The 57,036-nt window shown below is 58.0% G+C and carries 55 protein-coding genes and 2 pseudogenes (2 of these 57 cut by a window edge); 36 read left to right on the top strand and 21 right to left on the bottom strand.

Annotated elements, in window-relative coordinates; translation table 11 throughout:
• Positions 1–214, bottom strand: partial view of a potassium-transporting ATPase subunit KdpA gene (gene kdpA / locus JFU37_RS04945; protein ID WP_201113535.1) — the 5' end (the start) only. 1,481 nt of this gene lie to the left of the window's left edge; 214 of the gene's 1,695 nt are visible here — the first part of the coding sequence; the start codon lies at positions 212–214; its stop codon lies beyond the left edge, outside the window.
• A gap of 8 nt (positions 215–222) precedes the next feature.
• Positions 223–312, bottom strand: coding sequence for a K(+)-transporting ATPase subunit F (gene kdpF / locus JFU37_RS04950; RefSeq protein WP_007899818.1), 90 nt, complete (start codon positions 310–312; stop codon positions 223–225).
• 454 nt (positions 313–766) lie between these two features.
• On the opposite strand from kdpF, the gene JFU37_RS04955 reads away from it, so the two are divergent.
• Complete coding sequence (locus tag JFU37_RS04955) at positions 767–934, top strand: DUF2897 family protein (RefSeq protein ID WP_201113537.1); 168 nt, start codon at positions 767–769, stop codon at positions 932–934.
• 59 nt (positions 935–993) lie between these two features.
• Here JFU37_RS04955 and JFU37_RS04960 read toward each other — a convergent pair whose 3' ends face one another.
• Positions 994–1,788, bottom strand: coding sequence for a substrate-binding periplasmic protein (locus JFU37_RS04960; RefSeq protein WP_201113539.1), 795 nt, complete (start codon positions 1,786–1,788; stop codon positions 994–996).
• A gap of 95 nt (positions 1,789–1,883) precedes the next feature.
• Positions 1,884–2,507, bottom strand: a complete 624-nt coding sequence (locus JFU37_RS04965; RefSeq protein WP_201113541.1) for a TetR family transcriptional regulator — start codon at positions 2,505–2,507, stop codon at positions 1,884–1,886.
• Positions 2,508–2,794: 287 nt separating this feature from the next.
• Between JFU37_RS04965 and JFU37_RS04970 the strand changes: the two genes are divergently transcribed.
• The 8 genes from JFU37_RS04970 (at position 2,795) to ppnP (ending at position 12,118) form a co-directional block, all read left to right on the top strand.
• On the top strand, positions 2,795–4,585 hold the full coding sequence (locus tag JFU37_RS04970; RefSeq protein ID WP_201116407.1) for an acyclic terpene utilization AtuA family protein: 1,791 nt from the start codon (positions 2,795–2,797) through the stop codon (positions 4,583–4,585).
• Between the two features lie 12 nt (positions 4,586–4,597).
• Positions 4,598–5,467 (top strand): SDR family oxidoreductase, encoded by an 870-nt coding sequence (locus JFU37_RS04975; protein WP_201113543.1) that lies wholly within the window; start codon positions 4,598–4,600, stop codon positions 5,465–5,467.
• Between the two features lie 3 nt (positions 5,468–5,470).
• A complete protein-coding gene (gene atuC / locus JFU37_RS04980) occupies positions 5,471–7,087 on the top strand; it encodes a geranyl-CoA carboxylase subunit beta (RefSeq protein WP_201113552.1) in 1,617 nt (538 codons plus the stop codon).
• 40 nt (positions 7,088–7,127) lie between these two features.
• Positions 7,128–8,285, top strand: coding sequence for a citronellyl-CoA dehydrogenase (gene atuD / locus JFU37_RS04985; RefSeq protein WP_201113554.1), 1,158 nt, complete (start codon positions 7,128–7,130; stop codon positions 8,283–8,285).
• Positions 8,282–9,079 carry an enoyl-CoA hydratase/isomerase family protein gene (locus tag JFU37_RS04990; protein WP_201113556.1) on the top strand — a complete coding sequence of 266 codons (798 nt, stop codon included), beginning with the start codon at positions 8,282–8,284 and terminating at the stop codon, positions 9,077–9,079. The genes atuD and JFU37_RS04990 overlap by 4 nt, the downstream gene beginning before the upstream one ends.
• A gap of 109 nt (positions 9,080–9,188) precedes the next feature.
• On the top strand, positions 9,189–11,150 hold the full coding sequence (locus JFU37_RS04995) for an acetyl/propionyl/methylcrotonyl-CoA carboxylase subunit alpha (RefSeq protein ID WP_201113558.1): 1,962 nt from the start codon (positions 9,189–9,191) through the stop codon (positions 11,148–11,150).
• A 71-nt stretch (positions 11,151–11,221) separates the two neighbouring features.
• Complete coding sequence (locus tag JFU37_RS05000; protein WP_201113560.1) at positions 11,222–11,764, top strand: exonuclease domain-containing protein; 543 nt, start codon at positions 11,222–11,224, stop codon at positions 11,762–11,764.
• A 69-nt stretch (positions 11,765–11,833) separates the two neighbouring features.
• Positions 11,834–12,118, top strand: a complete 285-nt coding sequence (ppnP, locus tag JFU37_RS05005) for a pyrimidine/purine nucleoside phosphorylase (protein ID WP_007940055.1) — start codon at positions 11,834–11,836, stop codon at positions 12,116–12,118.
• Between the two features lie 71 nt (positions 12,119–12,189).
• On the opposite strand, the gene JFU37_RS05010 is transcribed toward ppnP, so the two are convergent.
• Positions 12,190–12,996 (bottom strand): MOSC domain-containing protein, encoded by an 807-nt coding sequence (locus JFU37_RS05010; protein WP_201113562.1) that lies wholly within the window; start codon positions 12,994–12,996, stop codon positions 12,190–12,192.
• A gap of 204 nt (positions 12,997–13,200) precedes the next feature.
• On the bottom strand, positions 13,201–14,136 hold the full coding sequence (locus JFU37_RS05015; protein WP_201113564.1) for a chemotaxis protein CheV: 936 nt from the start codon (positions 14,134–14,136) through the stop codon (positions 13,201–13,203).
• A gap of 462 nt (positions 14,137–14,598) precedes the next feature.
• On the opposite strand from JFU37_RS05015, the gene JFU37_RS05020 reads away from it, so the two are divergent.
• The 3 genes from JFU37_RS05020 to JFU37_RS05030 all read left to right on the top strand — a co-directional run bounded on the left by JFU37_RS05020 (position 14,599) and on the right by JFU37_RS05030 (position 17,115).
• Positions 14,599–15,069: a hypothetical protein gene (locus tag JFU37_RS05020; RefSeq protein WP_201113566.1), complete on the top strand. Its 471-nt coding sequence runs from the start codon at positions 14,599–14,601 to the stop codon at positions 15,067–15,069.
• Positions 15,070–15,565: 496 nt separating this feature from the next.
• Positions 15,566–16,459 (top strand): sensor histidine kinase, encoded by an 894-nt coding sequence (locus JFU37_RS05025; protein WP_201116409.1) that lies wholly within the window; start codon positions 15,566–15,568, stop codon positions 16,457–16,459.
• On the top strand, positions 16,456–17,115 hold the full coding sequence (locus JFU37_RS05030; protein ID WP_201113568.1) for a response regulator: 660 nt from the start codon (positions 16,456–16,458) through the stop codon (positions 17,113–17,115). The genes JFU37_RS05025 and JFU37_RS05030 overlap by 4 nt, the downstream gene beginning before the upstream one ends.
• Here JFU37_RS05030 and yegS read toward each other — a convergent pair.
• Positions 17,099–18,016, bottom strand: coding sequence for a lipid kinase YegS (gene yegS / locus JFU37_RS05035; RefSeq protein WP_201113575.1), 918 nt, complete (start codon positions 18,014–18,016; stop codon positions 17,099–17,101). The genes JFU37_RS05030 and yegS overlap by 17 nt on opposite strands.
• Before the next feature lie 227 nt (positions 18,017–18,243).
• Here yegS and JFU37_RS05040 point away from each other — a divergent pair, with 227 nt between their 5' ends.
• The gene (locus JFU37_RS05040) at positions 18,244–18,552 is read left to right on the top strand and encodes a hypothetical protein (protein WP_201113576.1); all 309 of its coding nucleotides are present in this window, start codon (positions 18,244–18,246) and stop codon (positions 18,550–18,552) included.
• Between the two features lie 49 nt (positions 18,553–18,601).
• On the opposite strand, the gene JFU37_RS05045 is transcribed toward JFU37_RS05040, so the two are convergent.
• Both JFU37_RS05045 and moaB read right to left on the bottom strand, forming a co-directional pair.
• Positions 18,602–19,828: a molybdopterin-binding protein gene (locus JFU37_RS05045; RefSeq protein WP_201113577.1), complete on the bottom strand. Its 1,227-nt coding sequence runs from the start codon at positions 19,826–19,828 to the stop codon at positions 18,602–18,604.
• Positions 19,812–20,351, bottom strand: a complete 540-nt coding sequence (moaB, locus tag JFU37_RS05050; RefSeq protein WP_201113578.1) for a molybdenum cofactor biosynthesis protein B — start codon at positions 20,349–20,351, stop codon at positions 19,812–19,814. The genes JFU37_RS05045 and moaB overlap by 17 nt, the downstream gene beginning before the upstream one ends.
• 81 nt (positions 20,352–20,432) lie before the next feature.
• Between moaB and mobA the strand changes: the two genes are divergently transcribed.
• Both mobA and JFU37_RS05060 read left to right on the top strand, forming a co-directional pair.
• Positions 20,433–21,035 carry a molybdenum cofactor guanylyltransferase MobA gene (mobA, locus tag JFU37_RS05055; RefSeq protein ID WP_201113579.1) on the top strand — a complete coding sequence of 201 codons (603 nt, stop codon included), beginning with the start codon at positions 20,433–20,435 and terminating at the stop codon, positions 21,033–21,035.
• A 76-nt stretch (positions 21,036–21,111) separates the two neighbouring features.
• On the top strand, positions 21,112–21,333 hold the full coding sequence (locus tag JFU37_RS05060) for a YgdI/YgdR family lipoprotein (protein WP_201113580.1): 222 nt from the start codon (positions 21,112–21,114) through the stop codon (positions 21,331–21,333).
• Between the two features lie 70 nt (positions 21,334–21,403).
• On the opposite strand, the gene JFU37_RS05065 is transcribed toward JFU37_RS05060, so the two are convergent.
• From JFU37_RS05065 to JFU37_RS05080, 4 genes are all read right to left on the bottom strand, one after another.
• On the bottom strand, positions 21,404–22,294 hold the full coding sequence (locus JFU37_RS05065; RefSeq protein ID WP_201113581.1) for a pseudouridine synthase: 891 nt from the start codon (positions 22,292–22,294) through the stop codon (positions 21,404–21,406).
• Positions 22,295–22,365: 71 nt separating this feature from the next.
• A complete protein-coding gene (locus JFU37_RS05070) occupies positions 22,366–22,686 on the bottom strand; it encodes a transcriptional regulator (protein WP_201116412.1) in 321 nt (106 codons plus the stop codon).
• Between the two features lie 167 nt (positions 22,687–22,853).
• Entirely contained in the window at positions 22,854–23,090 is a 237-nt protein-coding gene (locus JFU37_RS05075) for a glutaredoxin family protein (protein WP_201113582.1), read from the bottom strand.
• Positions 23,091–23,190: 100 nt separating this feature from the next.
• Positions 23,191–24,399, bottom strand: a complete 1,209-nt coding sequence (locus tag JFU37_RS05080; RefSeq protein WP_201113584.1) for an ammonium transporter — start codon at positions 24,397–24,399, stop codon at positions 23,191–23,193.
• A 306-nt stretch (positions 24,400–24,705) separates the two neighbouring features.
• On the opposite strand from JFU37_RS05080, the gene JFU37_RS05085 reads away from it, so the two are divergent.
• The 9 genes and pseudogenes from JFU37_RS05085 to JFU37_RS05125 all read left to right on the top strand — a co-directional run bounded on the left by JFU37_RS05085 (position 24,706) and on the right by JFU37_RS05125 (position 36,522).
• Positions 24,706–25,020 (top strand): DUF883 family protein, encoded by a 315-nt coding sequence (locus JFU37_RS05085; RefSeq protein ID WP_201113586.1) that lies wholly within the window; start codon positions 24,706–24,708, stop codon positions 25,018–25,020.
• Positions 25,021–25,022: 2 nt separating this feature from the next.
• Complete coding sequence (locus JFU37_RS05090) at positions 25,023–25,412, top strand: phage holin family protein (RefSeq protein ID WP_201113587.1); 390 nt, start codon at positions 25,023–25,025, stop codon at positions 25,410–25,412.
• Complete coding sequence (locus tag JFU37_RS05095) at positions 25,409–25,750, top strand: hypothetical protein (protein ID WP_201113589.1); 342 nt, start codon at positions 25,409–25,411, stop codon at positions 25,748–25,750. The genes JFU37_RS05090 and JFU37_RS05095 overlap by 4 nt, the downstream gene beginning before the upstream one ends.
• A 122-nt stretch (positions 25,751–25,872) precedes the next feature.
• Positions 25,873–27,036 (top strand): EAL domain-containing protein, encoded by a 1,164-nt coding sequence (locus JFU37_RS05100; protein WP_201113591.1) that lies wholly within the window; start codon positions 25,873–25,875, stop codon positions 27,034–27,036.
• Positions 27,037–27,104: 68 nt separating this feature from the next.
• Entirely contained in the window at positions 27,105–28,433 is a 1,329-nt protein-coding gene (locus JFU37_RS05105; protein ID WP_201113593.1) for a deoxyguanosinetriphosphate triphosphohydrolase, read from the top strand.
• A gap of 183 nt (positions 28,434–28,616) precedes the next feature.
• A complete protein-coding gene (locus JFU37_RS05110) occupies positions 28,617–29,009 on the top strand; it encodes a response regulator (protein ID WP_201113595.1) in 393 nt (130 codons plus the stop codon).
• 239 nt (positions 29,010–29,248) lie between these two features.
• A complete protein-coding gene (locus JFU37_RS05115) occupies positions 29,249–29,875 on the top strand; it encodes a response regulator transcription factor (protein WP_201113597.1) in 627 nt (208 codons plus the stop codon).
• Positions 29,876–29,884: 9 nt separating this feature from the next.
• Positions 29,885–33,528, top strand: a pseudogene (locus JFU37_RS05120) (transporter substrate-binding domain-containing protein).
• Positions 33,529–33,576: 48 nt separating this feature from the next.
• Positions 33,577–36,522 carry an HD domain-containing phosphohydrolase gene (locus tag JFU37_RS05125; protein WP_201113599.1) on the top strand — a complete coding sequence of 982 codons (2,946 nt, stop codon included), beginning with the start codon at positions 33,577–33,579 and terminating at the stop codon, positions 36,520–36,522.
• Here JFU37_RS05125 and JFU37_RS05130 read toward each other — a convergent pair whose 3' ends face one another.
• Complete coding sequence (locus JFU37_RS05130) at positions 36,523–37,005, bottom strand: GAF domain-containing protein (RefSeq protein ID WP_201113601.1); 483 nt, start codon at positions 37,003–37,005, stop codon at positions 36,523–36,525.
• The gene (locus JFU37_RS05135) at positions 37,002–37,892 is read right to left on the bottom strand and encodes a DUF815 domain-containing protein (RefSeq protein ID WP_201113603.1); all 891 of its coding nucleotides are present in this window, start codon (positions 37,890–37,892) and stop codon (positions 37,002–37,004) included. Before JFU37_RS05135 ends, JFU37_RS05130 begins: the two co-directional genes overlap by 4 nt.
• Positions 37,893–38,053: 161 nt before the next feature.
• On the opposite strand from JFU37_RS05135, the gene JFU37_RS05140 reads away from it, so the two are divergent.
• Positions 38,054–40,375, top strand: coding sequence for a hybrid sensor histidine kinase/response regulator (locus JFU37_RS05140; RefSeq protein WP_201113605.1), 2,322 nt, complete (start codon positions 38,054–38,056; stop codon positions 40,373–40,375).
• Here JFU37_RS05140 and JFU37_RS05145 read toward each other — a convergent pair.
• The 3 genes from JFU37_RS05145 to msrB all read right to left on the bottom strand — a co-directional run bounded on the left by JFU37_RS05145 (position 40,359) and on the right by msrB (position 41,930).
• Positions 40,359–40,820, bottom strand: coding sequence for a MarR family winged helix-turn-helix transcriptional regulator (locus JFU37_RS05145; RefSeq protein WP_201113607.1), 462 nt, complete (start codon positions 40,818–40,820; stop codon positions 40,359–40,361). The two genes, JFU37_RS05140 and JFU37_RS05145, sit on opposite strands and share 17 nt — an antisense overlap.
• Positions 40,817–41,302, bottom strand: coding sequence for a glutathione peroxidase (locus JFU37_RS05150; RefSeq protein WP_201113609.1), 486 nt, complete (start codon positions 41,300–41,302; stop codon positions 40,817–40,819). The genes JFU37_RS05145 and JFU37_RS05150 overlap by 4 nt, the downstream gene beginning before the upstream one ends.
• A 232-nt stretch (positions 41,303–41,534) precedes the next feature.
• Complete coding sequence (gene msrB, locus JFU37_RS05155; protein ID WP_201113611.1) at positions 41,535–41,930, bottom strand: peptide-methionine (R)-S-oxide reductase MsrB; 396 nt, start codon at positions 41,928–41,930, stop codon at positions 41,535–41,537.
• A 224-nt stretch (positions 41,931–42,154) separates the two neighbouring features.
• On the opposite strand from msrB, the gene JFU37_RS05160 reads away from it, so the two are divergent.
• From JFU37_RS05160 to JFU37_RS05170, 3 genes and pseudogenes are all read left to right on the top strand, one after another.
• A complete protein-coding gene (locus tag JFU37_RS05160) occupies positions 42,155–43,366 on the top strand; it encodes a pyridoxal phosphate-dependent aminotransferase (protein WP_008030363.1) in 1,212 nt (403 codons plus the stop codon).
• Between the two features lie 316 nt (positions 43,367–43,682).
• Positions 43,683–44,570, top strand: coding sequence for a protease HtpX (gene htpX / locus JFU37_RS05165; protein WP_059403635.1), 888 nt, complete (start codon positions 43,683–43,685; stop codon positions 44,568–44,570).
• A 110-nt stretch (positions 44,571–44,680) separates the two neighbouring features.
• Positions 44,681–45,934: pseudogene (locus JFU37_RS05170) on the top strand (IS3 family transposase).
• Positions 45,935–46,072: 138 nt separating this feature from the next.
• On the opposite strand, the gene JFU37_RS05175 reads toward JFU37_RS05170, so the two are convergent.
• Positions 46,073–46,729: a thiopurine S-methyltransferase gene (locus JFU37_RS05175; protein WP_201113620.1), complete on the bottom strand. Its 657-nt coding sequence runs from the start codon at positions 46,727–46,729 to the stop codon at positions 46,073–46,075.
• A gap of 101 nt (positions 46,730–46,830) precedes the next feature.
• Between JFU37_RS05175 and JFU37_RS05180 the strand changes: the two genes are divergently transcribed.
• Positions 46,831–47,598, top strand: a complete 768-nt coding sequence (locus tag JFU37_RS05180; RefSeq protein ID WP_201113622.1) for a DODA-type extradiol aromatic ring-opening family dioxygenase — start codon at positions 46,831–46,833, stop codon at positions 47,596–47,598.
• A 30-nt stretch (positions 47,599–47,628) separates the two neighbouring features.
• On the opposite strand, the gene JFU37_RS05185 is transcribed toward JFU37_RS05180, so the two are convergent.
• A complete protein-coding gene (locus JFU37_RS05185; RefSeq protein WP_056742457.1) occupies positions 47,629–48,342 on the bottom strand; it encodes a UTRA domain-containing protein in 714 nt (237 codons plus the stop codon).
• A 349-nt stretch (positions 48,343–48,691) separates the two neighbouring features.
• Here JFU37_RS05185 and JFU37_RS05190 point away from each other — a divergent pair, with 349 nt between their 5' ends.
• The 6 genes from JFU37_RS05190 (at position 48,692) to JFU37_RS05215 (ending at position 54,042) form a co-directional block, all read left to right on the top strand.
• The gene (locus JFU37_RS05190) at positions 48,692–49,756 is read left to right on the top strand and encodes an ABC transporter substrate-binding protein (protein WP_201113624.1); all 1,065 of its coding nucleotides are present in this window, start codon (positions 48,692–48,694) and stop codon (positions 49,754–49,756) included.
• Positions 49,757–49,932: 176 nt separating this feature from the next.
• A complete protein-coding gene (locus tag JFU37_RS05195) occupies positions 49,933–50,739 on the top strand; it encodes an alkaline phosphatase family protein (RefSeq protein ID WP_201113626.1) in 807 nt (268 codons plus the stop codon).
• Positions 50,740–50,744: 5 nt separating this feature from the next.
• Positions 50,745–51,581: an ABC transporter permease gene (locus tag JFU37_RS05200; RefSeq protein WP_207201499.1), complete on the top strand. Its 837-nt coding sequence runs from the start codon at positions 50,745–50,747 to the stop codon at positions 51,579–51,581.
• Positions 51,568–52,368, top strand: coding sequence for an ABC transporter permease (locus JFU37_RS05205; RefSeq protein ID WP_201113630.1), 801 nt, complete (start codon positions 51,568–51,570; stop codon positions 52,366–52,368). Before JFU37_RS05200 ends, JFU37_RS05205 begins: the two co-directional genes overlap by 14 nt.
• A complete protein-coding gene (locus JFU37_RS05210) occupies positions 52,365–53,354 on the top strand; it encodes an ABC transporter ATP-binding protein (protein ID WP_201113632.1) in 990 nt (329 codons plus the stop codon). The genes JFU37_RS05205 and JFU37_RS05210 overlap by 4 nt, the downstream gene beginning before the upstream one ends.
• Positions 53,355–53,388: 34 nt before the next feature.
• Positions 53,389–54,042 (top strand): HAD family hydrolase, encoded by a 654-nt coding sequence (locus tag JFU37_RS05215; protein WP_201113634.1) that lies wholly within the window; start codon positions 53,389–53,391, stop codon positions 54,040–54,042.
• Positions 54,043–54,156: 114 nt separating this feature from the next.
• Here JFU37_RS05215 and JFU37_RS05220 read toward each other — a convergent pair whose 3' ends face one another.
• Positions 54,157–55,119 (bottom strand): zinc-binding dehydrogenase, encoded by a 963-nt coding sequence (locus tag JFU37_RS05220; RefSeq protein ID WP_201113636.1) that lies wholly within the window; start codon positions 55,117–55,119, stop codon positions 54,157–54,159.
• Positions 55,120–55,259: 140 nt separating this feature from the next.
• On the opposite strand from JFU37_RS05220, the gene JFU37_RS05225 reads away from it, so the two are divergent.
• Positions 55,260–57,036, top strand: partial view of a carboxy terminal-processing peptidase gene (locus tag JFU37_RS05225; RefSeq protein ID WP_201116414.1) — the 5' portion only. Its footprint extends 305 nt past the window's final position; 1,777 of the gene's 2,082 nt are visible here — the first part of the coding sequence; the start codon lies at positions 55,260–55,262; its stop codon lies off the right edge, out of view.

The raw sequence follows: 57,036 nt of genomic DNA on the forward strand, positions 1-57,036 counted from the left end.
CGAGCAAGGCCAGGGTGTATTTCTGCCAGCTCTGTTCGGCCTGCGGGTCAACGCCGGCCACCCGATAACAACCGCGCTCCACTGGCCCGAGGATCGGTGTCAGCCAGGTGCGCTGGCCTTCCATCACCTTGTAGTAGAACCGCCCCAGAAACGGTGCCGGGATCAGCACCACGGCGAAGAAGGCGAGGATCAGCCAATAGTCATAACTGTGCATAGCCGCTCCTAGTTCCGGTCCGCGCGCAACAGCGCAACCAACAGATAAATGAACAGCCCCACTGCCAGCAGCAGTGACACCCCGTCCAGAACGCTCATGGAAGTTCTCCGTGTTACGGCGTATTGCCGCGTGTGGAGTCATTGTCGGGAGGAAGGCTGTAAAGGAACGAGACCGAGGGCGTTGGCTGGGCATAAAGAAAGCGTAAAGAGTGGGTTTACGCGGGGGTTACAGCGGTGTTCGGGCGACCGCTATCGCGAGCAGGCTCGCTCCCACAGGGGAACGCATACTTATGTGGGAGTGAGCCTGCTCGCGATAGCGGCATAACAGGCACCAAAGCCCCAACTGAATGCATAAAAAATGCATCTTCATGCTGACGGTGCAGTTGCACGCGGATACACCGGCCGACGCGATGTAGACCGGGTTGAAAACAGCGCAGGTAGCGCGGTCATATCAGGCATAGAATGGAACCACTGCGAAATCCCATCGCTCAAAGTGGTATGCACCATCGATTGGTGAAACCCTCGCCAGTCGCCTGCCTTCAAGGAGAGCCCTATGCCCTGGTATGCCTGGTTGATTCTGGTCGTTGCAATCGGCTCGATCGTTGGCGGTTTGATGATGTTGCGTGACACCGCCACCAAGGTCGATCTGACCGATGAGCAACGTAAACGCGTCGCCGAACGCAATGCGGAAATGGACGCCAAGGAAGCGCAGGACCGCTGACTCAAAAAATCGTCCGAAGGCTCGAACAGCTTTCGGACGATTTGCAACTCCACGCACGCTCAGCTATCCGGGATGGGCACTACGGTGATTTTGTACGGCTCGAAAATCTTCAGCATCTGACCCTTGTCGCGCAACCCTTGCAGCAACTGACCGAATGCCTCGCCACTGATCGGTGCAGTCGGGCGGAGGATCGCGTAGTGGTGATAGACCTGATCGATGCGCTCGGACACCAGTAACTGATCGGCGACTTTTTCGTTGCGCAAGAAGTAATCGCTCAGATAAGAGCGCGTTACCAGGGCAATGTCTGCACGCCCGCGCAGCACCATCAGCAGGTTACTGTCATGGGAGTACGTCAACGTGGCGTTGTAATTTTGCGCGAGGAACTTTTGATCGGCGTTGAAGTTGGCGAATTCGTAGTGATAGCCACTGAACAGCGCCAGGCGCTTGCCAGCGAGGTCGTTAAAATAGCTCTGCTGGCGATCGGGCAGGCGTTGCGCGACAAAAATTTCGGCGTCTTCCAGGCCCATGTCGACGTTAGTGTGGGGGATGTCCTTCCAGCCCCAGTCCGGGTTTTCGAAAATCGCCATGTCCACCCGCCCCTCCTTGAAGTCACCGAAGCGCCGGGGAATCGAAGTGGGTACCAACACGAACTTATACGTAGTTTGCGAGGCATTGAGTGCCTCGACCAGCTGCGGCAGCAACCCCGTGTCGACACCGGATTCCGGGCGCACGGTGTAAGGCGGGAAATGGGCGGCACCGATCCGCACCAGTTGTGCGGCCTGGGAGGGCAATACCCACAACGCCGCGAGCGCGGCCAGTAAAAGCGGCGAAGCCGTCCGAATTGGCGAAGACATCAACACGACCTACTCCCCGAAAAATACGCATCAATGCATTCAAACCAGGCGGTTGCGCCCAGTTAGCCAGTATCCCGCGGGCCTACACAACCTTATTACCGCTCTTCCAGCACCAGAATCAAGGCCTCATCGGCCAATTGATCGAGGCTCATGCTGCCACCGGCGCGAAACCAAGTGGTGGTCCAGGACAATGCACCGGTCAGAAAACGGCGGGTGATGAACACATCGCCGCGGATAAAACCGGCGTTCTTGGCCTCGCCCAACACCTGCAACCAGATGTCCTCATAAATGTCGCGCAACGCCAATACCTGCGCCTGCCCGTCTTCGGACAGCGAGCGCCACTCATAGACCAACACCGCCATGGCCTCGCCGCTGCCGCCCATGATCGACTGCAACTCACAGCGAATCAGCGCCAATACCCGCTCGCGCACGTTGGTTGACTCGGCCAGGGCCGCGCGCATCAATGCTGTGTTGTAGCGAATGGTCTCCTCCATCACCGCCCGCAAGATCTCGTCCTTGCTTTTGAAGTGATGAAAAATGCTGCCCGACTGAATGCCGACGGCGCCGGCAAGATCGCGCACGGTGGTGCGCTCAAAACCTTTGTTGCGAAACAGGTGAGCCGCCACTTGCAGCAGTTTGCCACGGGCGCTGTCCGGGTCGGTCAATTGGCCGTTGTCGACCAGTTCGCGCATGACCTTCAGGGCTTTTTGCTCGTCCACCCGTTCTCTCCTACAGTCGATCAATCAAATGCGCCGCTTATTATGTAGGAGCGAGCTTGCTCGCGATGGACGTTAACGATGACGCGTGCAACCTGAATGAACGCGACATCCTCTCGTCCTTCGCGAGCAAGCTCGCTCCTACAGTTTCGCGGGGTAGCGCGGGCAATTTAAGCTGGCCGGAGCAACCAAGCAAGCGCTCGGGAAGAAGATACTTCAGCCGTTTACAAACCAAGCGCTTGCTTGGTAGTCTCGAAACACTTCTGTCGGAGGTGGCTATGCAGTTGACTGTGCCTGAAACAATCCGCATCGGGTGCGCCAGCGCGTTCTGGGGCGACACCTCAACCGCCGCCGCGCAACTGGTGGAAGGCGGGCGTCTGGACTATCTGGTGTTCGACTATCTGGCCGAAATCACGATGTCGATCATGGCCGGCGCGCGGATCAAAGATCCCCAGGCCGGCTACGCCAGTGACTTCATCGAAACCCTCAGCCCGTTGTTGGGGCAACTCGCCGAACAAAAAATCCGGGTGATCAGCAATGCCGGCGGAGTCAACCCGAAAGCCTGCGCCGCCGCCCTGCAAGCGGCCTGCGACAAGGCCGGGGTGCCACTGAAAATCGCGGTGCTGCTGGGTGATGACCTGCAACCGCAGCTCAAACAGTTGGGCAGCAGCGGCATTCAAGAAATGTTCACTGGCGCGCCACTTCCACCGATGTGCGTCTCGACCAACGCCTACCTCGGCGCGCCTGGCATCGTCGAAGCCCTGCGTCTGGGGGCGGACATTGTGATTACCGGGCGCGTGGTCGACAGCGCCGTGGTCAGCGCCGCGCTGGTGCATGAGTTCGGTTGGTCGTGGCGTGACTACGACAAACTCGCCCAAGCCGCACTCGCCGGCCACATCATCGAATGCGGTGCCCAATGCACGGGCGGCAACTTCACCGATTGGCGCGACGTGCCCGACTACGAACACATCGGATTCCCCATCGTCGAAGTCAGCGCCGACAGCCAATTCATCGTCAGTAAACCTGAAGGCTCCGGCGGGCTGGTCACGCCACTGACGGTGGGTGAGCAGATGCTCTATGAAATCGGTAATCCACAGGCCTATCTGCTGCCCGACGTGGTCTGCGATTTCACTCAAGTCAAACTCCAGCAACAAGGCAAAAACGCGGTTCAGGTGCACGGCGCAAAAGGTTTGCCGCCGACTGATCAGTACAAGGTCAGCGCGACCTGGCCCGACGGTTTCCGCTGCACCGCCAGTTGCCTGATCGCCGGGATCGATGCGGTCGACAAGGCCAGGCGCGTCAGCGAAGCAATCATCAACAAGACCTCGGAGATCTTCAGCCAGCGCGGCTGGGCGCCCTATAGCGAGGTGAGCATCGAGTTGCTGGGCAGCGAGGCCACCTACGGTCCCCACGGCCAGCGCCAGGACAGCCGTGAAGTGGTGATCAAACTCGCCGTGCGCCATCCGGGCAAACCGGCTCTGATGGTGTTCTCCCGGGAAATCGCCCAGGCCGCCACCGGCATGGCACCGGGGCTGACCGGCATTGTCGGCGGACGGCCAACGGTGTATCCGCTGATCCGACTGTTCTCGTTCCTGATCGACAAAACGGCCTGCACGCTGGAAATTGATCTCATGGGCCAGCGTCATCCGTGCGCCTTGCCTGCCCTCGATGTGCTCGACACCGCCGACTTGCCGGTGCCGTTCGAGCCACCCAAGCCCACCGGTCTGGCCGACGCCAGCGTGGCCCTGATAAAACTCGCGGTGGCACGGTCCGGCGACAAAGGTAATCACAGCAACATCGGCGTCATGGCCCGCGATCCCGAGTACTTGCCGTGGATCGCCGAAGCACTGAGGCCGGAGGTGATCGTCGACTGGATGAGTCATGTCCTTGACCCGGTCCACGGACGTGTCGAACGCTGGTATTTACCGGCAACCCACAGCCTGAATTTTCTGCTGGAAAACGCCCTCGGTGGCGGTGGCATGGCCAGCCTGCGGATCGATCCACAAGGCAAAGCCTTCGCCCAACAACTGCTGGAAATCCAGATTCCGGTGCCTCAGCGCATCGCCGACCAGATCAACTAGAGGACTGCCGCCGTGGCCTACGATTCGATTTTCAAAGCCGATTTGTTTGCTGGCCAAAACATCATCGTCACCGGTGGCGGAAGCGGCATCGGCCGTTGCACCGCCCATGAGCTGGCGGCCCTCGGTGCCCATGTGCTGCTGGTGGGACGTAATGCCGACAAACTGAAAACCGTCGCCGCCGAGATTGCCGAGGACGGTGGCAAGGCTGACTGGAAGACCTGTGATATTCGCGATGAAGAAGCCGTCAAGCATCTGGTCAGCGAACTGATCCGCAAGCACGGACCGATCCACGGGCTGGTCAACAATGCCGGCGGACAGTTCCCCTCCCCATTGGCCTCGATCAATCAGAAGGGTTTCGAAACCGTGATGCGCACCAACCTGGTGGGCGGTTTCCTGATGGCCCGGGAAGTGTTCAACCAATCCATGAGCCAGCACGGCGGTGCGATCGTCAACATGCTCGCCGACATGTGGGGCGGCATGCCCGGGATGGGGCACTCGGGCGCGGCGCGCTCGGGCATGGATAACCTGACCAAAACGGCTGCGTTTGAATGGGGCTACGCCGGGGTGCGGGTCAACGCAGTGGCGCCGGGCTGGATCGCGTCCAGCGGCATGGACACCTACGAAGGCGCGTTCAGAGCGGTGATTCCGACCTTGCGCGAACACGTGCCGCTCAAACGCATCGGCACCGAATCGGAGGTCAGCGCGGCGATCGTTTTCCTGCTCAGTCCGGCCGCGGCATTTGTCAGCGGCAGCACTTTGCGCATCGACGGTGCCGCCAGCCTCGGCGGGCGCGCCTGGCCGATCCACAAGGCGCAGAACAGCGCGTCCTATAACGGCTTTCACCGCGCTTACCTTCCGGATGTGCTCAAGGACAAGGAATAGCCCATGCCGGTCATCCAGTCGCAAGTGGACCCTTTCAGCGAACAGTTCGCCCGCAATCGCGCGGCGATGCTGGTGGGGATCGAGCAGGTCCGCGAGCTTGAACAAAACCTGCTGAACAAGGCTTTTGAGTCCAAACCCAAGTTCGACAAGCGCGGGCAGCTATTGCCCCGAGAACGGCTAAATCTATTGCTCGACCCGGGTGCGCCGTTCCTCGAACTGGCGAGCCTGGCCGGTTACAAACTGCATGACGACAAGGACGGCAGCGCGGCCGGTGGCGGTTTGATCGCCGGTATCGGTTACGTGTCCGGCGTACGGGTGCTGGTGGTGGCGAATAACAGCGCCATCAAGGGCGGGACCATTTCCCCCAGCGGCCTGAAAAAATCGTTGCGCCTGCAACAGATCGCCATGGAAAACAAACTACCGGTGATCACCCTCGCTGAAAGCGGTGGCGCCAACCTCAATTACGCCGCGGAGATTTTTGTCGAAGGCGCACGCAGCTTTGCCAATCAGGCACGGATGTCGGCCATGGGATTACCGCAGATCACGGTGGTCCATGGTTCCGCCACGGCGGGCGGTGCTTATCAACCCGGACTGTCGGATTATGTGGTGGTGGTGCGTGGCAAGGCCAAGCTGTTCCTGGCCGGCCCGCCTCTGCTGAAAGCGGCGACTGGCGAAGTCGCCACTGACGAAGAACTGGGGGGGGCCGAGATGCATGCGCAAACCGCCGGCACGGCTGAATACCTGGCCGAGAACGACGCCGATGGTGTGCGCCAGGTCCGTGAGATTGTCGGCCTGCTGCCCTGGAACGATCAATTGCCCAGGTTGCGCGAGCGATGCTGGGAAGAACCGCTCTACCCCATCGACGAGTTGCTCGGGCTGATTCCCGACGATGCAAAAAAACCCTACGACGTGCGCGAGATCATCGCGCGGATTGCCGACGCCTCGAACTTTCTCGAATTCAAAGGCGAGTTCGATCAGCAAACCCTTTGTGGCCATCTGCAGATTCAGGGCCGCGTCTGTGGATTTATCGGCAACAACGGACCGATTACGCCCAAGGGGGCGAGCAAAGCGGCGCAGTTCATTCAGCTCTGCGACCAGAGTCAGACGCCGCTGCTGTTTTTCCACAACACCACCGGTTTCATGGTCGGCACCGAGTCGGAACAGCAAGGCGTGATCAAGCATGGCGCCAAGATGATTCAAGCGGTGGCCAACGCCCGCGTGCCCAAACTGACCATCGTCGTCGGCGGCTCCTATGGCGCCGGCAACTACGCGATGTGCGGCCGCGGCCTCGACCCGCGTTTCATCTTCGCCTGGCCCAACAGCCGCACGGCGGTGATGGGCGGCGCCCAGGCGGGCAAGGTTTTGCGAATCGTCACCGAGGCGAAACAGGCCAAGGACGGGCAGGTACCCGACCCGAAAATGCTCGACATGCTGGAACAGGTCACCGCACAGAAACTCGACAGCCAGTCCACTGCGCTCTACGGCAGCGCCAATCTGTGGGACGACGGGTTGATCGATCCTCGGGATACCCGGACCTTGCTTGGCTACTTGCTGGATATCTGCCACGAGGCCGAAGTGCGGCCGCTGCAAGCCAACAGTTTTGGTGTCGCGCGTTTTTAACAAGCGCGGGAACCATAGGGATCAGAGGGGAATAATAAAAATGATCTTCACCCAGGAACACGAAGCACTGCGTCGCACCGTCCGCCAATTCGTCGATCACGAGATCAATCCGCACGTCGATGAATGGGAAAAAGCCGGGCGTTTTCCGATCCACGAGGTCTTCCGCAAGGCCGGCGAGCTTGGCCTGCTGGGGATCTCCAAACCGGAAAGATTCGGTGGCATGGGCCTCGACTACAGCTATTCCATCGTCGCCGCTGAAGAGTTCGGCACCATTCATTGCGGCGGCATTCCGATGTCCATCGGCGTGCAAACCGATATGTGCACCCCGGCGCTGGCCCGTTTCGGCTCCGATGAATTACGCGACGAGTTTCTGCGCCCGGCGATCACCGGCGAACAGGTCGGCTGCATCGGCGTCTCCGAAGTCGGTGCCGGTTCCGACGTGGCCGGGTTGAAAACCACTGCCCGCAAGGACGGCGACGACTACGTGATCAACGGCAGCAAGATGTGGATCACCAACTCGCCGAATGCCGATTTCATGTGTCTGTTGGCCAATACCTCGGACGACAAACCGCACATCAACAAGTCGCTGATCATGGTGCCGATGAACACACCCGGGATCAGCCTCAGTTCGCACCTCGACAAGCTCGGCATGCGCAGTTCGGAAACCGCCCAGGTGTTTTTCGACAACGTGCGCGTTCCGCAACGCAACCGCATCGGCCATGAAGGCGCGGGTTTCATGATGCAGATGCTGCAGTTTCAGGAAGAACGTCTGTTCGGCGCGGCGAACATGATCAAAGGCCTGGAATATTGTGTCGACAGCACCATCGAGTACTGCAAGGAGCGCAAAACCTTCGGCAATGCGCTGATCGACAACCAGGTCATCCATTTCCGCCTGGCCGAACTGCAAACCGAAATTGAATGCCTGCGTGCATTGGTCTATCAGGCCACCGAGCAATACATCAAAGGCCAGGACGTCACGCGCCTGGCCTCCATGGCCAAACTCAAGGCCGGGCGGCTGGGTCGCGAAGTCAGCGACAGTTGCCTGCAATATTGGGGCGGCATGGGTTTCATGTGGGACAACCCGGTGGCCCGGGCCTATCGCGATGTGCGGCTGGTGTCGATCGGTGGCGGTGCAGACGAAATCATGCTGGGGATTATCTGCAAACTCATGGGCATCCTGCCGGGGAAAAACAAATGAATACCTTGCCCGTTTGCCAGACCTTGCTGCTCGAACTGCATAACGGCGTACTGCACATCACACTCAATCGCCCGGAAAGCCGCAATGCCATGAGCCTGCTGATGGTCGCCGAACTGCGTGCGGTGTTGCTGGCCGTGCGCGACGACCGCGAGATTCGTGCACTGGTGATTGGCGGTGCCGGCGGGCATTTTTGCGCCGGTGGCGACATCAAGGACATGGCCAACGCCCATGCTCAAGGTCCGTTGGCGTATCGCGATTTGAATCGAGCATTCGGCGCGCTGCTGCAAGAGGTGCAACACGCACCGCAAGTGGTGATCACGGTGCTGCAAGGCGCGGTGCTCGGCGGTGGTCTGGGTCTGGCCTGCGTCAGCGATGTCGCATTGGCTGATCATCAGGCGCAATTCGGTTTGCCGGAAACCAGCCTCGGTTTGCTGCCCGCGCAGATCGCGCCGTTCGTCGTTCAGCGCATCGGTCTGACCCAGGCTCGGCGATTGGCCCTGACCGCGGCGCGGTTCGACGGCACCCAGGCGCGGCGTATGGGGCTGGTGCATTTTGTCGAGCATGACGCGCAAGCCTTGGCCGAGCGTCTCGATGAAATCCTGGCCCACGTACTGTGCTGCGCACCGGGAGCGAATGCGGTGACTAAAAAACTTTTGCTGGCGAGTGCCGGACAGCCTTCGGGAGGGTTATTGGATGAAGCGGCCGAATGGTTCAGCGAGGCGGTGACCGGGGCTGAAGGCATTGAGGGAACCCAGGCCTTCGTGCAAAAGCGTAAACCGGGGTGGGCGCTCTAAAAGCTTCGCGAGCAAGCCCGCTCCCACATTCGAACGCATTTCAAATGTGGGAGCGGGCTTGCTCGCGAAGAGGCCCCGACAATCACCGCAGTTTAAAAGAGAAGTACCCATGCCCGCCCTCAAAAAAATCCTGATCGCCAACCGCGGTGAAATCGCCTGCCGCATTCAGCGCACGGCTCAAGCCTTGGGCTACCGCACCGTCGCAATCTTCAGCGACGCCGACACCGACGCCCTGCACGTGCAAATGGCCGACGAAGCCGTCAACATCGGCCCGGCCCCGGTGCAACAGTCGTACCTGAACATCCCGGCCATCATCGACGCCGCCCGGCGCACAGGGGCCGACGCGATTCATCCCGGCTACGGCTTCCTCTCGGAAAACGCTGAATTCGCCCTCGCCTGCGAACGTGCCGGCATCACCTTCATCGGCCCCAGCGCCGAAGCGATCAAACTGATGGGCAGCAAACGCCTGTCGAAACTCGCCATGATCAAAGCGGGCGTGCCGTGCATCAACGGTTATCAAGGTCCCGAGCAGGACGACGCGACCCTGAGCGGCGAAGCCGAACGCATCGGCTATCCGCTGATGATCAAGGCCTGTGCCGGCGGTGGCGGGCGCGGCATGCGGCTGGTGCACGACGCGAGCGATTTTCTGGAACAGCTGCGCACCGCTCGCTCTGAAGCGCTGCACGGGTTTGGCAGCGCCGAACTGATCCTCGAACAGGCGCTGATCGATCCGCGGCATGTCGAGGTGCAGGTGTTCGGCGACCAACAGGGCAACCTGATCTATCTTGGCGAGCGCGATTGCTCGATCCAGCGTCGTCACCAAAAAGTCATCGAAGAAGCGCCCTGCCCGATCATGACCGTCGAATTGCGTCAGGCGATGGGTGAAGCGGCGCTCAAGGCGGGTCGGGCGGTCAATTACGTCGGCGCTGGCACCGTGGAGTTTCTGCTGGATGCGCGCGGGCAGTTTTATTTTCTGGAGATGAACACCCGGCTGCAGGTGGAACACCCGGTGACCGAACTGATCACCGGCCTCGATCTGGTGGCCTGGCAGCTACTCGTCGCTGAAGGACTGCCGTTGCCGCTGCGACAGGAGCAGGTGCAACTGAACGGGCATGCGATGGAAGTTCGCCTGTACGCCGAAGACCCGGCCCAGGGTTTTCTGCCTCAGACCGGACGAATCAGTGCATGGGAGCCAGCGTTGCAGGCCGGCGTGCGGATCGACCATGGCCTGATCGAAGGCCAACAGGTCAGCCCGTTTTATGACCCGATGCTGGGCAAGCTCATCGCCCATGGTGCTACCCGCGAAGAAGCCCGACGCAAGCTGCTACGGGCGGTGCAGGACAGCGTATTGCTGGGTATTCAGAGCAATCAGCGCTTGCTTGCCGGTTTACTGGAGCATCCACAATTCATCAGCGGCGAGTTCAGTACCGGATTCATCCCGACCTGTTTCGCTGACCATCCCTGCCTGCACCCGGTCGTGCCGGGCGCCGAAGAACTGGCCATCGCCGCGGCACTGTTCTATCACGACTGCGCGCAGGTTCACCGCGCGCCTCTGGCGGGTTGGCGTAACAATGCCAGCGTGCCGTTGAACTATCGCATCGGCCTGGACGATCAGGATTGGCCAGTGGAGCTGAACGCGGTGCCGGGCGAACCGTATCGGATACATGTCGGCGCGCGCACGCTGCAAATGCAGGTCATTGAGTGCAATGGACGCCGGGCAACCCTGACGATCGACGGCATCCGCCGATGCCATGCCTATCGCCTGGAAGCCGGGCAACTCTGGCTGTTCACCCGCCCTGGCAGCCTGCGGCTGGTGGATCGCACGCAAGCCGTGGTCAGCAGCCAGGCCGGTGTCAGCTCCGGCACCCTCAAGGCTCCGATGGACGGGGCGATCGTCGACGTGCTGGTCAGGGAGGGCTGCGCGGTCAGTAAAGGCCAACTGCTGGTGGTACTGGAAGCCATGAAAATGGAACACCCGCTCAAGGCTGGCATCGACGGCGTGCTCAAACGCTTGCAGGTCCGGGTCGGCGATCAGGTGAAAAACCGTCAGATTTTGCTGGAGGTCGAATAAGCCGCTAGGCGGATCCGTCGGGTTTGGCTACGCTCAAGCCCTATCAGGACGCGGATACCAGGAAACCTGCGATGCCTCATTGGCTGGTCATTGATCTGGAAGCCACCACCGATGAGGGTGGCTGGCCAGTAACGGAAATGGAAATCATCGAAATCGGCGCCACCCTGGTGGACCGCAAGGGTCGAGAACTGGATCATTTCCAGCGTTTCGTCCGGCCACTGCGTCGGCCGCTGCTGACACCGTTTTGTCGGGAGCTGACGCGCATCACCCAGGCCAATATCGATGCTGCACAATCTCTGAGCGAGGTCTGGCCCGCGTTCGAACGCTGGCTCGAGCACCATCACTCGCATCTGGAAGGCTGGGCCAGCTGGGGCGATTACGACCGCAAGCAACTGCTTCAGGAATGGCAACGCCTGCAACTTGATAGCGCCCTGAGCCGGGTGCCGCATATGAACCTCAAACAGCGTTTTGCCAAGGCCCGTCGCCTTGAGCGCCCGCTGGGGCTCAACGGTGCCCTGCAACTGGCGGGCCTGCAATTCACTGGCCAGCAACACCGGGCACTGGAAGACGCACGCAATACCGCTCGGTTATTACCGTTGATTCTCCCCGTCTAGAGTGGTGACGGCACCGAGGGCCTTGTGCATACTGGCCGGCCCTTTTAAGCCCTTTTCGAGGAATCGCCCATGTTTAAAGTCAACGAGTACTTCGACGGTACCGTCAAGTCGATCGCCTTTGGCACCGCTGAAGGTCCGGCAACCATCGGCGTCATGGCCCCGGGCGAATACGAATTCGGTACCAGCCAGCGTGAAATCATGCACGTGGTGAGCGGCGCCCTGACCGTCAAACTGCCAGACAGCAGCGACTGGGAAACCTTCGCCGCCGGCAGCCAGTTCAACGTACCTGCCAACAGCAAGTTCCAGCTGAAAGTGGCCGTCGACACCGCTTACCTGTGCGAATACCGCGGCTAAAACCCTGGGTTTTCACAGCGACAAAAAAATGCCCGTGTCCAACGACACGGGCATTTTTCATGTGAGGGCTTTTATTCGAGGATTGTCACCGGCATCCCGACTTCGAGTCGGCCATTACCGTCGTTGACCAGGTTCTGGCCAAACATCGCGCCATCCTCCTCGGCACGGTACTTCTGCAAGGTCGCCAGCGGTTCTCGATCTTCGCTGCGTAAACCGGTCTGCGGGTCGATGGTGGTCAAAATGCAGCGCGAACACGGCTTGACCACACGGAACTCGATATCGCCGATGCGGATACGCTTCCAGCCATCTTCTGCAAAGGCTTGGCTGCCCTCGATCACCAGATTCGGCCGGAAGCGCAACATTTCCAACGAGCGGCCAACCTTCTGCGACAAATCTTCCAGGGACGCCTGTCCGATCAGCAGCAGCGGGAAACCATCGGCGAATGCCACCTGATCGTCGTCCTTGCCATAACCGGCCTGTGTCATCCGCGCGCGGTCCAGCGGCACGTGCACCAAGCGCGTCGGTTTACCGATGAACTCACTGACCCAGGCCGCCACTTCGTCGCCAGCATCGGGCACTCGCAAGGTGTCGTGCCAGATGGTCACGCCACGCAGTTCAGCTTCGCGGCCAGGCAAAGCGACATCAATGGGTGAATGGCCCGCAGCTGTGAGGGTCAAGCCGCCACTGGCATTCCACAGTGCCGACAACTGGCTCATCTGCGCCACCGCACGCTGGGTCAGAAAACGCCCGCTGGCCTCGTCCACCAGCATCCAGCGTCGGTCACCGTCGAGGCCCAGTTTGTCCAGGCCAACCTGCTGCAAGGTCTCGCCCTTGCCGGATTTCAACGGATAACGATAAAGCGCGCTCAGACGCAGCATGGCCAGCTCCCTGGTGGGTAAAAATGCCACCCTATACGAGCTTGATCATTGAATCAAAGGCTGAGAATTGGACACTGCATACCCTGTGGGAGCGAGCTTGCTCGCGAAAGCGGTGGAACAGTTGATATAAATGTTGAATGTTAAACCGCCATCGCGAGCAAGCTCGCTCCCACAGGTAGACCGTGTGCAGCCTTTACATCGTTATCAGGCAGGCACTTCGTCGAGCATCAGACGCTGGCGCACTACGTCGACGAGTTTGTCCGGCTGGAATTTCGAGAGGAAGTTGTCGCAGCCGACCTTCTTGACCATCGAGTCGTTGAAGCTGCCGGACAATGACGTGTGCAACACCACATAAAGGCCACGCAGGCGCGGGTCGTTACGGATTTCGGTGGTCAGGCGATAACCATCCATTTCCGGCATTTCAGCGTCGGTGAAGACCATCAGCAGTTTCTCGGTCATGGAAACGCCGCTATCGGCCCACGCCTTGAGCATGTTCAGTGCCTTTAAGCCATCGCTGGCAATGTGCATCTTCACGCCCAATTGACCCAGCGTATCGCGCAATTGCGACAGGGCTACGTTTGAGTCATCCACCAGCAACACTTCACGGCCACGGGCGCGCTCCAGTACCGGGTCTTCGAGTTTTTCGCGAGAGACCTTGGCGTTATACGGCACAATTTCGGCCAGGACTTTTTCGACGTCGATGATTTCCACCAACTGGTCGTCGACCTTGCTGATGGCGGTCAGGTAATGCTGGCGACCGGCGCTGGTCGGCGGCGGCAGAATGGCTTCCCAGTTCATGTTGACGATGCGATCGACGCCACCGACCAGGAACGCCTGCACCGAGCGGTTGTACTCGGTGACGATGATCGTACTGGTAGGACTTGGCACCAACGGACGCATGCCGATGGCCTGGGACAAGTCGATCACCGGCAGGGTCTGGCCACGCAGGTTGACCACGCCGCAAACAAACGGGTGACGCTGGGGCATCAGGGTCAACTTTGGCAGTTGCAGGACTTCCTGCACTTTAAAGACGTTAATTGCGAACAACTGCCGTCCGGCCAACCGGAACATGAGAATTTCCAGGCGATTCTCACCCACTAGCTGCGTGCGTTGGTCTACCGCGTCGAGAATGCCGGCCATCTATGACTCCTGGTCTTGTTCTGGTGAATTCATTAAATAAGGTTATCGGCTGTGTTTGCTGGACCTTGACCCCCGTACAAAATGCCACGCTCAAGCATTGATGTCACATTAGCATCATGCTTTACTGGCCCTGTGATTTCATCTGCATCACTTCCAGCGACGCGACCTCGGTTCGATCGTTTGGTTCCCCTGTGTAAGGGATTCCCCTAGTAACAATCAGGTACAACCTGATATTCGCAATATCCAATAGCCATTAATGTGACGCCATTCTCATTGCATGAACGGAGTCAGGCTTTTGTGTGCGATCGCAGGTAAGTGGCCATCCACCCTCTCGTGTTCCTCAGCCTGCACCCAGGCCGACCGACGCGCGATCTCACGGCGAAACGGCCACGCCGGGACATTTCTCGTCCTCGTCGACACACACGGCATTCCCTCATTTGACACGACGTTGTGGAGATAAGCATGCCGAACGACCGTAATGAGTGGGCTCAACGGCTCCCAGAGTTTCTCGTCGAGGCTGAAACACTCCTGGCCAAAACCGAGGAATGCCTGAGTCATTTGCAACTGATCAGCAATGATAAAGACGCCATCGACTGCCTGCTGAGCACCCTCCTAAAATTGGCCAGCAAGGCTGATGCCCTGGCGCTGGCGGCTGTTTCGGAGTTTTCCTTGCACATTCATGGCTTGCTGAGCCATGCCCAGAACCATATGGACCTTCACGATCAAGCCCTGGACGCGCTCAAAGACTGTTTGACGCTGATCGCCTGGCAACTTGAGCTCATTGATCAGACCACAGGCCAGCTCAGCCTCGATGACAGTGAACAGACCTCTTTGATCGAAGCCTTCGCCTTTCAGGTCGGGCACAGTCATTTTCAGCCTCCGGTTAATTCCAAACCGTTCACGCTGGTTTCCTATTCGGGCAGGCAAGCGTAAGTTCGACCGACAACTAAGCCGTGCGCGGAATTTTTATTGCGATGACGTTGCTGCAACTTATGCACACTCCTGTCGCAATTGAATAACTCATACCTGATAACGACAATTCTGAATAATTAACCAATCCTGTCGACCGCTGGATTTCTTTCGTCACTAGGGTTTTGCCTGGTAACAAAAAGCTAAATCCCTGGAAATACCGAACTCTTCCCACGATAACTTTTTCCATTGTGGAAGCGTCGTCCAGTGCGCCATATTTCTCGACCGTGCACGTTATACCAAACGCGACCAACGGTAGCTTAAGTGGTATTATGCCGACCATTAGTTGACGTCAAATAATGGCGAAGTGATTCCACGGAGTGCAGTCGGAACGTTCAACCCTCGGGTTCGCGCACTGAAGTCTGCCCCGCTGAATTCAATGCCTCAAACAACAAGACAGAGACCCGTCAGCCAGCATGACCGGTCTGCCCGCAGCGAACATCCATTGGCTCCATCTGCTATGTACGCCAGCCTCAAGTCAATCACCCAATGGCCACCCTCCCGAGAAAACGCGTGCCGGTTTACGCTGCTGCTATGCACCTGCTCGGCGCTGGGAAGCCTGCTGATTTATAGCCTGTCCATTCGTCTGCCGTTGAGCCTGCTGGTGCTAAATGTTGCGGCACTGACGTGTGTCTGGGCGCAGCATCGCCTGTCACGAAAATCGATAAAATTTCAGCCCCAAGAGCTGGCCAACCGACTGCTGGAGGTTCAGGAAAATGAACGTCACCGCCTCAGCAGAGAGTTGCATGACGACATTGGCCAGTTGCTGACCGCGGCAAAACTTCAAAGTGACTGGCTCAAACGCCGTATGCCTGAAGAACTTCAAGCGCAGTGTTCGGTGCTCTGCGACACCCTGGAAGAAACCCTGGCCAAAGTGCGTGATGTATCAGCCATTCTCAATCCCAGGCAGCTGACCAGTCTTGGGTTGGAAGCCAGTCTGCGTGCGCATTTACTCAAGACACTGGCCAATACGCCAGTGCACTGGAGTCTGGAATGCCATCAACGATTGACCGGTGTTCCAGAAGAAATGGCAGTGGCCGCCTTTCGAATCACCCAGGAAGCGGTGACCAATATCCTGCGCCATGCCGAAGCGAAAAACCTGCTGGTCCGTCTGCAACGTCTGCCTCAAGGCCTGGCGCTGTTGATCAGCGACGACGGTCTGGGTTTTGCGCCAGCGCGCGATCCTGCTCGTGAGGGGCAACGCGGAATGGCCGGGATGTCGGAACGAATCGATCAACTGGGTGGCACCCTGAGCGTTACCAGCGAGCCCGGCAAAGGCACTCAAATCGACGCTCTTTTCCCATGGGCGCCCCGTGCGCTTGAACGGGCCAGTACCAATAAGGTTATGCATTGACTTGTAACTTACTTCTGGTGGATGACCACTCGCTTATCAGGGCTGGCGTGCGCGCTCTGGTGCTGGATATTCCCGGTTACGCGGTAATCGGTGAGGCCAACGACGGCTCGCAGCTGCTTGAAATGGTCGAGCAATTGTCTCCAGACATCGTACTGCTGGATATTTCCATGAAGGAAACCAGCGGCCTTGAAGCATTGCAGCGATTGAAGCGGGTACGTCCGCAGAGCAAGGTGCTGATCCTGTCAATGCACACCGATCCTTCACTCATCATGCAGGCACTGGAATCCGGCGCTCATGGCTACCTGCTCAAGGACACCACGGCCACCGAGCTCGAACACGCCCTGGATGCCTTGCGCCACAACGAACGCTACCTGAGCCCGGCTATCGCCCACACCGTCATCAATCAGGCGCTGACCCGAACCCAGAAAAACCAGGCGACCCCAACCGTCTCGCACAATCTGACGGCCCGTCAGCTGGAAATCCTGCGGCTGATTGTCCGCGGAAAATCCACCCGGGAGATCGCTAACGGCCTGGGCCTGAGCGTCAAAACTGTCGAGACCCATCGCTCGCAGGTCATGAAACGCTTGCAGATCTACGACGTGGCCGGCCTGGTGCTGTTCGCCGTGCGTGAGCAGATTATCAGCCTGGACGATTAACCGCTCCGGACGCGCTCAGCAACGGCGAATTTTCAGGCAAATGCACCCGCAGTGCCGCAGGACGTGCCGAGAAACGTAAGCTGTCGCCCTCCAGAGGTTCGCCATCGAGGTTGATATAAAGGCCTTCCGAGACCTTGATCTCGACCCATGGCAAGCGCGCGCGCACAAACATGTTGTCGATGCCGAAGCCATCGGTCAGCAGGCTTCTCAAGGTACCGACCACTTCCTGCGGTGCAGGCAGAATACTGATATCCAGCAGGCCATCGTCAGCCAGAGCCTGCGGGCACAACATATGACCACCACCCGCTTGTCGGCCATTGCCGATGCCCAACGCCAGCAACTCGCCGCTCCACTGAAAATCCGGACCATGCAGCTCGCCATAGGCGGCGTGCAACTCACTGAACCGCGATAAACCGGTGAACAGATAAGCGGCGCCCCCGAGGATTTTTTTCAAATCCTCCGAGGTGTTTGCCGTGACCTGGCTGCCAAAACCGCCCGTGGCCATATTCAGGAACACTTGTCCGCCGACCTCGCCCAAGTCAATGGCGCTCGGCGTAACGTCGAGAAGTTCCAATGCTTGCGCAGGTTCGAAAGGCACGCCGGCGGCGCGCGCAAAATCGTTGGCGGTCCCCAGGGGCAAGAGCACCAGGCTGGCCTGCGCCGAATGCCCAGCCATGGCCTCGGCGATATCACGCAAGGTGCCATCGCCGCCGCCAGCAATGATCTGCGTATAGCCTGCCGTCAATGCTTCGTTCACCAGCCGCTGCGCATCGCCGGCCTCCCAGGTCAGTCGAACGGCCAGTTCCCAACCCTGTTCGCGCTTCCTCTCGACGGCTGCACGGACTTCTTCGTTGGGCGATTGCTTGCCATGCAGAATCAACATCGCCTTGCGTTCGCTCATGGTGGTTACTCCCTGAATGAATTCCGTATGGGAGATGTTGACCTCGACGCACACCCTAAAAGTCGCAAAAAATCGATTTATTTCAACTCGATCAGTCTGCAGCCCTACAAGACAGGACTTTTCTTACAAGACGTGAGGAATCGGCTCAATTGACCTCCCCCCTGTGATTGGTACACCTTGGTGTTTGTGGTTATCAGTCATTAGCAGGAAATACACAGGGACGTGAAATGCAAAGCCATACCGTCAGGTCGCCGGTCATTCCGGTGGCACCGCTCGCAGAAAAGCGCACCAAGCATCAAGCCGAATTCAAAAGCAGCTCAAACCCCAATGGAGAAATTGATATGGAACCTCGCGTCGTTGAACTGGAGACACACCTCAAATACATCCGACGAGACATGGAAGAGCTCCGTGGTGACGTCAAATCCATCAAGCACCGGCTCGCCTATTCAGCGGGTGGAACAGCCGTGGTCCTCGGGCTTCTGGCGTGGATCGCCAATAGCCGTTTCGACCAGGTCGTGACACTCCTGGCTCATTAGGCGTTAGCCATATACGCAAAACCCGGTTCAATCAACCGGGTTGGCGTGATCAACCAAGCACTTCGCTCAGTGGTATGAAGCTTACCGCGTCACCTTCGATCAGCGTTCTATCCTCCAGCACCTCCACCAGGCCATCGGCCCAGGCGGCGCTGCGCAACACACCAGAACTCTGATTCTTGTAGATGATTGCCCGTCCATTCTCCAGGCGCCCACGTAAATACTCGCGTCGATTGCCAGGTTTCGGCCAGGCAAATCCTGCCTTCACCTGAAACTTCAAGGGCTCAACCGCTTTTACGCCCTGACGGCGCAATAGATAGGCCCTCGCCAATAGCGCGAAGGTCACCAGAGTCGACGCCGGGTTGCCGGGCAAACCAATCACGGGTACACCGCGAAAGTGCCCGAACGTCAGCGGTTTTCCGGGTTTGATGGCGAGTTTCCACAACGTCAGCTCGCCCTCTTCCCGCAAGGCAATGCCCAGGAAGTCGGCCTCGCCTACCGATACGCCACCCGTCGAGAGGATCAGATCGACACCCTTCAATTCGCCAAGACGAGCACGCGTGGTCTCCAGATTGTCCGGAAGAATACCGGCGTCGATGACTTCACAGCCCAAGCGCTGCAACCAGCTGCAGAGCAGCACGCGATTACTGTTGTAGATCTGTCCCGGCCCTAGCGCCTGACCGGGTTCAATTAACTCGTCTCCGGTGGACAGAACCGCAACGCGAACCTTGCGAATCACCTCCAGCTCCGCGCACCCAAGCGATGCAGCCAGGCCCTGTTCAATCGGCCCCAGGCGCGTGCCGGCCGGAAGGATCAGTTCACCGACAGTCGTTTCCTGGCCTTGTGGACGGATGTTTTGTCCAGAGACCATGGTTTCAGTGAAACGAACGCGGTCATCCGCCTGGACCTCGGCGTTTTCTTGCATCTCGACACAATCGGCACCCGCGGGAACAGGTGCCCCCGTAAAGATTCGGGCACAGGTGCCTGGCTTCAGAGGCTCGGGGGCCTGGCCAGCAAAAATCTTCTGACTGACCACCAACGGTTCTCCCGTCCAGTCGGCCATGCGCAACGCGTAACCGTCCATGGCACTGTTCGACCATGGCGGCAGATCAAGCGTCGAGACCAGGTCATCGGCCAACACGCGGCCCTCAACCTGGGCCAATGGCAAGCGTTCACGTTCACGAATCGGCGACGCTTCGGCCATTTCGAGCAGGCGTGCAAGTGCCTCCTCGACTGGCATCAGGCTGCCAGTCTTGCCTGGCTTACCCACGGGATTCACAAGGCGCTGCCTGTTTCAGATGAGGAACGAAGTTGCACGGTCGGTGCCGCGAGTCCAGCTGCTCGGCAAGGATGCCATCCCAACCGGTGCGCACTGCATTGGTCGATCCCGGCAAGCAACACACCAGAGTGCCATTGGCCAAACCGGCCAAGGCGCGGGACTGGACAGTAGAAGTGCCGATATCCGCCACTGATATTTGCCGGAACAGCTCACCAAAACCATCGACCTGCTTGTCCAGCAGGCAGCTCACCGCTTCAGGTGTGCTGTCGCGCCCGGTGAATCCGGTGCCTCCTGTAATCAGTACCACCTGCACGACATCGTCGGCAATCCAGTTTGCAACTTGCGCGCGAATTTTGTAGAGGTCATCTTTGAGCAATATCCGGGCCGCCAGGTTGTGACCGGCTGCGCTCAAGCGGTCGACGAAGACCTGGCCTGACGTGTCGGTTTCCAGGGTGCGGGTATCGCTGACAGTCAACACCGCAATGTTCAGCGGGGCGAAAGGTACATCAGCCTTGGCTTTCATAGGCTCGTCCAGTTGTAGGAGAAACAGCCCGGTGTTATATCACAGCGCCCCATTTTTTCGCCGCCCCCATGGAGACCTGCCATGAACTTGAAGACGCATTTACCGCCCTGTTCCATTCTGCTCCTGGCAGGTGGCCGAGGCCAACGCATGGGCGGTCAGGACAAAGGGTTGCTGGAATGGCACGGCGAACCACTGATTGCACACCTGCATCGCAAAACCCGGTCGCTGAGCGACGACCTGATCATCTCCTGCAATAGAAACCTGGAAAAGTACGCGCCTTATGCCGATCAGTTGGTGCACGACGACGAAGGTGACTTCCCGGGTCCCTTGGCGGGCATTCGTGCGGGCTTGAAGGCTGCTCGCCATTCACACTTGATGGTTTTACCGTGTGACGTCCCACGCATTGATGCCGCTCTGCTTCATGGCATGCGCGAAACCGCCAGCCAGCATCCGGACAAACCGTTGATGCTGCGCCATGGCGAACATTGGGAACCCCTGCTGTGCATTATTCCCGTGGCACTTTGCGGGGCTTTCGAAAGCGCATGGAACGACGGTGAACGCAGCCCGGGGCGCCTCATGCGCAAGCTGGGTGCTACTGCTTTGCAATGTCCCGACAACGATCCTCGCCTGGCCAATCTCAATACACCGGAATTGCTCAGCACCCACTACACTGTGTCAGACTGAAGCGAGAAGGAACTTGAGCGTGCGGTACACGTCTCAAGCTCAGCAACCAAAAGAACTCATATTCGGAGACACGCTCATGACTCAACGGACCCTCGCCACTTTCATGCTCGCACTGGGCCTCGCGACACTTGCCGGTTGCGCATCACCTTCCGTGATCACTTTGAATGACGGTCGAGAAATCCAGGCTGTCGATGCGCCTAAGTACGACAAGGAGTCGGGTTTCTACGAATTCGAACAACTGGATGGCAAACAAACCCGCATCAACAAGGATCAGGTACGTACCGTTAAAGAGTTGTAATCTTTGCGGCGACAACCGGATATAGAAAAACCCGCTTTTTGCGGGCTTTTTCATGGCGGAAAAACGGCCATCACCACTGCAGGGTAATGCCGCTTTCGAATGCTCTTTCCTGGCCAGTGACCGGATCCACAAACCGTAGCCCCTGAGCAAGCAGCTTCAAGGGATTGGCATAGTCATCGTCAACATTCTTGAGCACCTGCGGATAGAACGGGTCATTGCAGATGCTCGCGCCCAGAGCGGTCATGTGCACCCGCAACTGATGTTTCTTGCCCGTCACCGGGTAAAGCGCATAGCGCCAGAGATCTCCATTCTTTTCCCTGACCTCGACAGCCGTTTCGGTATTGCTGACGCCCGGGCCTTCCTGCATTCGAAAGAAAGGTTCGCCATCGACGAGCCGACTCTTGTGGACCAATGGAAAGGTCAGCTCAGGCAACGCTGGGGCTATTGCCTCGTAGCGTTTTTCAATCCGCCGTGTAGGAAATAACGACTGATAAGCCGAACGACTCTGAGGGTTGGCGGAGAACAGCACCAGTCCTGCCGTATGGCGGTCAATGCGATGCAAAGGCACCAGATGCGGATTATCCAGCCGACGGATCAACCGCCGTAACAGGGTCTGTTCTACGTATTCACCCGCTGGAGTGACGGGTAGAAAATGCGGCTTGTCCGCCACGACTAAATGCTCGTCCGCGTACAGAATCGACTCGACGACCGGAATCGACTTTTCGTCTGGCACTTCCCGAAAATAGTGAATCCGCAGGCCTTCCTTGTAAGGCAGGTCGCGGGCGATTGGAGTGCCTTGACCGTCGAGAACGCGACCCCGTGCAATTCTGTCCAGCCATTGTTCACGGCCGATTGCGCTGAAGTGTTCGCATAGGCAATCGAGCACGGTCTGCCACTGGCCAGGCGGCAAGTAGAGCGTGCTGGCCTGGTTGTGTGCAGCAGAAAAAGATGAACTGGACATACGAAAACTCTAACCCTCAATACAGGGCGGCATTATCCAACAGCGGCCGGAACGAACCTAGAAGAGAATCTTCAAGCCGGTATCGACTGCGTCTGCGCTGCCGCGTCGGTAAACTCCTTGAGCCAGCGCAACACGTCAACAGCCTCCCAGCGCCCCGGATCATAAAGCGCATACAACAACCCTTGATAGCCCACGACATCCAGCTGTCGGTGATAGCCTGCGCGCTGAAACAAGGCTTCGATTTCAGCAAAACAGGTATTGAAATGCAGTTTGTTGAACGGAGTTTTTCCTTCCGTCACCAGGCCATCCAGACGCAATTCGACGACAGCCTCGCGGACCACGTCCGCCGACATACGGTTCACGCTGTTCTTCAATTGTTCGACATTGACCAAGGTTCGTCCCTCTGACTTCTGGGATCGCCTGCCCCAACCCGAAAAAGACAAAGCATGGCAGGCAACCGGAAATAGCTGTATGCCCATACAGTAACCGAATAACCTTTTTTCCGCCAATGGATGAATCAAGGACTGCGACGGGTGGGAGCGTCGCCAGTGGTGTCGGATCAGCGCAAGAACGCCACGACCTGCTCGGCATCGAACGGCCAATCGAGTTCGGCACCGGTATCAAGGCGCCGAAGTACGGGAATACGCAGACCGTAGTCTTCGACCCAACCTTCGTTTTCCGCGATATCGACCACCTCCACCAATAAACCGTGCTCAACCAGGGGCATCAGTTCTTCTTCGGCGAGTTCACAGAGATGGCAACCAAGGGTGCCGAAAAGCTGACATTCAGGAGGCATGACCACCAGACCAGGCAAAGGAGAGGTTCATTCTAGGCTCGCGATTAAAAACCGTCGAGCCAATGCCCCTGTGCCTGAGCCATGGCCGAGTTGAAGAAAACTAGTCCTGGCTCACTGCGCCGATCTTGTGCACTGACAAGTCTGCACCGTAATACTCTTCTTCCTGGCTCAGGCGCAAACCATGGAACGCCTTGATCACGCCATACACGGTAAACCCGCCGGCCAATGCCACGACCACGCCGAGCGCAGTGCCAATCAACTGGCTGATCAGGCTCACACCGCCCAGGCCAGCCAATGCACTTTGGCCAAAGATTCCGCAGGCGATCCCGCCCCACACGCCGCATAGACCATGCAACGGCCAGACACCCAGCACATCGTCGATATGCCATTTGCCTTGGGCGGCCGTAAAGCACCAAACGAATAGCGCGCCGGCGATCGCACCGGTCATCAGGGCGCCCACCGGATGCATCAGATCGGAACCGGCGCAGATCGCCACCAGCCCGGCCAGCGGGCCGTTATGCAGAAAGCCTGGGTCATTGCGCCCGACAATCAATGCCGCCATGGTGCCGCCGACCATGGCCATCAGCGAATTGACCGCCACCAAGCCGCTGACACCCTGCAATGTCTGCGCGCTCATGACGTTGAAGCCGAACCAGCCAACGATCAGGATCCATGAACCCAACGCCAGAAACGGAATGCTCGACGGCGCGAACGCCACCAGTCGCCCCTCTCGATAGCGACCTTGCCGAGGCCCGAGCAACAACACCGCCGCCAGTGCCAGCCAGCCACCCATGGCGTGGACCACTACAGAACCTGCAAAATCATGGAAACTGGCGCCGAAGCGATCCAGCATCCAGGCTTGCAAGCCAAAGTTGCCGTTCCAGATCATGCCTTCGAAGAAGGGATAGATGAACGCCACGATCAGGGCTGTCGCGCACAACTGGGGAACGAACCGGGCGCGTTCGGCGATGCCGCCGGAAATGATCGCTGGAATCGCCGCGGCGAAGGTCAGCAGAAAGAAAAATTTCACCAACCCGTAGCCATGATCGGCATTGATCACAGCCGCCGGCTGCAGGAAGGTAACCCCATAGGAAATCCAATAGCCTATAAAGAAGTAGGCCAGGGTCGAAACGGCGAAGTCGCTGAGGATCTTCGACAAGGCGTTGACCTGGTTCTTTTGTCGGACCGTGCCGACTTCGAGAAAGGCAAACCCGGCGTGCATGGCCAGCACCATGACCGCGCCGATCAGAATGAACAACGTGTTGGAGCTGTGGACCAGATTGTCCACAGCGCTTTGCAGATTTTCCATGGAGTTGGCAGACCTGAAGGCTAAAAAAGCACCAAAGCAGTTCGCGCAGACAATTCATGCACCAAGTTGCAACCTTTCAGGATCAATACGTTGAGCCCGATGAGCTGCTTTGGTGCACAAGGTTGGAACCTTTGCGCGCGTTTTCGTTATTTGAGATAAGGTTTTGCTTGAATCATGCCCAGCAACAGCGCAACGGCGCGTGCCTGGCGCACCACGACATAGCAAAAGTTGTACCAGTGATTTGTACTGAACCTTCGCGCAAGGCTCATACTCGAACGCAACAGAAGCCACTTACGGAGATCACCAATGGCCAGCATCAAGGCAAAGACTGCTCAAGAAATCCTGATGACCGATTTTCAGACACTGGTCAGCGACACTGAACGGTTGCTGGAACACACCGCCACGTTGGCGGGTGATCAGGCGGACGAGTTGCGCGAGCAAATTCACGACAGTCTTCTGCGTGCGCGTGAAACCTTGAAACTGACCGAAGACTCCCTGCGCGATCGCAGCAAGGCAGCCGTTACCGCCACAGAAGACTATGTTCAGGCCAACCCATGGCAATCGATAGGAATCGCGGCCGGCGTGGGATTCCTGATTGGTCTGCTGGCAACCCGGCGCTGATTATGGCGATCGGCGAATCCGGCTCGTCCGCGACGGGCCCAAGCTCTTCATCGCGGCGCCTGGGTGCGGCGTTTCTTGGATTGTTGCACAGCCATGTCGAACTCTTCGGCATCGAATTGCAGGAACAAAAAGCACGCACCGTAAGCCTGTTGCTGTTTGCAGGCCTGGCGCTGGTGTTTGCCTTGCTGTTGCTGGTGGGCTTGTCAACACTGGTGTTGATCCTGTTCTGGGACACCTATCGCCTGGCTGCCATCATCGGGCTCTGTGTGTTCTACACCCTCGCCGCTATCTTTTGTGCGATGCGCTTGAGAGCGGCGATTTTCGATGAGTCGTCCCCCTTCCACGGCACCCTGGAAGAACTGGCCAATGACAGGGAGCGCCTGCTGCCATGAGCCTTCCCGAACTGCCTCACAACAGCTCACGCGCGGAAATGCGCAAAGCGTTGATCCGCCTGCGCATGGAAATGCATCGCCAGGAAATCCGTCACGAAACCACGCAACTGCTGCAACCTTTGCAGCGAGTGCGCGGGATGACGCAAAACCTGCAGGAAGGGCTCGGTATCAAGCACGCTCCGCTTTGGGGCGTGGCAGCCGTCACCTTGCTGGGCTTTCTGACCGGCAAGGGCGCCAAGAACGGTAGCATCAGCGGCCTGACTCGACTGGTTCGTCTGGGCGCAACGCTGGGGCCGCTGATCAAGCTGGTCATGCAAGGCTCTTCGCGCAACCACTAAGCCACTGTCTGGCTGCATTCTTGCACTACCACCGAATGAACCTCTTTATCGAGAGGTTCATTCCTGCGTGCCTACTCGATGACCAGGTTTATCCAAAAACAAGACCTTACTAAGGAGGCCTCGTGATCGACGGGCAACCGCTCGCCTGCTTTCAACCCTTCATCGATAGCGCCACTGGCCGTATCGCCGGCGTTGAGGCGTTGGGTCGACTGCGTCAGGCCGACGGTTCACTGGCCTCGGTAGGACCGCTGTTCGCCGACCCGCGAACACCCGCGATTGCGCTGCGTCGTCTGGATCGCCAAATCCGCGATGACGCCCTGAGCCGTCTGCATGAAGCGCCATCAGACTGGTTTCTGAGCCTGAACATGTCCCCACGCTGGATCAGCCGCTTACGCCCTGACCAAGCCTTGCCGAGCCTCAAACAACTGGCCAGGCATGGGGTTGACCCGCAGCGAATCGTCTTCGAAATCACCGAACTGGATGGCGATATCCAGCGCCTGGCCCAGGTGGTGGCGCGTTACCGGCAGGCCGGCGCGCGGATTGCCATCGATGACTTCGGGGCCGGCTACTCTCAGCTCGACCGTGTACTCGCACTGCAACCGGACATACTCAAGCTCGACATGCGGCTGTTTCAGGCTGCTGCGTTGGGTGGGCCGAGCAGCGATGTGGTCAAGGCCCTGGCACAAATGGCGGAAAAAACCGGTTGCTGGATCATTGCCGAAGGGGTGGAAACCGACGCTCAACTGAATTTTGCCCTGGAGTGCGGTTCGCGCTACGTGCAGGGTTTTCTATTTGCCCGGGCACAAGCGGACTTCTTTAATACCGGGGCGTTTGTCGAGCGCTTTGCGCAACTGCGCCAGCGCTATGTTCAACAAAAGCTGGCGGAACGAGGCCGCCTGATGGTCATGCGCCAGCAACTCAGCGAGCTGATGTCGATCCTGCAAGCCTGGGCCCAGGCCCGCGCACCGCTCAGCGCCTTGCCACAACTGGATGCATATCCCTGGTTGTTACGCTTCTATCAGTGCGACCGTCACGGCACGCAACTGACGCCCAACCTTGAATGGCGCGACACCGGCTGGGAAGCCGACAATCGCTATCTGGGTCACAACTGGTCATGGCGCCCCTACTTCTATCACCTGTTGGCCGAAGGCTGGGATGAGCGTCGGCTGACGCTCTCCAACACGTACCGCGATGCCACCAGCAACCAGTATTGCCTGACCGCCGGGCAATTTTTCGATAATGGCGAGCGACTGCTGCTCATCGACATTGACGCTGCCGGGTTGTAGTTCCACTTGCACGTCCTGGCGCGAACCCGGAAAGTAAGGAATCAGTCACCTGACGGAGAGAATCAGCCTTGGATTGGCAAACCCTGCTTACCCGCGAACGCCTCGGAAAGACGTTGCATAGCCCCGAAGAACTCGGCCGCAGTCCTTTCCACAAAGATCACGACCGCATTATTTTCTCGGGAGCATTTCGTCGCCTCGGGCGTAAGACCCAAGTCCATCCGGTCACCAGTAATGATCATATCCACACGCGCCTGACCCACTCGCTGGAAGTCAGTTGCGTCGGTCGTTCGCTCGGCATGCGCGTCGGCGAGACCATCCGCAGCGCCCTGCCCGACTGGTGCGAACCGAGCGACCTGGGAATGGTGGTGCAATCGGCATGCCTGGCCCATGACATCGGCAATCCGCCCTTCGGCCACTCCGGCGAAGATGCGATTCGTCACTGGTTCCAACAAGCCGCCGGCCGTGGCTGGCTGGATGCAATGAGCGAAGCCGAACGCAATGACTTCCTGAACTTCGAAGGCAATGCCCAAGGCTTCCGCGTGCTCACCCAGCTGGAATATCACCAGTTCGATGGCGGCACCCGGCTGACCTACGCCACGCTGGGTACTTATCTGAAATACCCATGGACGGCAAAACACGCCGATTCGCTGGGTTACAAGAAGCATAAATTCGGCTGCTATCAGAGCGAACTGCCACTGCTGGAACAGATCGCCCTGAAACTCGGCTTGCCGCAACTCGAAGATCAGCGATGGGCACGCCATCCGCTGGTGTACCTGATGGAGGCGGCTGACGATATCTGCTACGCGCTCATTGATCTGGAAGACGGTCTGGAAATGGAGTTGCTGGAGTACGCCGAAGTCGAGTCACTGTTGCTGGACCTTGTGGGCGACGACCTTCCGGAGACTTATCGTCTGCTCGGTCCTGCGGATTCGCGTCGGCGCAAACTGGCGATTTTGCGGGGCAAAGCCATCGAACACCTGACCAACGCAGCCGCCCGCGCCTTTGTCGAGCAACAGGAAGCGCTGCTGGCCGGTACGCTACCCGGCGATCTGGTGGAGCATATGCACGGCCCTGCCAAGCGATGTGTACTGAATGCAAAGGACATGGCGCGCAAAAAAATCTTCCAGGACAAACGTAAGACCCTGCACGAAATCGGTGCCTACACCACACTGGAAATCTTGCTAAACGCCTTCTGCAGTGCGGCACTGGAACAGCACAACGGTCGAACACCTTCCTTCAAGAGCCGACGTATCCTTGACCTCTTGGCAAACAATGCGCCCGATCCTCACGACCCCTTACACAGCTCGTTTCTGCGGATGATCGACTTCATCGCCGGCATGACCGACAGCTATGCGAGTCAAATGGCGCAGGAAATGACCGGTCGCTCAAGCTACTGATGAGAACGGGGTGATCGGCCATTACGACATACGAAATGGCCGATCTACCACAAAAAGGTCAATTACAGTCAAACCTCGCTGAATCCCCCTACACCTCGTGCTGAGTAAACTGACCGATTGCTCGGTGGTCTCACGAAATAATGTCATCTCCCTCTGATCGACAGATGAAGCGTGAATAATCCTATGTTCAAAGACGATCTGCACATCCTGTTGGTGGAAGATCATCCTTTTCAGCTCAAGGCAACTCAATACCTGCTTGAAAGTTACGGCTTCACCCAACTGACCACCACCGACAGTGCTGAAGGCGCCCTGCAACAAATGCTCAAAGCCGTAAAACCGTTCGATATTCTTTTGTGCGATCAATGCTTGCCTGATCTTCCCGGACTTGCTTTGGTTGAACTCGCCAGCCACCAGGGAATGATCAGGCAAGCCATACTCTTAAGCAGTCTTACCTCTGCTGAACTGGACGAACTTAAAAAACTGGCCAACGAACACGGACTGCCATTGCTGGGGTATTTAATCAAGCCATTGAAACAATCCGAATTTAGAAACCTGTTGACCTTAAGCACACTATAAAAACCCGCGAACAACACTGAAAACCAACTTTAAACTTACAAATTAAAGCCTTCAACAACCAAACCAAACACTAACAACTTTCACTCTTCCTCATAAAAAACCTAGTTGTTACGTAGTCCTATTCTTCTTCGCATGTAGGAATCTTCCTATATTGCTGCTACAGGTCCGTCACTTCATGCGTCTCCTGAACTATCTGAGCTAAGGTGCGCGCTTTATTTGAGCTCGTATGGGATTTTATTATGAACTCCGTTTTTATTGTCGACGACCACCCTGTGATCCGTCTTGCTGTCCGAATGTTGTTGGAACACGAGGGCTACAAAGTCGTAGGCGAAACTGATAATGGGGTCGACGCCATGCAGATGGTTCGCGAATGCATGCCCGACCTGGTCATACTCGACATCAGCATTCCTAAACTGGATGGACTGGAAGTGCTCGCCCGTTTCAACGCCATGAGTACTCCCCTGAAAACACTGGTGCTGACTGCACAATGCCCGACACTATTTGGCATTCGCTGTATGCAATCCGGCGCCTCAGGGTATGTGTGCAAACAGGAAGACCTGAGTGAACTGGTCAGTGCTATTAAAGCGGTATTGTCAGGTTACAACTATTTTCCTAGCCAGGCCTTGAACCCTGTTCGCAGTGATGACGCGCGTTACGCCGATCTGGAACTATTCAAATCGGTCAACGACCGAGAGTTGATGGTATTACAACTCTTTGCCCAAGGACGCACCAACAAAGAAATTGCCAAAGGCATGTTTCTAAGCAATAAAACCGTCAGCACTTATAAAAAGCGCCTGATGCAAAAACTAAAAGCCAAATCACTGGTTGAACTCATCGAGATGGCAAAACGTAACGCATTAGTGTGAGAGAAAAGGATGCCCAGTCGTATAAAGGATTATCTGATACTCATCGCCACCGGTTGGTGCCTGAGCACCTCGGTGTCGGCTGCACAGATCGCCAGCGAAAACTACGCCCTGCTCAGTCGATCAGCAACCGGACACCTGGAAGTCCAACTGAATAATGCCCAACGACAATGGATCAAGAACAAACATGAGCTGATTCTCGGCACGTCGGCACCGGATTACCCGCCCTTCGACCTGACAATCAGCGGCCATGAGTATGAAGGCTTCACCGCCGATTACGCGGGCATCCTCGGCAAGACCACCGGTTTACCCATCAGGGTTCAGCGCTTCGCATCCCGAGGAGCCGCGATAGAGGCGCTCGAAAACGGCGAGGTCGACCTGCTCGGCACCGCCAATGGATTCGAGGCTCACAATGCGGACTTTGCATTGTCCACACCTTACGCGGTAGATCAGCCAGTGCTGGTGACGCGTGAAGGCGAAACCCGATCACTGACCGATGGTCTGGCCGGCCTGCGGTTAAGCATGGTGTATCACTACTTGCCACTGGAGGAGGTCCGGGCGCTTTATCCGAAGGCAATCATCACGTCCTATCCCTCCTACCAGAATGCGATCAACGCAGTGGCCTTTGACCAGGCTGACGTGTTCCTCGGCGACACCATTTCAACCCATTACATGATCAACAAGGGGTACCTGAACAACATCCGCATGGCCAACTTCGGCAAACACGAAGCCCACGGGTTCAGCTTTGCCGTGCATAAGAACAACCCCGAACTGCTCGGGATCATCAATGCGATGCTCATGGTCACCCCCATCAGCGAGCGAGAAAATATCGCCAAACGCTGGAGTGCCGGCAGTGACATTCTTCTCACCGATCAAAAACTGGAGCTCAGTTACAGCGAGGAACGCTGGCTGGCACAGCACCCCGTGGTTCGCGTGGTGGTCAATGAGGCCTATGCGCCGCTGACGTTTTTTGACAGCGCTGGCAACTTTCGAGGCGTGACCGCCGATCTGCTCGAACTGATCAGATTGCGCACCGGTTTGCGCTTCGACATCCATCGCAGCCGAAGCGATGGCGAGATGATCCAGCAGATCATGAGCAATCAAGCCGACTTGATCGGCGCCTTGCTCCCCAGCGCCCAACGTGAATCGAAGTTAAACTTCACCCGCCCCTACCTGCAAAACTCCTTTGTCCTGCTGACTCGAAAAGCCGCCGATAGCCCGACCAACCTTGATCAGCTCCAGGACAAACGCCTGACCATCGCCCAAGGTAATCCACTGGTGGATTACCTGCGCCGCGAGTACCCGCGGATCAAGCTGATCGAAACCCCGGACACCTTCAGCGCCGTCGAGTTGCTCGCCGAGGGCAAGGCAGAAGGTTCGGTCAATTCATTGGTGATTGCCAACTACTTCATCTCCTCGCGGCTCTTCGAACACACCCTTCAGATCAGCACCACCATTGGTACCCGACAGGCTGCGTTCTCCCTGGCGACCGGCCTGAACTCCAAGGAGCTGAACTCCATCCTCAACAAGGCACTGTTGAGCATCGCGCCGGAGGAACTGGGCATCATCAACAGCCGCTGGCGTGGTTATTCGGCGTCCTCGCAAAGTACCTGGCGCAATTACCACCGACTGTTCTATCAGATCGTCATCGGTGCTGGTGTGCTGCTGTTGATTTCCGTTGCCTGGAACGCGTACATGCGTCGCCAGATCAAACAGCGCCAGGCGGCGGAGCGTGCGTTGAACGATCAATTCGAATTCATGCGATCACTGGTCAACGGGACGCCTCATCCGATCTACGTACGCGATCGTCAGGGCTTGTTGCAAAGCTGCAATGACAGTTACCTCGAAGTTTTCTGCGCGAAGCGTGAGGACGTTATTGGCAAAAGTGTCATGCAGGGCAATATGAGCAATGCGTTCGAAGCCCAGGAATATCAGGCTGACTACCAGCGTGTCGTGGCCGAGGGCATACCGCTGATTCTTGACCGTGCACTGCACATCGGTGGCCGCAGACTGACGATTTATCACTGGATTCTGCCCTACCGTGATTCGAGTGGAGAAGTGCAAGGCATCATCGGTGGCTGGGTCGACATCAGCGAGCGTCGGCAACTGTTCGATGACCTGCGAGCCGCGAAAGAGCGTGCGGATGAGGCCAATCGAGCCAAAAGCACTTTTCTGGCCACCATGAGTCATGAGATCCGCACACCAATGAATGCAGTCATTGGCATGCTCGAACTGACGCTCAAGCGTATTGATCACGAGCACCCGGATCGTCCGGCCATCCACGTGGCCTACAACTCGGCGAAAGACCTGCTGGAACTGATCGGCGACATACTCGACATCGCACGGATCGAATCGGGGCGTCTGAGCCTGAGCCCGGAACGAGTCAATCCGGTCGAGATCGTCGCGTCGGTCGTACGGATCTTCGATGGACTGGCTCACCAGAAAAATCTCTCGCTGCTGGTCGAGTTCCATCCTGCCAACCCGTTGTTCGATGTCCTGTTGGACCCGATGCGCTTCAAGCAGGTGCTGTCCAACCTGGTCAGCAACGCCATCAAGTTTACCGAGCGAGGCCAGGTCAGGATTGTCGTCAACCTGCACCCGACGGCCTCCTCCGAGCAAGTGCTGATGCTGGTGCAGGTTCAGGACAGTGGCATCGGTATCAGCGAGCAGGATCGACAGCAGTTGTTCGAGCCTTTCGCACAAGCCGAGAACTCCGGGCAATCAGACAGGGGCGGCGCAGGGCTTGGTCTGGTGATCAGCCGCAGCCTGTGCGAGGCGATGGGCGGCAGCCTGCAATTGAGCAGCCAGCCGGGCATCGGTACTCAAGTCCAGGTTTCGCTGTACCTGGCAACATTGCCACGCGAGCAACTGCCGGAACCTGCTGAAGCGCAAATACGCCGCTCGACAGCCCCGTTGAATATTCTGGTGGTCGACGATCACCCGGCGAATCGCCTGCTCATGTGCCAGCAGCTAGAGTATCTGGGCCACCGATTCAGCGTTGCACCGGATGGAGCGCAAGGATTGGCAGCCTGGAAAGTCGAGCCATTCGACCTGGTCATTGCCGATTGCAACATGCCGGTCATGAATGGCTACGAACTGGCCTGCGCCATTCGCCAACAAGAACAACAATCGCACCGGCCGCGTTGCACTGTCCTGGGTTTTACTGCCAACGCACAACCGGAAGAAATACAACGCTGCAAAGACGCAGGAATGGACGACTGCCTGTTCAAGCCCCTGACCCTGACCGCCTTGGGTCAATGGGTTGAAGGTATCCAGCCGACCAACCGTGATCCGGCGTTCAGTCTGGCAGGGCTACACGTGTTGACGGGGGCAATCGGGCATTGGACCAGCGCTTATTGGCCGAACTGCTGGAAAGCAACCGTTTGGACCGAGAGGAGCTGATGGCGCTGTCGCCCACAGAGGATCTGCAGTCATTTCTTGACGTCGCCCACAAAATCAAGGGTGCCGCCCGAATCGTCCAGGCCTCCCGGTTGGTCGACAGCTGCGAAGCGTTGGAGAAGGCTTGCCATGAAGTGGTCCATCACGATCAGGTGACTGAATGCAGCAAGGCCATGGAGCACGCCATGCTGGAACTGGAGCAAGCGTTGCAGCAACAAATTGGACAAAACGACAAACGCAGAATGACCGAGCCTTAACTATGCTTGGTCGCTGAGCAGTGTGTTAAACATCATGGAGTGACTGCAATGCCCAGCCCACTGCGCCCGGATCAGCGACGGTTTCCCCTGCACGTCCATATCAGCGTGATGTTCACCTTCCTGCTGTTGCTGACCGGGGTGGTGCTCGGCATTTTCAACTATCGGCAAACCACACAGATCATTCTTTCCAGCAGTGAAAAGCTCTTCGACCGTATCGAGCAGGACGTCCGACAGGACCTGAACGCCACGTATGAGCCGATTCGTCATCTGTTGAGCCTGTTGGCGGACAATCCGGCGGCGCAGGCACCCGACCTGGAGAAACGCCTGGCGCTGCTCAAACCCTTCAGCCAGTCGCTGAAGGACAATCCCGACCTGGCATCGCTGTATCTGGGCTATGACAACGGTGATTTTTTCATGGTTCGCCCCTTGCGAACCGCCGACCTGAAATCCCTCCTCAATGCTCCGCAAACGGCGGCATATCAGGTGTGGAGCATCGAGAAGCACAACAGCAATCAGGTCCATTCCCAAGCGTTGTTTTTCGATCAGGACCTGGCCCTCATCAGTCGACAGGACAACCCCGAAGAAACCTACGATCCACGATCCCGCGCCTGGTACTCGCGTGCCAGCAGCGTCAGGGATCAGATCACCACCGAACCCTACATCTTCTTCTCCACTCACCAAATCGGCACCACGTTGGCCCGACGCAGTGGTGTACAAGCGGTCATCGGGGCAGACCTGACCCTGGCGGAGCTTTCCGCAACCCTGGCCAAACATGTCGTAACCCCCAGTACCGAAATCGTGCTGTTCGATGCAAACAACGATGCCATCGCTTATCCCGACAGTCGCAAACTGATCATCGACGACCAGACTGCCCGCCTGATCAAAGCGGCCGATCTGAGCCCCAGTATCAGTGCGCTGCTTAACCATCCGCCCGAAGGCAATCGACTGGAGGTCTCCGGGCGTCAATGGATCGTTGCCCGCAGTCACCTACAGGAAGGCGGACCCAAGGGACTGCAACTGGCGCTGCTGGTGCCGGAAAATGAATTACTCGTCGATGCCTACCGCATGCGCTGGCAAGGCGCACTGATTACCCTGGCCACGCTATTGCTGTGCCTGCCCTTGGGCTGGCTCACGTCAAGAATTCTGGTCAAACCCCTGCGTGCACTGGTGCAGGAGGCCGATGCGATTCGCAGTTTCGATTTCAATTTTCCGGCCTCACGTCGCTCCCCGGTGCTGGAAGTCGATCAACTGGGCATGTCGATGGCACGCATGAAAGACACCCTGGCGAGTTTTTTCCAGATCACCGACAGCCTGAGTGCCGAAACCCGTTTCGCCCCTTTGCTGGAACGTGTGTTGTTTGAAACCGTGAAAATTGGCCAGGCCGATGCCGGTCTGATCTACCTGCGCGAAAATGATGGCGATCGGATGGAGCCGCAGGGTCTGGTCATCAATGGCACGTCCCAGGCATTGCCCGCATTCGAAGTTCAAGGACACGAACTCCAGAGTTTACAGAGCCCCGCATGGCTACAGCATCTGTCGAAAACCGACAATGTCGTCACCAACATCGGTTTTGAGCAGGCGGCGGATTTGCGCAAGGTGTTGCTCGCGATGGACAGTCCCCGCGTGCATCTGATCGGTATTCGGCTGCACAACCGACACAATGAAACCGTGGGCCTGTTGGTCCTGTTATTGGCCGACAGCGGCCACCCAAGCGATCTGGAAAAGCTTCGCCCCGACCGCATCGCGTTTCTCCAGGCCGTCTCCGGTGCAGCCGCCGTGAGTATCGAAAGCCAGCGACTGCAAGCCAAACAAAAACAGCTGCTGGACGCCTTCATTCAACTGCTGGCCGGCGCAATTGACGCCAAAAGCCCTTACACCGGCGGCCACTGCCAACGGGTGCCAGCGTTGACGCTGATGCTTGCCCGGGCCGCGGCTGCCAGTCAGGCCCCGGCTTTCAGCGGTTATCACCCCACCGAAGATGAATGGGAGGCGCTGCACATCGCCGCGTGGCTGCACGATTGCGGCAAGGTCACCACCCCGGAATATGTGGTCGATAAAGCCACAAAGCTGGAAACCCTGAACGACCGTATCCACGAAATCCGCACCCGTTTCGAAGTGCTCAAGCGCGATGTCTGGATCAACTATTGGCAAGCCATTGCCCTGGGTGGTGACGAACAGCACCTGGCTGAGCTGCGCAATGCCAGTCTGGCAGACCTCGACGATGACTTCACCTTCGTTGCCCACTGCAATCTGGGGGGCGAGGCCATGGCCGAGACTGACCTGCAACGCCTGCGCAGTCTGGCCCAACGCACCTGGACCCGAACGCTGGATGATCGATTGGGTGTTTCGTGGGAAGAAAACCGACGCCAGGCCCGAACACCCGCGCCGACGTTACCGGTCAGCGAACCGCTGCTGGCGGACAAACCCGAGCATCTGTTCGAACGCGCCGAGAGCGAACTGATTCCGCAAGACAACCCCTGGGGGTTCAAGCTCGATGTACCGCGCTACAAATACAACCGGGGCGAGCTCTACAACTTGAGCATTGGCCGCGGCACTCTGACCCGCGAAGAGCGTTACATCATCAATCACCACATGGTGCAGACGATCCTGATGCTCAGCCATCTACCCTTCCCCGCTCACCTCAACAACGTTGCCGAGATCGCCGGCGGCCATCACGAAAAAATGGACGGTACCGGTTATCCCAAACAGTTGAAGCGCGAAGAAATGAGCCTGCCGGCACGGATGATGGCGATCGCCGATATTTTCGAAGCGCTGACCGCCGCCGATCGCCCCTACAAGAAAGCCAAGTCCCTGAGCGAAGCACTGGGCATCATGGCCAACATGTGCCGTGACGCCCACATCGACCCGCAGTTGTTTGGGCTTTTCATCAACGCGAAAATCTATTTGCAGTACGCCAATCAATTCCTGGACCCACAACAAATCGATGCGGTGGATCCGTCAAGCCTGCTGGCCAAAGCAGGCCTGAGCGCGTGATCAGCAGTCGGTGAGACGCAGGAATATGGCCGCCAGCCGCTCGATGCCGACCTGATCGTGCGCGGTAAAACGCGCCAGTTTCGGGCTGTCCAGGTCCAGCACGCCGATCAGTCGACCGTCCTTGACCAGTGGCACGACCAGCTCGCTGTTCGAGGCGCTGTCGCACGCGATATGCCCGGGGAACGCGTGCACGTCTTCGACCAACTGGGTCTGCAAGGTCGCCGCGGCAGCCCCACACACGCCCCGACCGAATGGAATTCGCACGCAGGCGATCTGCCCTTGAAATGGGCCAAGCACCAGTTCTTCATTGCGATTGAGGTAGAAACCGGCCCAGTTCAGATCATCGAGCTGGTTGTACAGGAATGCCGAAAACTGTGCGGCGTTGGCGATGAAGTCCCGTTCATCCGCCAGCAACGACTCCAGCTGCGCCTGCAGCATGCCGTAGCCTTCAAGGCCCTGACCGCTCTTCTGTAAATCGATCATGCCTTGTGCTCCAACAGCTTGAGCCCGACCCAATAGCGGGCAAATTGATAGGCGCAACGCCCGTTGCGATTACCACGGCCCGTGGCCCAGCGCACGGCGAGGATGTCCAGTGCTTCGTCACGCTGCCAGGCCAGGCCGGCCTTGTCAGCCAGTTGACCAATCCAGTGCTCGACGACGTTGAGGAAGTGTTCCTGGGTAAATGGATAGAACGACAGCCACAGCCCGAAACGGTCCGATAACGCGATTTTGTCTTCCACGGCCTCGCTGGGATGGAGTTCGCCGTCGACCCTTTTCCAGTTTTCGTTATCGCTTTCCTTTTCCGGCACCAGGTGGCGGCGGTTGGAGGTGGCGTACAATAAAACGTTGTCCGGCGCCTGTTCGAGAGAGCCGTCGAGCACACTCTTGAGCACGCGATAATCACCCTCGCCCGACTCGAACGACAGGTCATCGCAGAACAACACGAAACGCTGGGGTAATTTTGCAATCTGTTCGACCACACGCGGCAAGTCTGCGAGGTGATCGCGCTCGATCTCGATCAATCGCAAACCGGCGTTGGCGTGCTCGGCCAGCAACGCGCGAATCAGCGACGATTTACCGGTGCCTCGCGAGCCCCAGAGCAGCGCGTGGTTGGCCGGCATCCCATCGATGAATTGCTGGGTATTACGCCCCAATTGTTCCAGTTGCCGGTCAACGCCAATCAGGTCGGACAAGCGCATGTCGAGGCTGACTTGCAGCGGCAACAAAAAACCACTGCGCCCTTCGCGCTGCCAGCGCGCAGCCAGGCAGTGGCTCCAGTCGATGGCTTGCCGAGGCGCGGGCAGCAGCGGCTCGATACGGGCCAGAACAGCATCGGCGCGTTCAAGAAAAGCATTTAATCGGGAATCCACGTCTTCTCCTCGGGCACGTTCACAGTAATCATGGCGTTACAGCGACAAAACACAGCGTTAGGTGACCGGTTTCTCCCATGCACAAGGCTCGCGAGAACGGTAACCATGCACGATCGACTATGCTTGAGCAGCGAAGGGAAACGGAAGTGGTTCAATCGCCCATGGATATCAAGTTCACCAACCGGCTGTCATACAAGCAAGCCAGGCTCACCGTGCTGGTCGGTTTTATTCTGGGTACGCTGCTCAGTCTGCTGCAAATTGGCATCGATTATGCCAGTGAAGACGACTCTATCAATCGTGAAATACGGTCCTTACTGGAAATCAGCCATAACCCCGCCTCTCGCATCGCCTACAACATTGACGCCGAACTCGCTCAGGAGTTGACCCTCGGCCTGTTACGTTCACCGGTGATCATCGGCGCACAATTGACTGATAACAACGGTAACGTGTTAGCCAACGTAAAACGCCCAGGCTCGCAAAGCGCTTATCGGGCAGTCAGCGACTTCCTGTTCGGCGCCAACCGGTCGTTCGAAGACCGTCTCTACCTCGACCACTCGCCCGCCGAATCCCTCGGCACCCTGCGCCTGGACGTCGACACCTACTCATTCGGCAACCGGTTTTTGCGTCGAGCCGAAGTGACGCTGCTCAACGGCTTCGCCCGCAGTCTGCTGCTGACCGGCATCTTGCTGACCTTGTTCTACTTTATGCTGACCAAGCCGTTGGTACGGGTCATCCGCAAACTCAGTGGCCGCAATCCGCGCAGCGTGGAACCCACGTCGCTGGAGTGCCCGACGGGCCATGAAAATGATGAAATCGGCGTTCTGGTCAAGGTTGCCAATCAGCAATTCGAAAACATCGCCACCGAAATACAGCAGCGCCGTAAAGCTGAAAACCGCCTGACCGACTACCTCGGGCAACTGGAACACATCGTCTCGGCCCGCACGACAGAACTCAAGACCATCAATTCCAGGCTCAGCCAATCCAATCAGGAGCTGGAAGTTGCGCGTAGCACCGCCCTGGACATGGCTGAAGCACGTTCCACGTTCCTGGCCAATATGAGCCACGAAATCCGCACGCCGCTCAACGGATTGTTGGGAATGATCGCGCTCTCCCTGGACGGCCCGCTCACTGCCGAACAGCAGCAACAACTGTCCATCGCCCACGACTCTGGCAAAGTCCTGGTGGAACTGCTCAACGATATTCTCGACCTGTCAAAGTTCGATGCCGGCCAGCTCGAACTCGAACACATTCCATTCGACCTCGGATCGCTGATCGAGGATACCGCCAATCTGCTGTCGCAGAACGCTGCGCCGAGCGTCGAACTGACCTGCCTGATCGACCCGTACTTTCCGGCACTGGTGCTCGGAGATCCGACCCGGGTCCGGCAGATCGTCAGCAACCTGTTGTCCAACGCCCTCAAATTCACCCGTTTCGGTCGGGTCGACGTGCGTCTGTCAACGTTCGGGGACGGCGTCAGAATCGAAGTCAGCGACACCGGTATCGGGATTGCACGAGACGCGCAGGTGAAAATCTTCCAGCCCTTTACCCAAGCCGGTGCCGGCATTACCCGGCAGTTTGGCGGTACCGGATTGGGCCTGGCCCTGACGTATAACCTCTGCGAAGCCATGCAAGGACGACTGACGATCAGCTCGGAAGCAGGTTTGGGCAGCCTGTTCTGTGCCGATCTGCCGTTGCCTTGTCACACCCGGGCTTTTCCCCCCGGATCTTTGCAAGGCAACGTGATTGCAATCACCGCTGCCAGCAGCGGTCTGGCGGAGCTGTTGAAAAGTCTATTGCCTGGCTGGGGGCTCGACTATCAGCAACGCTCGATCGATGACTCGATGATCGGTCTGAACCCCGATATCGTGATCACTGATTGCCCCGAAAGCCTGTTTGGCCTGCGCCCCACCTGTACTTCACCCATTTTGCTGGTCACTGCCTATGGCAGTTTCATGCCGAGCGAGGAAGCCAGTGCCCTCGCCCCCTTGCAGCAACAAGCACGGCCGCTGGCGCGCAATGCGCTGTACCAGACGCTGCGGCGAGTGCTCCAACCGGAGCTGAACACCCTCAACGATGCCCGGCTCGATACCCTTTCATCCATACGGCGCGCACGCGTGCTGCTGGTGGAAGACAATCCGGTCAATCAATTGGTGGCCAAAGGGATGCTTGGAAAACTCGGTTGCGACGTGATCGTTGCCGCCCACGGTGGCGAGGCACTGGATCAGCTTGAACACAAAGAATTCGATCTGGTGCTGATGGACTGCAACATGCCGGTAATGGACGGCTATGAGGCCAGTCGGCAAATCCGTCGCAGCGGGCGCTGGCCGCAGTTGCCCATTGTCGCCCTGACCGCCAACGCCATGTCCGAAGAACGGGAACGCTGCCGTGCGGCGGGCATGAGCGATTACCTGGCCAAACCCTTCCGCCGGGAAGAACTTGCCGCGTTGCTCGACGTGTGGATTCCTGCTACGACAATGCTTTGATTTGCCCTAGCAGGTGATCGAGACCATCGCGCAGGTCATTCAGACGGTCCAGATCCACGCCGCTGTCGCATAACAGACGAGCCTTGAGCGGCCCGACCTGATCGCGTAAAGCCTTGCCGGCGGGCGACAGGCTCAAGTGCACCTCTCGTTCATCCCGCGCCGAACGCTGGCGCTGAACCAATTGCAGTTGTTCAAGACGCTTGAGCAACGGCGTCAACGTGCCCGAGTCCAGCGCCAGGCGTTCGCCCAACGCCTTGACCGTCGGCTGCCCCGGAGCGGCCTCCTGCCATTCCCACAACACCAGCATCGCCAGGAATTGCGGGTAGGTCAGGCCGAGCTGATCGAGCATCGGCTTGTAGGCGCGGATCACGGCCCTGGAAGCAGCGTACAGTTTGAAGCAGAGCTGGCTGTCGAGCTTCAGGGAATCGACTGACAACGTGTTCATTTGAGCAGGGCTTCGATCTCGCGGGTCAGGTCCTGCGGCTTGGTCGCCGGAGCGAAGCGCTTGACCAGCTTGCCGTCCTTGCCGATAAGGAACTTGGTGAAATTCCACTTGATGCCCTGGGAACCGAGCACACCCGGCGCACGCTTCTTCAGCTGAACAAACAGCGGATGGGCGCCGGCGCCATTGACGTCGATCTTTTTGAACAGCGGGAAACTGACGCCGAAGTTCAGCTCGCAGAACTCGGAAATGGCCCCTTCGTTGCCCGGCTCTTGCTTGCCAAACTGATTGCAAGGAAAGCCAAGCACCACCAGACCTTGATCTTTGTAGGTTTGCCACAGTTCTTCGAGGCCTTTGTACTGTGGAGTGAAGCCGCATTTGCTCGCGGTGTTAACCACCAGCACGGCTTTGCCCGCGTAATCGGCCAGGGTCTTTTGCTCACCCTTGATGGTGGTGCACGGGATGCTCAGCAGGTTGTCGCTCATGGTTCGGGCTCTGAATGAAGGACGATGAGGGAAACATAGCGCTCAATTGAATTGTGTGCAATTTAATAAATCAATCTGACCGATTGATAAACGACAATCCCCGTAGGAGCTGCCGAAGGCTGCGATCTTTTGATCTTGATCTTGATTTTTTCAGATCGTAAAAGGTCAAGATGAAAAGATCGCAGCCTTCGGCAGCTCCTACAGAAGCAGGTTGGTAATGCGTGGACGAAAGTTATTCGCGCGGTACCAGGTCCAGGCACACCGAGTTGATGCAATAACGCAGGCCGGTCGGTGGCGGACCATCCGGGAACACGTGGCCCAGGTGCGCATCGCATTTGGCGCAGACCACTTCAGTGCGGATCATGCCGTGGCTCACGTCTCGTATCTCGACCATGGCGCTGTCGCCGATCGGCGCATAGAAACTCGGCCACCCGCAGCCGGAGTCAAATTTGGTCTTGGCGTCGAACAGCGGCTCGTTGCAGCAAATACAGTGATAAACACCGTCAGTCTTGGTGCCGTTGTATTTACCGGAGAACGGCCGTTCGGTGCCCTTGAGACGGCAAACGTTGTACTGCTCCGGGTCGAGCATCGCCCGCCATTCCTCCAGGGTTTTCTCCAACTTTTCCATTGTCACACCTCAGCAGTTGAAAAAGCCCGATCTGTACCTTTTCCACGGATCGGACGGCACGTATGATTGCGCCTCGTCAAACGCCAGTCTGGCAGCCGCACCACGCGCATTCAAACGGATTTTGGATCGGCAACTCGAGGCGTCAGGCCTGTGTGAATACGCAGGATTCCCAGTACGGTAATTCATACACCGCCTGGATCGTTCATTTTCGGGAACACATCGCCATGCAGGTCAGCAAATCGAACAAGCTCGCCAACGTCTGCTATGACATTCGCGGCCCGGTGCTCAAGCACGCCAAACGCCTGGAAGAGGAAGGCCATCGCATCCTCAAGCTGAACATCGGCAACCCGGCGCCTTTTGGTTTCGAGGCGCCGGACGAAATCCTCCAGGACGTGATCCGCAACCTGCCGACCGCGCAGGGCTACAGCGATTCCAAGGGTCTGTTCAGTGCGCGCAAAGCCGTCATGCAGTACTACCAGCAAAAGCAGGTGGAAGGCGTCGGCATTGAAGACATCTACCTCGGTAACGGCGTTTCCGAGCTGATCGTGATGTCGATGCAGGCCCTGCTCAACAACGGCGACGAAGTGCTGGTGCCGGCTCCCGACTACCCGCTATGGACCGCCGCGGTCAGCCTGTCGGGCGGCAATCCGGTGCATTACCTGTGTGACGAGCAGGCCAACTGGTGGCCGGACCTGGCCGACATCAAGGCCAAGATCACCCCGAACACCAAGGCGCTGGTGATCATCAACCCGAACAACCCGACGGGCGCCGTCTATTCGAAAGAAGTGTTGCTGGGGATGCTGGAACTGGCCCGCCAGCACAATCTGGTGGTTTTTTCCGACGAGATCTACGACAAGATTCTGTACGACGATGCCGTGCACATTTGCACCGCTTCCCTGGCGCCGGACCTGTTGTGCCTGACCTTCAACGGCCTGTCCAAGTCTTATCGCGTGGCCGGTTTCCGTTCTGGCTGGATCGCCATTTCAGGTCCGAAACACCACGCCCAGAGCTACATCGAAGGCATCGACATGCTGGCGAACATGCGCCTGTGTGCCAACGTGCCGAGCCAGCACGCGATCCAGACCGCGCTCGGCGGCTACCAGAGCATCAATGACCTGGTTTTGCCGCAGGGTCGTCTGCTGGAACAGCGCAATCGCACGTGGGAGCTGCTCAACGACATTCCGGGCGTGAGTTGCGTCAAGCCCATGGGCGCGCTGTATGCATTCCCACGAATCGACCCGAAAGTCTGCCCGATCCACAACGACGAGAAATTCGTACTCGACCTGCTGCTGTCAGAGAAGCTGTTGGTGGTACAAGGCACGGCCTTCAATTGGCCTTGGCCGGACCATTTCCGGGTCGTGACCCTGCCGCGCGTGGACGACCTGGACATGGCCATCGGCCGCATCGGTAACTTCCTGAAGTCCTATCGCCAGTAAGCGGCCTGTCACCGTGCGACGCTTGCGCCGTCGCACGGTGATCCATTCAGCAACATATCTTTGCGCCCTGCCGAACATTACCGCTTCAATCGCTGACTGATTGCACTTTGCGTGCTCGCGCCTAATAAGGACGGGGGCCTGCGCGGGTATTTGGCTGACAAACCCTTCCCGCATCGCCGTCGGAAATGCCCTGCAAGCAGCTAGACTGTTGCCGTAGGACACAGTTTGAAATAGTCACCCGGTTGAATAGCCCGGTGCAGCACCTTATATACCCCGCAGTACGCTACATCTTTAGCACAAGGAGATTTCTACAACCATGATGCGCATCCTGCTGTTTTTGGCCACAAACCTGGCGGTCGTGCTGATTGCCAGCATCACCCTGAGCCTTTTCGGCTTCAACGGGTTCATGGCGGCCAACGGGGTTGATCTCAACCTCAATCAGCTGCTGATTTTCTGTGCGGTCTTTGGTTTTGCCGGTTCGCTGTTCTCGCTGTTCATCTCCAAGTGGATGGCGAAGATGAGCACCAGCACCCAAATCATCAGCCAGCCGCGCACACGTCACGAGCAATGGCTGCTGCAAACCGTCGAGCAACTGTCTCGCGAAGCCGGGATCAAAATGCCCGAAGTCGGGATTTTCCCGGCCTACGAGGCGAACGCGTTCGCCACGGGCTGGAACAAGAACGATGCACTGGTCGCGGTCAGCCAGGGTTTGCTCGAGCGTTTTTCGCCCGATGAAGTAAAAGCCGTTCTGGCCCACGAAATCGGCCACGTTGCCAATGGCGACATGGTAACCCTGGCGCTGATCCAGGGCGTGGTGAACACCTTCGTGATGTTCTTCGCCCGGATCATTGGCAACTTTGTCGACAAGGTGATTTTCAAGAACGAAGAAGGCCAGGGTATCGCCTACTACGTGGCGACTATCTTCGCCGAACTGGTGCTGGGTATTCTGGCCAGCTCCATCGTCATGTGGTTTTCGCGCAAACGCGAATTCCGTGCCGACGAAGCCGGTGCGCGTCTGGCCGGTACCAGCGCGATGATTGGCGCCCTGCAACGCCTGCGGGCGGAACAAGGACTGCCGGTGCACATGCCCGACACACTGAATGCCTTCGGCATCAACGGTGGTATCAAACAAGGGTTCGCCCGCATGTTCATGAGCCACCCGCCACTGGAAGAGCGCATCGACGCACTGCGTCGTCGGGGCTGACAGGCTCGGCATAAAAAGAAAAGGCCCGCAGCGATGCGGGCCTTTTTTTGTCTGCTTGTCCCGTCCTGAATAAGGTTTACACCTTCTGATCTGTTTTTCAGGAGGACGTAATGGAATCCGCAAAAAGGCGTAGTCAGCGAGACTACACGCTGACCTTTAAATTGTCGGTCGTCGACCAGGTCGAAAAAGGCGAGCTGAGTTATAAAGAGGCTCAGGAGCGCTACGGGATTCAAGGCAAAACGACCGTTCTGACATGGTTACGCAAGCACGGTCGTCAAGATTGGAGCCCCGGCACCTACATTGGCTCGCCGAGGATGGGGTCTATGCCCGACAAAAACCGACCATTAACGCCAGAGCAGCGCATCAAAGAGCTTGAAGAGCAGTTGGCGCTGTCCAATCAGAAAGCGCAGTTTTTCGAGGCCGTCGTGGACGTCTTGAAAAATGACTACGGTCTCTCTGTCGTAAAAAAGCGTCCCGGCAAGTCCTCGCGCAAAAACGAATCCAAAACCTGAGCATCAGCAGGGCTTGCCAGTTCATGGGGATAAGCCGACAGGCTTACTACAAACGCAATCGCGCCGATGCTGCTCGTCTGATTCTGGATCAGAAAGTTGCCGATTTCGTTCAGCAAAAGCGCCTGCGGCAGCCGCGGTTGGGCACTAGAAAGCTGCATTACCTGCTGCAATGTCAGCCGCTGCTTGAGCTGCAAGTAGGGCGAGATCGCCTGTTTTCGATTCTGCGCGAACGGCGTTTATTGGTAGCCCGTAAGCGGGCGTATCACAAGACAACCGACAGTCATCATCGCTTTCGACGCCATCCGAACCTGCTCAAACCGGGGCCTGAACAGGTTGTTCCCAGCGGCCCGGAACAGGTCTGGGTGGCTGACATCACCTATCTGCCCACTCAGGAAGGCGTGGCCTATCTGAGCCTTGTGACGGATGCTTTTTCGCGAAAGATCGTGGGCTATCACGTCCATGAAAGCCTGCACACCGAGTCGGTCGCGCAGGCGCTGCGCCGGGCGGTGAAGCACCGTCGAACGGAGCAGCCACTGGTTCATCACTCGGACAGAGGCAGCCAGTATTGCTCGGGAATGTACCAGGAACTGCACGCAAAACACGGCATCAGGTGTTCGATGACGGACGGCTACGACTGTTATCAAAACGCCCTGGCAGAGCGGGTCAACGGGATATTGAAGACGGAGCTTTTGCTCCAGCGACCACAGGATTTAACGCAGGCGAAGAAAATGGTGAGCGAGTCGGTATCGATCTACAACCGCGAGCGTCCGCACCTGTCGTTGAAATACAAAACGCCCGATGCGATGCATCGGGCGTTGGGGTGAAACAGGTGTAAACCTATTTCAGGACTAGACACTTGAATGTAGCGTTGCTCATTCTGGCCCCATCGCGAGCAGGCTCGCTCCCACAGTTGAATGAGTCGTTCAAGCGGGCGCAATCTAATGTGGGAGTGAGCCTGCTCGCGATGATGCCAGCACAAACAACAAAAATTTACCGGCTGGAAACCCGATACACCCGCTCCTCAAGCCGCGTAACGCCACTCTCGACGAACTTCCAGCTCTCGCCTAGAACGTCCTGATCTTCCAGAATTTTCAGCGCCCACGAAGCCCCGAACAACCGTTGCACTTCATCATCCAACACTGCAAATGGCGGTCCGTCCTTTTGCGCTTGGTCGTAATCCAGGGTGATCAACAGCCCCAGAGAATCCTTCGGCAAAATCCGCTTCAGATGCTCGGCGTATTGCTCCCGCATCTTCGGTGGCAAGGCAATCAACGCAGCTCGGTCGTATAGCGCGCTGCAATCGGCGACATCGCCGGCAGTCAACGCGAAGAAATCACCGCACCAGATCTCGATCGAACCCGCCCGATACACAGTGAAAGGCCCTTGGTCGCTGACGTCCGGGTCAAATTGATGCTCGTGAAAAAAGTCTTCCACCGCTTTTTCCGACAATTCGACTCCCAGCACTTCGTGACCGCATTTCGCCAGCCATAGCAGATCCAGGCTCTTCCCACACAACGGCACCAGTACGCGCGCCCCCTCTTCCAGGCCCAGCTGAGGCCAGTACCGTTGCAGATATGGATTCACTTCCAGCAGATGAAAGCCGATCTGATTCGACGTCCACCGCTTGTGCCAAAACTCCGGCTGCATAAATAACCCCGAAAATTCGATCAAAACACCCTAAAACTTATATTAGATTTAGATCAATGATCTGACTGAAGATGCGTCATCTTACTCTCAGGAGCTCAATCATGTTCCCCAGCCTGTATATATCCCATGGTTCCCCCATGCTTGCACTGGAACCGGGGGCCAGCGGACCGGCCCTCGCGCGCCTGGCCGCCGAGCTGCCGAAGCCCAAAGCCATCGTGATTGTATCTGCGCACTGGGAAAGCAATGAGTTGCTGGTCAGCGGCAACCCGAAGCCTGAAACCCTGCATGACTTCGGCGGCTTTCCCAAAGCTTTGTTCGAGGTGCAATACCCGGCGCCCGGCGATCCACAACTGGCGGCAGAGGTGGTCGAACTACTGAAGACCAACGGTTTGCCCGCGCGCATCGACACTAAACGGCCATTCGACCATGGCGCTTGGGTCCCGTTGTCGTTGATGTATCCGCAAGCCAATATCCCCGTTGTGCAAGTCTCCCTGCCCACACACGGTGGCCCCGCCCTGCAAACCCGCGTCGGTCATGCCCTGGCCAGCCTGCGCGAACACGGCGTGCTGTTGATCGGCTCGGGCAGCATTACCCACAACCTGCGCGAACTGGACTGGCACGCCGGCCCGGAAAGCGTCGAACCGTGGGCCAAAGCCTTTCGCGACTGGATGATCGAGAAACTTGAGGCCAACGACGAAGTCGCGTTGCACGACTATCGCCAGCAAGCACCGAATGCGGTGCGCAACCATCCAAGTGATGAGCATTTGTTGCCCTTGTACTTTGCCCGCGGTGCAGGAGGAAAATTCAGCGTGAGCCACAAGGGATTCACCCTGGGTGCCTTGGGCATGGACATTTACCGCTTCGGATAACGCAAGGCCCGAAACCTGCGGCGGCCAGGTTCAGACCACATCGACCCCGACATGAATCGCATCATGCCGCCAAAACTCCAGATCACAATCGATCAGCCGCTCATGCTGATCGTAATTGACCCGCGCAATGCGCAGCCCGGGACTCCCCACTGACACCCGCAATGCTGCCGCTGCATCCACCGACAATGCCGTCGGCACAATCTCGAAACGAACCCGTCCGTAGTGCAAATCATAGTGCCGTGCATACAGCTCGGTGATCGATTGATTCAAATCGAACTCCAGAATCCCCGGGAAAAACTGCGGATTCAAATAGTGCTCCACGTACAACACCAGGCGCTCATCAATGCGCCTGGCGCGGCAAATCTGAATCACGCTCGACAGCGCAGGCAACTGCAGCCAGGCGCATACCGCCGCCGATGCAGGTTGCAAACGCGCCGAAATCACCTCGGTGGACGGCACTCGTCCCTGAGCACTGACCATCGCGTGAAAGTGACTGCGCTGCATCAGGTTGTAAGCCAGGCGTGGGGGCGACACGAACCAGCCACGTCGTTCTTCCCGATAAATCTGCCCTTGGGCTTCCAGCTGTAACAACGCCTCACGCACCGTAATCCGCGTGGTACCAAACAACTCACTGAGTTTGCGCTCGGCCGGTAACTTGCTGCCAGGCGCCAACAGGCCGTGGTCGAGCTGTTCCTGAAGAACCTGCCCGATGGCTGTCACCGCTTTGGTTGTCTCAATGCGCATCAACGTTACCTATCTGGACTAGACCAGCACTGTCTCGGGGCAGAATCGCCGTTCAAGGCGGCGCCTATAGCTGCCTGCAAGCCTAGGCACTGCACATGACTGGTAGATGACAAAGCCGCCGAACGGTTGACCCAGGCATCTGCAATATCACGGCCAAGTCCTTCTATATCAGCCTTTTAGCCATGGTCTACGCTTATGCAGAAGCCTGAGCATTGCCGTGCAAAAAATATAGGCAGACCGGTCGTCGACATCAAAATGTCATCCAGGCCGCCTAGATTGGCTCAGGTATTGCTGACCTAGACCAACACAACCGCAATCGCAGCGTTGAAAACGCCCAAAGGAGCTTCGGATGAAACAGCTTTTCCTGGCATCACTGTTAGGCTCGACCATTGCCATGTGCACCGCCGCCATGGCGGCTGATGATTTGAAAACCCTGGAAGCCGCTGCGAAAGCGGAAGGCGCAGTCAACAGCGTCGGCATGCCCGATGACTGGGCCAACTGGAAAGGCACCTGGGAAGACCTGGCCAAGACTTACGGCCTGAAACACATCGACACCGACATGAGCTCGGCACAGGAAATCGCCAAGTTTGCCGCTGAAAAAGACAACGCCAGCGCTGACATCGGCGATGTCGGTGCAGCCTTCGGCCCGATCGCCGTCAAGCAAGGCGTAGTGCAACCCTACAAGCCAACCACTTGGGCGCAAGTGCCGGATTGGGCCAAGGACAAGGACGGTAACTGGGCGCTGGCCTACACCGGCACCATCGCATTTATCGTCAACAAAAAGCTGCTGCACGGTTCTGAAGCACCGACTAAATGGGCCGACCTCAAAAACGGCAAGTACAAAGTATCCATTGGTGATGTCAGCACCGCCGCTCAGGCCGCCAATGGCGTACTGGCCGCAGCGCTGGCCAACGGTGGCGACGAGAAAAACCTTCAACCGGCCCTGTTGATGTTCGCCGATATCGCCAAACAAGGCCGCCTGTCGATGGCCAACCCGACAATCGCCACCATGGAAAAGGGTGAGATCGAAGTCGGTGTGGTCTGGGACTTCAACGGCCTGAGCTACAAAGCCAAGATGGCGAATCCGGACGACTACACCGTGCTGATCCCGTCCGACGGCTCGGTGATTTCCGGCTACACCACCATCATCAACAAGTACGCGAAGAACCCGAACGCCGCCAAGCTGACCCGCGAGTACATCTTCAGTGACGCGGGCCAAATCAACCTGGCGCGCGGCAATGCCCGTCCGATTCGTGCCGATCACCTGACCCTGCCAGCCGAGGTCAAGGCCAAGCTGCTGCCTAATGAACAGTACAAAGGCGTGACCCCGATCAAGGACGCGGATGCGTGGGAGAAGACTTCCAAGGCCTTGCCGCAGAAGTGGAACGAAGAAGTCATCGTCGAGATGAAGTGAAGCTGTAGCCCACCATTCGGAGGGCTAATGGAGATCCCTGTAGGAGCGAGCCTGCTCGCGAAAGCGGTTTCACATTCAACACTGTTGTTGACTGGCACACCGCATTCGCGAGCAGGCTCGCTCCCACAGTGGACCGAGTGAATTGCGACTACCTGTTTTGCGGAGTCTTTGCCCCTATGAAGCACAACGTCATCCTTGTCGTGCTCGACGGCCTCAATTACGAAGTCGCACGCCACGCCATGGGGCACCTGCAGGCTTACGTCGGCGCAGGACGCGCGGCGCTCTATAAACTGGAGTGCGAATTGCCGGCCCTGTCCCGTCCGCTTTACGAATGCATCCTGACCGGCGTCACGCCGATCGACAGCGGCATCGTTCACAACAATGTCTCGCGCCTGTCCAACCAACGCAGCATTTATCACTACGCGACCGATGCCGGGCTGAAAACCGCCGCTGCGGCCTATCACTGGGTCAGCGAGCTGTACAACCGTTCGCCATTCGTGGCCGCCCGGGACCGTCACACGGATAACCCCGACCTGCCGATTCAGCACGGTCATTTCTACTGGAACGATCACTACCCGGATTCGCACCTGTTCGCCGACGCCGAAAGCCTGCGCCTGCGCCATGTGCCGAACTTCCTGTTGGTGCATCCGATGAACATCGACGACGCCGGGCACAAGCACGGCCTCGATACCCCGCAATACCGCAACAGTGCCCGCTCGGTCGACATCATCCTCGCCGATTACCTGCAAGGCTGGCTCGACGCCGGCTATCAGGTGCTGGTGACCGCCGACCACGGCATGAACAACGACCGCTCCCACAACGGCCTGCTACCCGAAGAGCGCGAAGTACCACTGTTTGTCCTCGGCAACGCCTTCAGTTTCAACGCCAGCGCCGCACCGAAACAGACTGAAATCTGCGGCACCGTCTGCGAACTGCTGGGTGTGGCTCACGACAAACCTGTCTGCCGGGAGTTATTCAAGTGAACGCGATGACTCGCGGCAAATGGTTGGCCGTCCTGTGCCTGGTGCCCTTCACACTGTTCTTTATCGTATTCGAGATCGCCCCGCTGACCTGGGTGATGATCAACAGCCTGCAATCGGAAGAATTTGGCTGGGGAATTGAAAACTTCACGAAAATATTCAATTCGAAGTTCTATTTGCAGGCGATCCAGTACAGCCTCGAGATCAGTTTCTGGTCCAGTGTGTTCGGCATCATCATTGCAGTGCTCGGCGCCTATTCCCTACGTCGGGTCGACTCGAAACTGCGCAACTTCGTCAACTCCTTCGCCAACATGACCAGCAACTTCGCCGGCGTGCCCCTGGCCTTTGCGTTCATCATTCTGCTGGGCTTCAACGGCAGCTTCACCATCATGCTCAAGCAGGCCGGGATCATTCAGGATTTCAACCTGTACTCGAAAACCGGGCTGATCATTCTCTACACCTACTTCCAGATTCCCCTTGGCGTTCTGCTGCTCTACCCCGCCTTCGACGCGCTGCGTGAGGACTGGCGTGAGTCCGCGGAATTGCTCGGCGCCAACGGCTGGCAGTTCTGGCGACACATCGGTTTGCCAGTACTGACGCCGGCGCTGCTCGGCACCTTCGTGATCCTCCTGGCCAACGCCCTCGGCGCCTACGCCACGGTCTATGCGCTGACCACCGGGAACTTCAACGTGCTGCCGATCCGCATCGCCGCCATGGTGTCCGGAGACATTTCCCTGGACCCGAACCTCGCCAGTGCCCTGGCCGTAGTGCTGGTGGCGTTGATGACCCTGGTGACCGTCGTGCATCAGTTGCTGTTGAAGAGGAGCTACCATGTCTCGCGCTGAACTGGGCCCCGTCGGTGTCTACCACCGGGTCGTGGTGTATTTGCTGTTTGCCATTCTGTTGCTACCGCTGGCCGGGACGTTGATTTACTCGATCGCCAGCAGCTGGTCGGCGACCGTTCTGCCCAGCGGTTTTACCTTGAAGTGGTACATCCAGCTGTGGAGCGATCCGCGTTTTCTGCACGCGTTCGGGCAGTCGCTGTTGGTCTGCGTCGGTTCGCTGATTTTGTCGGTGGTGCTGATTTTACCGCTGCTGTTTGTGGTGCATTACCACTTCCCGAAACTCGACGCGCTGATGAATATCCTGATCCTGCTGCCCTTCGCGGTGCCACCGGTGGTGTCGTCGGTAGGCCTGTTGCAGCTTTACGGCTCGGGGCCGTTCGCAATGGTCGGGACGCCGTGGATTCTGATCGGTTGCTACTTCACCGTGGCGCTGCCGTTCATGTACCGGGCAATCACTAACAACCTGCAAGCGATCAATCTGAGCGACCTGATGGACTCCGCCCAACTGCTCGGCGCCAGCACCTGGCAAGCTGCGTTCCTGGTGGTGTTGCCGAACCTGCGCAAGGGTTTGATGGTGGCATTGCTGCTGTCGTTCTCGTTCCTGTTCGGTGAGTTTGTATTCGCCAACATCCTTGTCGGAACGCGCTACGAAACCCTGCAGGTCTACCTCAACAACATGCGCAACAGCAGCGGCCACTTCACCAGTGCGCTGGTGATTTCCTACTTCTTCTTCGTGCTGGTTCTGACCTGGGCGGCCAATATCTTGAACAAGGACAAAAGCGAATGAGCTATGTCAGCGTCCAACACCTACAGAAAAACTACGCGGGCACCACCGTATTCAGCGACATCAACTGCGAGATTAAAAAGGGCGAGTTCGTCACCCTCCTTGGCCCGTCCGGTTGCGGTAAATCCACACTGCTGCGCTGCATCGCCGGCCTGACCTCGGTGGACGGTGGACATATTCTGCTCGACGGTGTCGACCTCGTTCCACTGAGCCCGCAAAAACGCGGGATCGGCATGGTCTTCCAGAGTTACGCTCTGTTCCCGAACATGACCGTGGAACAGAACGTCGCCTTCGGATTGCGCATGCAGAAGGTCAACGCCGACGACAGCCAAAAGCGCGTCGCCGAAGTGCTGAAACTGGTGGAACTCAACGACTTTGCTTCCCGCTATCCGCATCAACTCTCCGGCGGCCAATGCCAGCGTGTCGCGCTCGCGCGCTCTTTGGTGACCCGGCCTCGGCTTTTACTGCTGGATGAACCGCTGTCGGCCCTCGATGCGCGGATTCGTAAGCACCTGCGCGACCAGATCCGTCAGATCCAGCGCGAACTGGGCCTGACCACAATCTTCGTCACACACGATCAGGAAGAAGCGCTGACCATGTCTGACCGGATTTTCCTGATGAATCAGGGAAAAATCGTACAAAGCGGCGACGCCGAAACCCTTTACACCGCGCCAGTGGATGTTTTTGCCGCCGGCTTCATCGGTAACTACAACCTGTTGGACGCCGAAAGCGCAACCAAGCTGCTGCAACGGCCGATCACCCACCGCATTGCGATTCGCCCGGAAGCCATCGAACTGAGCCTCAACGGCGAGCTCGACGCGCAAGTGCGCAGTCACAGCCTGCTGGGCAACGTGATTCGCTACCGGGTCGAAGCCCGGGGCGTGGAGTTGGTGGTGGATGTGCTGAACCGCTCGGCGGCCGATCTGCATCCCGATGGTCAGCGCCTGGCGCTTTCCATCGATCCAACGGCCCTCCGTGAGGTAGCCTGATGTCCTTGCTGATGTTGAAGAGAGAACTGCACTGATGGCCCTGGCAATTTTTGATCTGGACGAAACCCTGATCCACGGCGACTGCGCCACCCTCTGGAGCGAACAGATGGGCCGGCTCGGCTGGGTCGATCCCGAATCGTTCATGCGGCAGAACAACGATCTGATGGACGCCTACAGCCACGGCAAGTTGCGGATGGAGGACTACATGACCTTCAGCCTGGAGCCGATGATCGGGCGCACACCGGAAGAGGTCGACCATTTGGTGGGGCCTTGGGTGGAAGACTTCATCGAGCCGATCATCTTCAGCGACGCGACCAAAGCCATCGCGGCTCACCGCAAGGCTGGCGACCGGATTCTGGTGATATCGGCGTCAGGCACACACCTGGTCCGACCGATTGCCGACCGCTTGGGCATTGATGAAATTCTCGCCATCGAGCTGGAAGTGATTCACGGGGTCTATAGCGGCCATACCGTTGGCACCCTGACCTACCGTGAAGGCAAGATCACACGCTTGCTGGAATGGCTGGATGCCGAAGAAGAAAACCTGGAAGGCGCGAGTTTTTATTCCGACTCACGGAATGATTTGCCATTGTTGCTAAAGGTGGATTTCCCACACGTGGTGAATCCGGATGCGGTGTTACTTGAGCACGCTGAAAAAGCCGGCTGGCCGATCCATCTCTGGAAGTAACCGAGATCCCTGTAGGAGCGAGCTTGCTCGCGATGGACGTGAACGATAACGCGTGCTGCCTGGTAAAATGCGCCGCCTTCAAATTCATCGCGAGCAAGCTCGCTCCTACAAGGGTCAGGTCAGGCTTTCGTCGATCACCAACACCAACTTCCCCGCCACCTTATTGGTCGCCAATTCAGCGAACGCCGCTTCCGCGTCCTTGATCGGAAAAGTCTTGGCCAGTTGCGGGCTCAAACGCCCTTCGGCAAACAGTGGCCAGACATGCTGACTGAGGTCGCTGAACAAATCCGCCTTGAACTGCTCGTCGCGGCTGCGCAGGGTCGAACCCAACAATTGCACGCGCTTGGCCAGCACCTGCGCCAGGTCCAGCTTCGCCTCACGCCCCCCCATCAGGCCGATCAATACCCAACGACCATCGCGGGCCAACAGTTTCAGATTCAGCGCGGCATAGTTACCGCCGACAGGGTCAAGAATCACATCGAACGGCCCCAGGTCGCTCAAGCTTTCCAGATCCCCGGTGCGCACTGCACCGCCCTGCGCTCCCAGCGCTTCGCAGTAAGCCAAACGCTCGGCGGAACCGACGCTGACCCAGCACGGGTTGCCGAACGCCTTGCACAGCTGAATGGCAGCTGAACCAATTCCACTTGCTCCGGCATGCAGAAGAACTTTCTCTCCCGGTTTGAGCGCAGCCAGTTGAAACAAATTCAACCAAACGGTTGCGTACACTTCCGGAAGCGCCGCCGCTTCGGCCAACGACATTTCGTCGGGAACCGGCAACACATGCCGTCCGTCGACAACCACTTCCTCGGCCATCCCGCCCCCGGCCAGTAAGGCGCAGACCCGATCACCGACCCGCCAGGACGAGCCAGGACCCACCTCGCTGATCACCCCCGAACACTCAAGACCCAGCACCTGACTGGCTCCCGGCGGTGGTGGATAAAGGCCTGCCTTCTGTAACAAATCGGCCCGATTGAGCCCCGCTGCCGCCACACGGATCCGAACTTGTCCTACATCACACGCAGGACTCGGCTCTTCAACCCACGCCACTTGACCGTCAACGCCTTGCAATGCTTTCACAGTGCCTCCATAGTGAGTCTGGACTGAGCCCGTAGCGGTAGCGCCGGGCTTTCTTGCATTATGTGACCGGCCCTTTGGGGAACCGGCGACTTCAAAGACGGCCTAATATGCGTGATCAATTGTCCCCGCGTCGAATCAGCATGAAGCATCTGTTCCCAAGCACCGCCCTCGCCCTGTTCATTGGTATCGGCCTGATGCCGATGTCGAGCAATACGTTCGCAGCCAATAGCTGGGACAAGCTTCAGCCTGATCGTGACGAAGTGATCGCCAGCCTGAACGTTGTCGAGTTGCTCAAGCGCCATCACTACAGCAAGCCGCCGCTTGATGACGCGCGCTCGGTGATCATCTACGACAGCTACCTCAAGCTGCTGGATCCGTCGCGCAGCTACTTCATGGCCAGCGACATTGCCGAATTCGACAAGTGGAAAACCCAGTTCGACGACTTCCTCAAAAGCGGCGACCTGAACGCCGGGTTCACCATCTACAAGCGCTACCTGGACCGCGTCAAAGCGCGTCTGGACTTCGCCCTTGTGGAGCTGAACAAGGGCGTCGACAAAATGGACTTCACCACCAAGGAAACCTTGCTGATCGATCGCAAGGATGCCCCTTGGCTCAAGTCCACCGCCGAACTGGACGACCTGTGGCGCAAACGCGTCAAGGACGAAGTCCTGCGGATGAAAATCGCCGGCAAAGATTCCAAGCAGATTCAGGAAACGCTGACCAAGCGCTACAAAAATCAGCTGACGCGTCTGGACCAGACCCGTCCGGAAGACATCTTCCAGGCATACATCAACACCTTCGCGATGTCCTACGACCCGCACACCAACTATCTGTCTCCGGATAACGCGGAAAACTTCGACATCAACATGAGCCTGTCCCTCGAGGGCATCGGCGCCGTGTTGCAGAGCGATAACGACCAGGTGAAAGTCGTGCGTCTGGTGCCGGCAGGCCCCGCCGACAAGACCAAGCAAGTCGCACCGGCCGACAAGATCATCGGCGTTGCCCAGGGCAACAAAGAGATGGTCGATGTGGTCGGCTGGCGTCTGGACGAGGTGGTCAAGCTGATCCGTGGTCCGAAAGGCACCGTGGTACGCCTGGAAGTGATCCCGGCCAGCAACGCGCCGAACGATCAGACCACCAAGATCGTCCCGATCACCCGTGAAGCGGTGAAGCTTGAAGACCAGGCAGTGAAAAAGTCGGTCCTCAACCTGAAACAGGACGGCAAGGATTACAAGCTCGGCATCATCGAGATCCCGGCCTTCTACCTGGACTTCAAGGCCTTCCGTGCCGGTGATCCGGACTACAAGAGCACCACTCGCGACGTCAAGAAGCTGCTGACAGAGTTGCAGAAAGACAAGGTCGACGGCGTGGTCATCGACCTGCGCAACAACGGCGGCGGCTCCTTGCAGGAAGCCACCGAGCTGACCAGCTTGTTCATCGACAAAGGGCCGACCGTGCTCGTGCGTAACGCCGATGGCCGCGTCGATGTGCTGGAAGATGAAAACCCGGGTGCGTTCTATAAAGGCCCGATGGCATTGCTGGTCAACCGCTTGTCCGCCTCGGCTTCGGAAATTTTTGCCGGCGCCATGCAGGACTACCACCGCGCGCTGATCATTGGCGGCCAGACCTTCGGTAAAGGCACCGTGCAGACCATTCAGCCGTTGAACCACGGCGAACTGAAACTGACCCTGGCCAAGTTCTACCGGGTTTCCGGCCAGAGCACCCAGCATCAGGGCGTACTGCCGGACATCGACTACCCGTCAATCATCGACACCAAGGAAATCGGTGAAAGCGCCCTGCCGGAAGCCATGCCGTGGGACACCATCAAGGCGGCCATCAAGCCGGCGGTCGATCCGTTCAAGCCGTACATCGCGCAACTCAAGTCCGAGCATGACGCGCGTTCAGCCAAAGACGCCG

The sequence above is a fragment of the Pseudomonas sp. TH41 genome (assembly GCF_016650695.1).
Lineage (GTDB): Bacteria > Pseudomonadota > Gammaproteobacteria > Pseudomonadales > Pseudomonadaceae > Aquipseudomonas.

Bases quoted from the DNA above. Each gene is read 5' to 3' on its own strand.
- JFU37_RS05140 (WP_201113605.1), top strand. From the start codon at position 38,054: ATGGATATCAAGTTCACCAACCGGCTGTCATACAAGCAAGCCAGGCTC.
- ppnP (WP_007940055.1), top strand. From the start codon at position 11,834: ATGTTTAAAGTCAACGAGTACTTCGACGGTACCGTCAAGTCGATCGCC.
- JFU37_RS05110 (WP_201113595.1), top strand. From the start codon at position 28,617: ATGTTCAAAGACGATCTGCACATCCTGTTGGTGGAAGATCATCCTTTT.
- JFU37_RS05115 (WP_201113597.1), top strand. From the start codon at position 29,249: ATGAACTCCGTTTTTATTGTCGACGACCACCCTGTGATCCGTCTTGCT.
- JFU37_RS04960 (WP_201113539.1), bottom strand. From the start codon at position 1,788: ATGTCTTCGCCAATTCGGACGGCTTCGCCGCTTTTACTGGCCGCGCTC.
- JFU37_RS05150 (WP_201113609.1), bottom strand. From the start codon at position 41,302: ATGAGCGACAACCTGCTGAGCATCCCGTGCACCACCATCAAGGGTGAG.
- atuC (WP_201113552.1), top strand. From the start codon at position 5,471: ATGCCGGTCATCCAGTCGCAAGTGGACCCTTTCAGCGAACAGTTCGCC.
- JFU37_RS05060 (WP_201113580.1), top strand. From the start codon at position 21,112: ATGACTCAACGGACCCTCGCCACTTTCATGCTCGCACTGGGCCTCGCG.
- JFU37_RS05080 (WP_201113584.1), bottom strand. From the start codon at position 24,399: ATGGAAAATCTGCAAAGCGCTGTGGACAATCTGGTCCACAGCTCCAAC.
- yegS (WP_201113575.1), bottom strand. From the start codon at position 18,016: ATGAGCGAACGCAAGGCGATGTTGATTCTGCATGGCAAGCAATCGCCC.
- JFU37_RS05200 (WP_207201499.1), top strand. From the start codon at position 50,745: ATGACTCGCGGCAAATGGTTGGCCGTCCTGTGCCTGGTGCCCTTCACA.
- msrB (WP_201113611.1), bottom strand. From the start codon at position 41,930: ATGGAAAAGTTGGAGAAAACCCTGGAGGAATGGCGGGCGATGCTCGAC.
- JFU37_RS05185 (WP_056742457.1), bottom strand. From the start codon at position 48,342: ATGCGCATTGAGACAACCAAAGCGGTGACAGCCATCGGGCAGGTTCTT.
- JFU37_RS05195 (WP_201113626.1), top strand. From the start codon at position 49,933: ATGAAGCACAACGTCATCCTTGTCGTGCTCGACGGCCTCAATTACGAA.
- mobA (WP_201113579.1), top strand. From the start codon at position 20,433: ATGAACTTGAAGACGCATTTACCGCCCTGTTCCATTCTGCTCCTGGCA.
- JFU37_RS05075 (WP_201113582.1), bottom strand. From the start codon at position 23,090: ATGCCTCCTGAATGTCAGCTTTTCGGCACCCTTGGTTGCCATCTCTGT.
- htpX (WP_059403635.1), top strand. From the start codon at position 43,683: ATGATGCGCATCCTGCTGTTTTTGGCCACAAACCTGGCGGTCGTGCTG.
- JFU37_RS05180 (WP_201113622.1), top strand. From the start codon at position 46,831: ATGTTCCCCAGCCTGTATATATCCCATGGTTCCCCCATGCTTGCACTG.
- kdpF (WP_007899818.1), bottom strand. From the start codon at position 312: ATGAGCGTTCTGGACGGGGTGTCACTGCTGCTGGCAGTGGGGCTGTTC.
- JFU37_RS05000 (WP_201113560.1), top strand. From the start codon at position 11,222: ATGCCTCATTGGCTGGTCATTGATCTGGAAGCCACCACCGATGAGGGT.
- JFU37_RS05160 (WP_008030363.1), top strand. From the start codon at position 42,155: ATGCAGGTCAGCAAATCGAACAAGCTCGCCAACGTCTGCTATGACATT.
- JFU37_RS05010 (WP_201113562.1), bottom strand. From the start codon at position 12,996: ATGCTGCGTCTGAGCGCGCTTTATCGTTATCCGTTGAAATCCGGCAAG.
- JFU37_RS05210 (WP_201113632.1), top strand. From the start codon at position 52,365: ATGAGCTATGTCAGCGTCCAACACCTACAGAAAAACTACGCGGGCACC.
- JFU37_RS04990 (WP_201113556.1), top strand. From the start codon at position 8,282: ATGAATACCTTGCCCGTTTGCCAGACCTTGCTGCTCGAACTGCATAAC.
- JFU37_RS04995 (WP_201113558.1), top strand. From the start codon at position 9,189: ATGCCCGCCCTCAAAAAAATCCTGATCGCCAACCGCGGTGAAATCGCC.
- atuD (WP_201113554.1), top strand. From the start codon at position 7,128: ATGATCTTCACCCAGGAACACGAAGCACTGCGTCGCACCGTCCGCCAA.
- JFU37_RS05125 (WP_201113599.1), top strand. From the start codon at position 33,577: ATGCCCAGCCCACTGCGCCCGGATCAGCGACGGTTTCCCCTGCACGTC.
- JFU37_RS05090 (WP_201113587.1), top strand. From the start codon at position 25,023: ATGGCGATCGGCGAATCCGGCTCGTCCGCGACGGGCCCAAGCTCTTCA.
- JFU37_RS05145 (WP_201113607.1), bottom strand. From the start codon at position 40,820: ATGAACACGTTGTCAGTCGATTCCCTGAAGCTCGACAGCCAGCTCTGC.
- JFU37_RS05015 (WP_201113564.1), bottom strand. From the start codon at position 14,136: ATGGCCGGCATTCTCGACGCGGTAGACCAACGCACGCAGCTAGTGGGT.
- JFU37_RS05085 (WP_201113586.1), top strand. From the start codon at position 24,706: ATGGCCAGCATCAAGGCAAAGACTGCTCAAGAAATCCTGATGACCGAT.
- JFU37_RS05215 (WP_201113634.1), top strand. From the start codon at position 53,389: ATGGCCCTGGCAATTTTTGATCTGGACGAAACCCTGATCCACGGCGAC.
- JFU37_RS05190 (WP_201113624.1), top strand. From the start codon at position 48,692: ATGAAACAGCTTTTCCTGGCATCACTGTTAGGCTCGACCATTGCCATG.
- JFU37_RS05175 (WP_201113620.1), bottom strand. From the start codon at position 46,729: ATGCAGCCGGAGTTTTGGCACAAGCGGTGGACGTCGAATCAGATCGGC.
- JFU37_RS05065 (WP_201113581.1), bottom strand. From the start codon at position 22,294: ATGTCCAGTTCATCTTTTTCTGCTGCACACAACCAGGCCAGCACGCTC.
- JFU37_RS05095 (WP_201113589.1), top strand. From the start codon at position 25,409: ATGAGCCTTCCCGAACTGCCTCACAACAGCTCACGCGCGGAAATGCGC.
- JFU37_RS04955 (WP_201113537.1), top strand. From the start codon at position 767: ATGCCCTGGTATGCCTGGTTGATTCTGGTCGTTGCAATCGGCTCGATC.
- JFU37_RS05040 (WP_201113576.1), top strand. From the start codon at position 18,244: ATGCAAAGCCATACCGTCAGGTCGCCGGTCATTCCGGTGGCACCGCTC.
- moaB (WP_201113578.1), bottom strand. From the start codon at position 20,351: ATGAAAGCCAAGGCTGATGTACCTTTCGCCCCGCTGAACATTGCGGTG.
- JFU37_RS05130 (WP_201113601.1), bottom strand. From the start codon at position 37,005: ATGATCGATTTACAGAAGAGCGGTCAGGGCCTTGAAGGCTACGGCATG.
- JFU37_RS05205 (WP_201113630.1), top strand. From the start codon at position 51,568: ATGTCTCGCGCTGAACTGGGCCCCGTCGGTGTCTACCACCGGGTCGTG.
- JFU37_RS05025 (WP_201116409.1), top strand. From the start codon at position 15,566: ATGTACGCCAGCCTCAAGTCAATCACCCAATGGCCACCCTCCCGAGAA.
- JFU37_RS05020 (WP_201113566.1), top strand. From the start codon at position 14,599: ATGCCGAACGACCGTAATGAGTGGGCTCAACGGCTCCCAGAGTTTCTC.